Origin of the sequence: Paraburkholderia sediminicola, from assembly GCF_046030555.1 — a bacterium.
Lineage (GTDB): Bacteria > Pseudomonadota > Gammaproteobacteria > Burkholderiales > Burkholderiaceae > Paraburkholderia > Paraburkholderia sediminicola_E.
The window spans coordinates 57,672-114,643 of sequence record NZ_JAQQCH010000017.1; the positions used below are offsets into that span (position 1 = coordinate 57,672).

The following is a 56,972-nucleotide window of genomic DNA, read 5'->3' on the forward strand; positions in this document are numbered from 1 at the left end:
CGAAGAGGTGCCGGAAGTGCCGGAAGTAGCAGAAGTACCGAAGGTGCCTGTAACGGGCGGCCAGTTGTCCTGACCTTCCGATTTTCCGGATCAGGCCATCTGCTGAAGCAAGGTCTGCTTGAATTGCCCGAGCGTATGCCGTGAGAGCAGATCTTCGCGTGTCGACGGCGTGGCCTGCGGCGCATGCGGCCAGGAGGTCATCGTCTCGGTAATCGCCTTGCCGATCGAGGCGGAACTGAGGTCGCTCAGGATCGGCCCCAATTCGCAGCGCCGGCTGAACCAGCCGATCAGTCCGTCTTCCGTTGCAATCACGGGCTTGCCGAAACGGTAGGCCTGCACGAGCACGCCGCTCATTCCGTAATGTCCCTTGTAGCCTAGCCAGACTGCGTCGCAGGCGGAGAACAGATCACGCTCGACGTCGTTCGCAATGAACGAATCGAGTACCAGCGGCGCGGGCGTGAGGCCGCGCACATGATTGCGCATGAAATGGCGCGTGCCCGCGTCCTGCTCACCCGCGACGATCAGCGTGGGCGCATGCTCCAGGCGGGTCAACGCGTGGACCAGTTCGTAGATCCCTTTGCGTTCCGTGATCGCACCGTACACCAGCAGATAACGTTGTGTGGGGTCCAGTCCGAGTCGTTCGCGGGCTTGTACCGGGTTTTCCGCACGCTCGTCGGGAAATGGGTCTGCTACATAGGCGATGGCGGCGCTGGTCTTCGAGGCGCTGCGTGCCGCCCACTCCGTTAAGGTGGGATCGATCGTCAGGAGTGTGCGCAGTCCGGCGGTCCGGATCGCGCGCTTGAAAAGCAGCGCCTTGACCGCATTCACGATCGGTCGATCAGGCGACTTGATGCCGACCTTGTGATGATGGAAAGTCGAGCGCATTGTGATGCCGATCCACGGGGTCTTGCCGAACGGCGAGCCGAGAAACGGCAACGCGTAGAAGAAGTAATCGACATAGGGCACGACCACGAGCCTGATCGGCTGCGCGCGGCCGACGATCCGGCAGACGCGCTTGAAATAGCGGTGAAAGCGCGAGTACTGGTTCGACTGGCGCAGCAGCCCGCGTGGCCGTTCTTCGGGATCGACGAACGCGATCTGCAGATCCGCGCGATTCGCGGCGACGATCTGTCTGGCGAGCCGATGGTCTTCGTTGGCGGATTCTGTCGCGAGGATGCATGGATAGCCTGCTTCCGTGCAGGCCTGCATGGTCCATTCGACATAGCGCCAGCGATGTCCGGTGAGATTGGGTTCCACAATCAGAACGTAGTCTTGTTCCATCGATTCAGTGGTCCGCGGTGGTCGAATGCGTTGTGGAAAAGCAAGCTCGCGCCCGCTGTCTGGAGCGCTAACTGAACAACGTTAGCATCGGCGACATGAGGGGACCTGTCTATTTGACCCGTTCTGTGGGTAAACGTACTAGCGCGCCATGGCTTCGGCTGAACTGGCCTAGCTGATGGCGGTTGTTGCCGATTCTCTCGCGGTAAGGTCATATATAGCGTTCGATGAAAAAGCTCGCCAGTTCGCTGGTGCGACCTAACTACTTATGCGCCAGCGGCGTTTCGCAGCGATGCATTCAATCGCTGTGTGCGGCCGATTCAACGGCGTTCCGATTCGACGGAGATACAGTTTGCGGGCGATCAGGCTTCCGGCGCTCTCAATGGCGTCCAGCTTCGGCGCGAGCGCGGCGACCTGGGTGCTATTGCAGCAGTTCGCCGTGCGTGGACTCGTAGCGGTCAAGTTTCTGGCGATTGGCCGGCTGCTTGGTCCGGCCGCGATCGGCAGCGTGAGCGTGGCCTTGCTCGCGGTGGCGATTGCCGAGGCGTTATCGGACACGGGTCTTGCGCAAGCGGTTATCCAGGGCGAACATCCGCCGACACGTTCGCAACTCGGCGCCCTATGGACGACGCTAACCGCGCGCGGCGTGCTTATCTCGCTGCTGCTGGTGGCGCTCGCGCCATTGCTGAGCAACCAGTTTCATCTGAACGGTTCACTGGTGCTGATTCAGCTTGCCGCGCTGCTGCCGCTCTTGCGCGGACTGGCATCGCCAACGTATTACCTTGTGCAGCGCGAACGGCGCTTCCAGCATATTGCCGGCGTCGAGATTGCGGCGGCATTTGTCGATTGTTCGGTCGGGCTGGGGCTCGCGTACTTTGGTGCCGGTGCGGCCTCGGTGCTGATCGGCCTCGTGGCCGGCGAAAGCCTGAAAAGTACCCTGACCTGGGCGACGATGAACCCGCGGCCGCCGATCCGCGCTGTGTGGTCGGGCATCGGTCACTACGTGGGCTTCAGCCGCTGGATCTGGGCGAGCAGCGTGATCAATCTGCTGCTCAACCAGTTCGACAAGGTTGTAGTCGGCAAGCTGCTCGGCCCGGCTCAACTGGGTGGCTATCAGATGTCGTCGCGGCTCGCGCAGATGCTGCTCGCCGATGCCGCGATTGCCATGTCGCAGTATCTCTTCCCCACCTTCGCGGCGCGTCATCGGCGCAATCCGCAATCGGCGTCGCGGCTCATCAAGATTTATCTTCTCGTGATCGCGATCGGGCTGGCGGGATTTGTCGAGGTGCTGAGATTGATCGCCGAGCCGCTCTTCTCGCTGATTCTCGGCGCGGCCTGGTTGCCTGCGGTGCCGCTGTTCAGAATTCTGGTGATCAACATGGCGATTGGCGCGTTGATTGCCGTGCTGGTTGCTTATCTGCGCGCGGTGGGCGATGCGAAGGCGACCGTGCATGCGTCGCTGATTCAGGTTGTCGTGCTGCTGGTCAGCGCGCCGCCGGCGGTTCACTGGTGGGGCGTGACGGGCATTGCCTGGTCCATGACCCTTGGCCTTGGCTGCGCCGCGGCGTGGATGCTGTTCAGAACGCTGACTGCAAGGACGCCATGATTCGTGTGTTACATCTGGTTCTGGCGCCGCGTTTGTCGGGCGCCGAAACCCTCGCCAAGGATCTCGCGATCGATCAGAGCGCCGAGGGCATGGCTGTGTGCGTGGCCTCGCTGTTACCGGTACATGCCGAGTTCATGCCTTTGCAGGACGAACTGCAGAAACACGGTGTGCAGTGCTGGTTTCCGCCGCGGCGTCACCGCCTTGCGGGCAAATTGTGGAATCTGTTCTTCGTGGTGCGGCGCTTTCGCCCGGATGTGATTTTCGCGCACGCCACGATTCCTTCGTTTTATGCGCGCGCGTTGCCGCTGCGCGTGCCGGTCGTCTACGTCATGCATTCCGCGACTAACGATTTCGAGCGACCGCTGTTCCGGCGCGTCGAGCACATCCTGTCGGGACGTGCCCGGATGGTGATCGGTGTATCGCAGCAAGGCGTGACCGACTACGTGCGGGCGGTCGGGCCGCATCCTTCGATGACGGTGGTCCCAAACGGTGTTGACCTCGGGCGTTTCGCGTTCACCGACGGTGTGGCGTATAGCGGCCGTGCGCCTCAGGTTGTGCAGATCGGGCGGTACACGTCGGTGAAGAATCAGCTTCTGACGGTGCGCGCTTTCGCCAAAGTGCTCGAGCGGGTGAGAGATGCACGCCTCGTGCTGCACGGCGTGGTCGAAGATCCGGATTACCACCGCACGGTCATGGGTCTCGTGCGGGAGTTGGGGCTTACGGAACGTGTCATGGTGGCCGGTCCGCGCAGCGATGTGGCGAGCGTATTGTCGGAGTCGAACGTGTTCGTCATGCCCTCGCGCTTCGAGGGACACAGCGTGGCGTTTCTCGAAGCGTTGGCCTCCGGTATCCCGATCGTCGCGAGCAAGATTCAGCCGTTTGCCTTCGCTAGCGGATTTCCCGGCGTGCAGTTGGTCGATACCGACAATTTGCCGTGCTATGCGGATGCCGTTGTCGCGGCATTAGGGCAGGCGCGGGCGCAACGCTCGCTTGCCGGCCTGACGCTCAGGGATACAGCGGCCCGCTATCGGGCCATCGCGCATCAAGTCAGCGCCGGCCGTCTGGCCGTCTCGATCAGTTAGCTTACCCTGGCAGCGCCTTTGCGCGTGACACATCGAGGTCAATGGTGACTGATGGCGAGACCGCGTTCGTCGGGTGTCGCCTCGGGCGCGGGTGTTGGTTGCCACGTGCTCGCCAGCTCGGATTCGTGCATCGCGATCGTCACCAGGCGCTGAGCTTCCTTGCTGCTCGAATCGACCTGCAGCGCGTCGCCGGCCTTGCGCCAGACGCATGCCCATCGTGCCATATAGCCGCACCCTCGCGCCACGCTCAGCAGCGCGTCCCGCTGCTGTTCACGTTCGCTCACCGTTGCGCGCATGCGCAGTGCGTCGGGATTATCCGGCTGTGCCGCGATAGCCGCCGCCAACCGCACTTTCGTCGCCGACAGATTGTTCTGCTGCAGATTCGCGCGGGCGGCCCTGATCTGCTTCGAGGCATCCGCACGAGGTCTGTCGGGCGGGCTGTTGGTCTGGCCGCCTGGGTTGTGCTTCGTCTCAGTTGATGCCACCACCGTGCGCCGCGGAGCCGGCAGCGTAGCAACCGGTGGCGGGATAGGGGGAGATCGCACGGGCGCGAGCTTCGCCGGCCTTTGAGCGACGAACACGGGCGCCGACCGCTGAGCGACGGCAACCGGCGGTCTGACGTTCTGGGTTTTCACTTTGCCGGATACCGCGATAGGCGTGCCGTCGACCGAGTCGTTGCTGTGTATGAAGCCCAGGTACACGGCCGACGCCACGACCAATACCGACACGCCGAGCGCTATCGGTTGGCGCAGTCTCTGCATGACCGGGACGGCAACCTGCGACTCAAGAATGACCGCATACGGATCGGTTAAATCTCGTGAGGACGGGCGCCAGATTCGCGGCGTCGTCAGGCGGGTTGCCAGCATCGGTTGGGCGTCGCCGAGCGGCATGTTCAGGGAGGAGGGCGGCGTGGCACGCGCGTCGAACGAATCGAGCGGACGCGCATTGCACGCGATGCACGGCGTAAAGCGACCGGCTAGCGGCGCACCGCAGTGCTCGCATTGGGGGTAATCATGCTGATCGGAAGTAGCGTCGCTAAGCATTGCCGTGTCGCAAATGGGCGCCGAATGCCGGCGCCACAATCAGGAAGAACAAGGCACCGCAACGAGGCCTGCAAGCGGGTTACTGTGTGACGACGTAACCCCGTGCCTGCATGCACGCGCCATACGCGGCCCAATACTGTGTCATAGGCGGTTCGGGTGCCGGCAGCGGCGGCAGCTTCACGCCGGATGCCGTGCCCGCTGCCGCCGTCTCCGAGGCGCCGTTATCCGCGAGGGTCGCCGATGCCGGGTTGGTGGACGCGGTAGTCGTCGCGCTTGCCGGGGTTGCCGCTGTCGCCGTGGTTGAGCTGGCTGTCTTTGTTGCCGCAGCGGTCGTTGCGTTAGCTGTTGCTGTGCTTACGCCGGGGGCACTTGCAGCAGGCGCGGCCGCGGCCGCATTGGCGGGCATGCTTGCGCCCGCGGGCGCCGCTGAAAAACTGCTGGGAGGCAAAGGTGGCCGCGACGGCGCACCGGTCGACGACGTTTTGGTTGCCGCCGGTTTGCGCGGCGGAAGCTGCGATTCGTGCGCGATGTTGACCTTGGTTTGCTTGTTGGCCGTGGCGTAACACATCGCGGTGTCGATGCTGCGCTGATAGGCGCTTTGACTTCGGATTGGATAGGTGAGCGGCTGCCATGCGAAGGCAGCACTGCTAAACACCCATAACGTCAAGGCCGTATATGTTTTGATTCCCATCGCAGTCGCTCCCGCAGCGATGTTTCGCCGTTCGCCGGCAATCGCGCTTCGCGGTACGTTCTCGTGGTTGCTGATTGTGCCGCTGAACGGCGGCTCACTGCCGCGAAGGCTGCTTTCTTCAGCGTAACACCTGGCACTGTCGACGGAAGGAGCCGCATAGCGCGCGAAAACGCCATCCTGCAGTCGAATCAAGACACTTCGGTGTGAGAGGGCGGGAAATAGTGTGAAAGCGTAGGGGAATTCCCTGAACGCCGCGCGCCGGGCTGCGGATTACGGGTCCCGGTTTTGAGCGAAAACTTTCCGCGCCTTACCGATAGCCGAGATGGGCCGGAAACCTACCCCTTACCAGGCATTTGGAAATGTTTTCATCGCTTACGCTGAGTGCTCAACCCGTAAGGAGATCAAGCATCATGAGCATACAAAGTGTAAGCGGCTCGCAAACCGGCACTGACCTGCTTTCTGTCGGCGCCACTCGCCACTCGGGCGGCGGTGGTTGCAAAGCGGGGTCGTCCTCGTCGTCTTCGTCTTCGTCGACCAGTTCGACGGACTCGAACCCGCTGTTGTCGGCACTCGAGGCGGCGCTGTCGGCGCTTGGGATTGGCAGCACGTCGTCGACCACGGCGGCGTCGGGTACGTCGGGTACGGCGGCTTCTTCGAGCTCGTCCAGCACCGCAGTCTCTTCCACCTCGTCCACGAGCGATTCGTCGTCAACCAGTTCGGTTTCCGGCGCGCTGCAGGCCTTTCTCGGGGCGCTGTTTCAGACACTCGGGTCGCTTCAGCAATCGGGCAACAGTGACGCCTCCACGTCTAATAGCACGAGCGGTTCGACGAATTCGATCGCGACTTCGTCCTATGGGGATATTGGCGGGGCGTTGAATGCGCTCGCACAGGAACTCGGGTCCGGCAGCACGACGAGTTCGAGTGCTGCGTCCGTTACTTCGGGTACAAGTAGCGATGCTTCTTCTTCGTCTTCGCAGACGTCGACGCTGCAGACGGATTTCCAGGCGCTGTTGAGCTCACTCGGCGATAGCAGTTCGGGCACGTCGTTGCAGTCGTTTGTGCAGACGCTCGCGAACAATCTCAAGGGACACTCGCATATGCAAACGGTTGGCAGCCTGGTGTCGACTACGGCTTAAGGTAACGAAAGTACACGCAGTTTCCCGTCCTTGCTGACGACGCCATCAGGAAGGACGGGCGCCGAATCTGGCTGTCAACGGACAAGTCCTATCGCCTTGATGGGCGCCGGTGCGCCGCTATGCGGGTCACAGTGTTGAGCCTAAACTACCCGCATATTGCCAGCCCCTTGGGAATTTATGCCCCCTAGCGAAGACCATAAAGGCCAGCCGCTTGCCTCGTCCCCCGCGCCGGTCGGCGCCGATGCATTGCAGGACCCGGCCCTGCTGCGCCGCCTGCTACGCGCCAAAGACCGCATGGACGCCGCCTCGCACGAAGCCTGGCCGGTCAAACGCCTGGCCGAAGTCAGTGGCGTCTCCGAAGCCCATTTCGCGCGCTCCTTCAAGCGGGCCTTCGGGCTTCCGCCGCACCGCTACCTGCTGACCCGACGCATCGAGCAGGCCACCACCCTGCTGCGCGACACCGAGCTCAGCATCACGGAAATTGCCTTCGCCACCGGCTGGGAGAGTCTTGGCACCTTCGGCCGCATCTTCCACGACATCACCGGCCAAAGCCCCAGCGCCATGCGACTTGAGGCCCAGGCCAATATGCCTCGACTCGACCGTGTGCCCGCCTGCGTCCTGAAGGCCGCACAGCGTCCCGATCTCAACATCGCAGTTTTGGAGAAGCGCCGGCGCGTGGCCAAGGATAAAGTCCGGCCACTAACCAAGGAGGTGTCATGAACCAGGGTATCAATGTGGTGGGTTTGTACGTCGATAACCAGGATGAAGCGCTCAGCTTCTACGTCGACAAGCTCGGATTCCGCGTCCACACGGATGTGCGCAACGGTCCTTACCGCTGGCTCACCGTCCAGCATCCGGACCAGCCTTCGTTCCAGCTCGGCCTGTTCACACCCGGCCCGCCCATCCACGACGAGGCTACCGCGCAAACCCTGCGCGCGATGGTCGCCAAGGGGGCGATGCCACCCCTGGTCCTTTCCGTGACCGACTGTCGTGCCAGTTACGCCCAGCTGAAAGACCTCGGTGTGGAATTCACCCAGGAGCCGATAGACCGCTTCGGCAGCGTCGATGCCGGTTTTCGCGACCCCGCCGGTAACGGCTGGAAGATGATCCAGGCCCCGAAGAGCACGACATGAATGCCAGCACCTGGATTCGTCGGTTTCATCGTTGGGTATCCATCGCCTTCACGCTGACGGTTATCGGCAACTTCGTCGCCATGGCTCAGAGAAGTGGCCCGCCGCCACCCTGGATCACCTACGCGCCGCTGCTGCCCCTGGCCCTGCTGCTGCTGACGGGGCTCTGCCTGTTCGCGCTGCCCTACGTCAGCCATCGCCGCGGCCGTTCTGGCCCGGCGCGTTCTGTCCGCGACCAGGAGGCGCCGTTCGCCTGAAGAACGCGGCCAGCGCGCATGCCGAGCCCGCTGCCGAACTCGTCGCTGCCCGGATTCAGTCGCTACCCGACTGGCGAGGCAACAGGCTCCTCCGCCCGCGCGCCATGCGTGCTCGCGAAACAGAAAATTATCGCCTAGACTGCACTTCTCATTTTGCGAGTTTCCGTTGAGCATTCATGGGGATAGCACCTTACTCAGTGGATACGGCAATACATGAACCTTCGGGCGCGATGAATCCTTCGGACTACGTCGCGCAGCATCTGCATAATTTTGCCCCGTCCTCACCGGTACCAGCCTCGAGCTCGATCGCTGCCGGGCATCATCTGGCAATGTTCTTGTGGAATCCTTACGCGTTCGTTCTTCCGGTTGCTCTGTTCGTGGTGCTGGTATGCGTCGCTGCTTTTCGCGATCGCTGGGCTGTCTTCAGGTTCGCTATACGAATGCCTCTCGGGCAGCGTCTGTATGTATGGTGGTCATGCGCGTGGCGGCAGTGGCTTGCGAATATCCTGCTAGCCATTATCGGTCTGGTGGCTTTCCTGTTTCTGTATCGGAAGGCAGCCGCGCCTGTCATGAAACTGTCGGCGGGCTTGATGAAACCCGGCGCGGGAATGTTTTCGGCCATGCTGGCTCTTGCGATCGGCGCGATGCCGATCATCCTGGCCGCTTTAATCTACACGCTGCTGAGTCTGCCGCTCGTGGAGTACGCGGTACGAAGCGGACTTGCCTCACACGCACTGCCTGGTCCCAAGCGGTTTAATGTCGGCCGCGCGACGTTGCTCGGCTTGACCACGTTTGTGTGGTCTTTGCCCGGCAGCCTCATGATCGCCAGTGCAGTCGTTCCTTTCCCTGATCGTGTCGCCGATGTGCTTCGCGTGGCTGCTCTTCGTTGTGTGGGGAATGTACGTCGTCTTGCCGCGTCAGGTGCGCAGGGTTGCGCGGCTGGGGGAGCCTGGACGGTAAGCCTTTGCGTTTTGTTTTGGACGAAATTGCTGCGCGCAGATGGCGCCACGGTTCTCTGCATGATGCGATTTCGTCACGACTCAGTGCCGCATGGCAACGTCGGCTCGACACCGGCCGTATCCGGCTGCGCTCACAACGCTTTCAACAGTGTGGTGAGGCCGTTTCCGCGCTATACGCGCTCGCCTGTTCGAGCAGCCACGCCCGGAAAAGCTCCAGCGGTTTGCCATGGCTCAGTTCGGTGGGGTAGACGAGGTAGTACGCGGAGTCGACTGTGGTGGCGGTATCGAATGGGATCACGAGGCCGAGCTGCTTCAGCTGGTTACCGACGAAGAATTTCGGCACCAGTGCGATGCCGAGTCCTGCCGCCGCAGCGCTGATCAGCATGCTGTGCAATTCGTAGCGTACGCCCTGCATGGTGCTGCTGTCCTCGACGCCGAGACTCGAAAACCAGTGCGCCCAACCGTCGGGGCGCGTGGTCGAATGCAGCAAGGGATAGGCGAGCAGTTCGTGTGCTTTCGCGATGGGTTTGTCGAGCAGCGACGGCGCGCAGACCGGCACGACTTCCTCGCCGAACAGATAGTCCCACGACGTGCCCGGCCAGGTGGGCTTGCCGTAATGGATCGCGGCTTCGAAGTGCGATTCCACGAACGAAAAGGTGTCGGTCCGCACACCCATGTTGACGCGCACATCCGGCGTGCGGTCGTAGAAGTTTTTCAGTCGCGGAATGAGCCATTGCGACGCGAACGTGGGTAGCACGGCGAGTTCCAGATAACCGCCCCCGCCGCCGTGCGCGATGATCGACAGCGTGTCGCGATCCAGATGTTCGAGCGAGCGGCGTACCTGCGTTCCGTAGATACGTCCTGCTCGCGTGAGCACGACGCGCTGCTTCGCGCGTACGAACAGATGCACGCCGAGATTGGCTTCGAGCGTTGCAATCTGGCGCGACACCGCGCTCTCAGTCAGGAAGAGTTCCTTCGCCGCGTGCGTGAAACTTTCGTGGCGGGCGGCTGCTTCGAACGCGAGCAACGCGCCCATGTTAGGTATCTTGAACTTGCGCATCTTGATTCCGGGCACTCATCAAGTAGCAATTTAATCTCGCTTTGCGCGTGAGGCAATGAATTAAAATAATGCACGTCTGCCGAAGGCGATTCATCTTTTGCGTGGTCACTTCCGACCCGTGCATTTCCCACTCTACCGTCGCCCATTGCGTACGCGCTCATGCGCTGGAGCGTGCCCGCCGAGCGGCCGTGACATTCAGTGCGAATGAAGCTTGACATGAAAATTGGACAACGTACAATTTTGAACATTGTTCAAAATTAATCGAAACGTATGGCCGTCGCCGATATGACTGGACGCAGGGCTCGCAAACGTCAAAGCACGCTGGAAAGTGTGGCGAGTCTTGCCGGAGATTTATTTCAGCGGGACGGGTACGAGTCTGTGACGATGGAACAGATCGCACAGGTAGCGGATATCGCTCGGGGTACGCTGTACAACCATTTTCCAACCAAGGAAGCCGTACTGGCATCCTGGATACAGCAGGAACTTGCGCGAGATTTGCAGGACTTCGCGTCTGACATGAACGCCGACATGGAGTTTGCGGATGGAGTCCCGCGATTACTGGATCTATCCGCCCAGTGGTGTACAGCGCACAGGGAATTGCTACCACCCTATTTGAAATTCTGCTTTCAAGGCATGCAGGCGTCCATGACGGCCGATGGCGGAGAGGGGCTGGTGGCGTTGTACGCACAGATGATACGCACTAGCCAGCGTGCTGGAAAAATCCGCTCCGACCTGGGCGCCGTGCATCTCGCCACGCTATTCCATCATCTCTATCTGGGCGCGCTAATGCGTTGGCTGGCACTGCCAGATCTTGAACTGCGCCATGAATTCGCCTTGGCGATCGATGTTTTCCTGCAGGGCAGCGCCCGGATGCCGAGTCAACAATAAAGAGAGTGTCCAGATGAAACTCCTGGCATTGACCTACGGCACCGAAGGCGACACGCGACCTCTGGCTGTGCTGTGCCGCGCCTTGATGGATGCAGGACATGAAGTGACTCTGCTTGCCGACGGGGCAACGCTGGGGAGTGTTCGCGCACTGGGGGTTCCCCATGCAGCGTTGAGCGGAAACATGAGAGACGAGTTGGCTGCCCTGGTGACCAGTGGCAAGGGCGTTAATGCTACGGCGGCGGGTTTGGCGCGTATCGCAAACGCCCAGGCGCACAGCTGGATGCAGCAGACAGCCCGCGCTGCGGTAGGCTGTGACGGGCTGATCGCAGCGGGCCTGGCCGCTTTCGTGGGCTTATCGGTAGCCGAGCATCTTGGCATACGAGTCATCGGCGCCGGCCTGATACCCATCTCCCCGACGGATGCATTTGCCTCGCCGTTCCTTCCTCCTCGTTGGATCCCCTCAGTGTTAAACCGGGCAAGCCATCAAGCAGTGAATGGGTTGCTATGGCACGCTTTCCGCAAAGCGATAAATCAGGCGAGACGGAGTGTGCTGGGACTTCCACCGCGCCGGAAGCTATGGACGGCGCACCCCATGCTCTACGGTGTCTCGCCTGCTCTGGTGCCCGAACCGCGGGACTGGCCCGCGCATACCAGACTGTGCGGGCAATGGCTGGCTCCTGCGGATTCCTGGACACCACCCGCTGCACTTAAAGCATTTCTGGATGCGGGCGAACCGCCGGTTTATCTGGGATTCGGCAGCATGGTCGGATTCGACCGGGAAGCAGTGCTGAATGTTTTTATAGACGCAGCGAAGGGGCGCCGCGTGCTCCTGTATCCAGGCTGGGCTGGTATTCCTGATCGGGTGCTACCCGAAAATTTCTTCGTCGTCGATGAAACACCCCATCAATGGCTATTCCCACGTACGTCGCTGGTTATCCATCACGGCGGTAGCGGCACGACCCATTCGGCGTGCCGTGCAGGGGTGCCGTCGGTCGTGTTGCCTTTTGCGGGGGACCAGTTGTTCTGGGCTCATCAACTGAATCGCCTCGGCGTAGCTGACCGCGCGGTATCAACGCGCAAGCTGGATCGGGAGAAGGTTAAGCAGGCGATCGGATTCGCGCGGCTTGCTGAGACCAGGCAGCGGGCTGCCGCATTAGGAAAACAAATGGCGCATGAAGCCGGGACAGCAACCGCTGTTGCGGAGATAGAGGCCATTCTGGCCATGTGACGCGAACCGTGCGGTCATCGTGCCCCGTCCAGGTGGGGCGAAATATTCTCAGTTACCAGGGGATCAAGGGATTTCCCTGGGCGGACGGTGGCGAAGAAAATTTGGGGAATCGGGTCGTCGGGCGGCCTGTTCGTGAGTGACCGACGTCCCGCTTGATCCCGCGTGACGAAGCAGAAATCTGCGGGTACGTCCCTGTTTCAAAAGGGAATTGTTCCGGTTCGTCAAGGCTTTGCAGGAGCGCCGGGCCCGAATTCAGGCGAACAAAACCTGGCGTTAAGCAAATCTCGACAACCAAAGCGAGATCCCTTCTTGAATTTGTCACCACCCGTCCATATAATTAGCACTCGCTGCACGAGAGTGCTAACAACATCGCCGGTTGGCTCAGCCAGCCGGGTTTTCTCAGCGTTCTTCAGTCTCAATCAAGAGAGGAGTATGTATGAACCTTCGTCCTTTGCATGATCGCGTGATCGTCAAACGTCTGGATCAAGAAACCAAGACTGCGTCGGGCATCGTGATCCCCGAAGCCGCAGCAGAAAAGCCGGATCAAGGCGAAATTCTGGCAGTCGGCCCGGGCAAGCGCGACGACAAGGGTGCACAAATCGCACTCGACGTGAAAATTGGTGACCGCGTCCTGTTCGGCAAGTACGCAGGCCAGACCGTTAAGGTCGACGGCAACGAACTGCTCGTGATGCGTGAAGAAGACATCATGGCCGTGGTGCAGAAGTAAGCGCTGGTCGCTACTTCCCCGGCTATATCCCAAGAATTCAAGGAGTTAGAAGATGGCAGCTAAAGACGTCGTATTCGGTGATTCCGCCCGTGCCAAGATGGTTGAAGGCGTGAACATCCTCGCGAACGCTGTGAAGGTCACGCTGGGCCCGAAGGGTCGCAACGTTGTCCTGGAACGCAGCTTCGGCGGCCCGACGATCACGAAGGATGGTGTTTCGGTCGCGAAAGAGATCGAACTGAAAGACAAGCTCCAGAACATGGGCGCGCAGATGGTCAAGGAAGTGGCTTCCAGGACCAGCGACAACGCAGGTGACGGCACCACGACCGCAACGGTTCTGGCTCAGTCGATCGTCCGCGAAGGCATGAAGTACGTTGCATCGGGCATGAACCCGATGGATCTGAAGCGCGGTATCGACAAGGCTGTGACGGCCGCTATCGAAGAACTGCGCAAGATCAGCAAGCCGTGCACGACGAACAAGGAAATCGCTCAAGTTGGCGCGATTTCGGCAAACAGCGATTCGTCGATCGGTGACCGCATCGCTGAAGCGATGGACAAGGTCGGCAAGGAAGGCGTGATCACGGTTGAAGATGGCAAGTCGCTGCAAGACGAGTTGGACGTTGTCGAAGGTATGCAATTCGACCGCGGCTACCTGTCGCCGTACTTCATCAACAACCCGGACAAGCAAGTTGCTGTGCTCGAAAACCCGTTCGTGCTGCTGCACGACAAGAAGGTTTCGAACATCCGTGATCTGCTGCCGGTACTGGAACAAGTTGCCAAGGCTGGCCGTCCGCTGCTGATCATCGCAGAAGACGTCGAAGGCGAAGCGCTGGCTACGCTGGTTGTGAACAACATCCGCGGCATCCTGAAGACGGTTGCTGTCAAGGCTCCGGGCTTCGGCGATCGTCGTAAGGCCATGCTGGAAGACATCGCTGTCCTGACCGGTGGTCAAGTCATCGCTGAAGAAACCGGCCTGACGCTCGAAAAGGCAACGCTGGCTGAACTGGGTCAAGCGAAGCGTATCGAAGTGGGCAAGGAAAACACGACGATCATCGACGGCGCTGGCGAAGCTGCAACCATCGAAGCACGTGTGAAGCAAGTTCGCACGCAAATCGAAGAAGCTACGTCGGACTACGACCGTGAAAAGCTGCAGGAACGCGTCGCCAAGCTGGCTGGCGGTGTTGCAGTGATCAAGGTCGGTGCTGCGACCGAAGTCGAAATGAAGGAAAAGAAGGCACGTGTCGAAGACGCACTGCACGCAACGCGCGCAGCTGTGGAAGAAGGCATCGTTGCTGGTGGCGGCGTCGCGCTGATCCGTGCACGTTCGGCCATCATCGGTCTGAAGGGCGCTAACGCCGATCAGGACGCAGGTATCAAGATCGTGCTGCGCGCGATGGAAGAGCCGCTGCGCCAGATCGTCACGAACGGTGGCGAAGAAGCCAGCGTCGTGGTGGCAGCTGTTGCAGCTGGCACGGGCAACTACGGCTACAACGCAGCAACCGGCGAGTACGTCGACCTGGTTGACGCAGGTGTCGTGGACCCGACGAAGGTGACGCGCACGGCGCTGCAAAACGCAGCTTCGGTCGCTGGCCTGCTGTTGACCACCGACGCAGCTGTTTGCGAACTGCCGAAGGAAGATGGTCCGATGGGCGGCGGTATGCCCGGCGGCATGGGCGGCATGGGCATGGACATGTAATTTCGGTTGGGCCTCGTTTGAGGCTCAGTTGGAAACACATGGGGAAGTGCGCCGCGAGGCGTGCTTCCCAAAAGAAAAAACCCGCAGAAATGCGGGTTTTTTTATGGGCGCTGTTTTGTTGAGGTAGAAGCGGAAACCCTCGCTGGGCGCCCGCCGCTGAAGCAGCAGACGCTTCGCGTCGATTTTTAATGCCGTGCTTCACCCGGCGCCGCGTCCTTGCCGGCCGCGGGTGGCGTTTCGTCGTCGCTGCTGCGGGCCCAGAAGAAGCGGTCCGGCAGATACGCGCCCATTCCCGGCCGGAATGCGTTGCGCATTGCTTGATACAGATACTCCTGCGCCTCGCGCACAGCTTCCGCCGGTTCCTGGCCGTTGGCCAGCAACGCGGCAATCGCGGCACCGAGGGTATCCGTGATGCCCATGATCCGGTGACTGCCGCGGTCCCACATATCCTGACGCAGCTGGCCGTCTTCGCTGAACAGCGTGTTGACGAGCCGGTGCGTCCCGGTTTCCGTCGAAAGAATGTACTCGCAGCCTTGTGACAGCAGATGCGAGATCGCTGCATCGAGGCTCGGCGCTTCGGCGTCACCATCCGGCTGGGCGAGGGCGAGCAACGTGGCCGAATCGGCGACCAGCAAGGTGGTTTGCGGCGCCAGCAGGTCGGCGATCGCTTCGCGTAGTTCGTCGGCGGCGAGCACGTGTTCGTCGTCGAGCGTGAAGTCGGGGGCGAGGATCAGCGGGATATCGTCGTAATCGGCGACGACCTCCGCAATCGCGCTCACCACTTCCGCGCGCGTGCATGCGCCGACCTTGAACGCGGCGATCGGCATGTCTTCGAGCAGCATCCGGGCCTGGGTCGCGACCACTTCAGGGTCGAGCCCGGTGACCTCGTCGCAGCTTGCTGAGTCGCGCACGGTATAGCCCGTGAGCACGGAAACGCCATGGCAGCCCATGCTGGCAAGGGTCATCAGGTCGGCTTGCAGTCCGGAGCCACCGGTGGGATCGGAAAGGCCGAAGGTGAGGACGATCGGGGGTGTGTCGCTGGGCATGAAAATTTACAAAAGGAGCTGTATTTAGGCGCAGAGAGTGCGCAATCGACTCAATTATGCGGCCTAAACCGTTGTGAAGGCGGTTTTTCGCATTCTTCGGCTTGTTGTCGCAAGCAAGAGCGATGTAAGCGGCAGCCAATGCAGCCGCACTACGCCGCAAGCACGGCGGGAACCGACGCAAACCTCTAGCCAAAGGCCGCCGCACGCTGCGATTGGGCGTTTCTGATTGCTAGGCATTGGGGCGGCAACACGGTACCATCATGGCTCCCGTTTCCACGGACTCTACGACGCGACACAAGAATGGAATATCAAAGCTGGATGTGCCTGATTTGCGGTTGGATTTACGACGAAGAAGCCGGTTTGCCGGACGAAGGCATTGCGCCGGGCACCCGCTGGGAGGACGTTCCCATTAACTGGACCTGCCCGGAATGCGGAGCGCGCAAGGAAGACTTCGAGATGGTCCAGATCTGAGGTTCGGGGGCAAGCGGCGGTGTCCAGCGGAGTGTCATGCCGTGTGATTGCGGCGCGGCGTTTTGCAGGCAGCGTCGGCCGGAGCGAATGCGGTTCATGCTCTCGGAACACAGCCCCAACGCGTCGGCGCGGAGCGTCCCCGGTTGCACCGTGTCGCAGCGGTAGTCTGTCATTGTCCTGTCGCCAGTTCGCGCGTTAGCCGATCAGTTTCTCGTGCGACGCTGAGCGGCGGTCCGTCAGCTTTCTGTCGCCTGCCCATGACTCTTCGATCCGCTGCACCCGATTCCTTCGATGCCTTGCCGAATCCGCGCGGCGGCGCAGTCCGTTCCGCCGAGTTGGCGCTGGCCGAGGCGTTGCTAGCGTTCGAACAACACAGCGAAAGCACCTCGGCGCTGCTGCGTGCGTCGCACGCATTGCGCGAGGCCGGCTGGCTGAGCGCACAGCGTTTCGCGGACGCGCTGGTGCGACTTTCGCCTTTGGCCGAGAGCGAGGGTGATCTGGCTGATGCGAACAGCGCGCGGGCGGTGTTCGGCGCCGCGTTGCACGATTTCCGCGCAGCGCTCGAGCGTCACAATCTGCGCGAGCTGTCCTGCTCGCCCACACTGTTCAATCACTATCGCGCGCTCTGTACCCATTTGTCGGAGCACACGCCTGGCTCGACCGTCGCTTTCGAAGATCTCGCCCTGAGCGCGCGCCCCGTGCCACCGGTATCGCTGCATGCCCAGTCGGTGGATCAACTGGCCCATTTGCGGGCGCGCTATGAACGCGCGCTGTTGCCCGTGTTGCGCTCGCAGCCCGATAACAGCGGCGCCGCGCTCGCTTTCACGAACGCGGCGCTCGACGAACTCGACGCAGTGCTCACCGAACTCACCGGCCCGGATCCCTATGATTTCTGGCGCCTCGCCAAGGCCTGTGCCAAGGCGCTGCGCGTCAGCGGCCGCGCCACCGGAGAAGCCGACGCACGGCGTTTCTATGCGCGCTGCAACCTCGCGCTGGCCGATCACGCGCGCGGCATCGAGCGCGCGCCGCGTTCGCTGGTGCGCGCGACGCTGGCGCTGCTGTGGCGCGATTACGCGTTGTTCGGCGCTGCAGCGGAAGACGCCGATCATGTCGAGGTGCTGCACGACTATGGCTTGACGGTCGATTGGCATGTGGCGGGCACCCAGGCATCCGAAATGCTTTGGGAAGCTGGCGCCATGCAGGCACAGGCGATCAGTGCAACCCGCAGCGCGCTGACGCGTGAGCTGGGCGTGCTGACCGTCAACGCGCACGCCTATGAAGATTTCCTGCAGACGGCGGATGCCTCGATTTCGGCGCTGACCGAGCATGCCCGTGCGGCCGATCAGCCCGAAAAAGCCGATCCGAGCGAGGCGCTGCAGGCGGGCGACGCCGCCTACCGGCTCGGCGCCGCCGCATGCGCGCTGGGCCTCGGCCATATCGCGCTGGTCGCCGATGCGCTTGGGCTTGCGTGGCGTCGCCGCGCACACGCCGGCGTATCGACGCCGGCAGTGCGTTCCCACGTCATCGTGGGCGCGCCGGCGGCGAGCACGCTCGAGCAGGCCGCCGAAGCTTTGCGCGCGATGCTGCACAAAGTGGCTGCAGGCGTCTCGCCAACAGGCAGCGGCGCCGCGCTGGCCGCATTGACGCGTTCGATCGAACAGGGCGGCGCCTGATCTGCAGCGCTAGCGGCAGTACGTCCTGCGCAGGCACGCATCCTCATGCCAGTAGCAGCGAGTAGCAATGAGGGAATCCGGAGGCATGCGATATGCGTGTCGTAAAACACCGCTAACCCGCACCGTGGACAAGGCCTGCGTGCGTGATAGAGTGGAACTTGATTCGCCGTCGATGGCTCGCGGCGCACTTCATCGCACACATCGCGGTCCCGCGCTCAAAGCCCGCCATCCTGCATCGTCTTTGCTAAAATCCGAACTATGTCCAACAGTACTGATCGCATCAATCTGACCAACCAGTTCCTGATCGCCATGCCGAACATGGCCGATCCTACGTTTTCAGGAACAGTGGTCTACCTTTGCGATCACAGTGAGCGCGGTGCGCTCGGCCTCGTGATCAACCGGCCGACCGACATCGATCTGGAAGCGCTCTTCAGTCGCATCGATCTCAAGCTCGAGATCGAACCCCTTCTCCATGTGCCCGTGTATTTCGGCGGCCCGGTGCAAACCGAGCGCGGCTTCGTGCTGCACGATCCGAAAGACGGCAATGCCTATACGTCGTCCATGTCCGTGCCAGGCGGGCTTGAGATGACCACGTCGAAAGACGTGCTCGAAGCTGTCGCAAGCGGCACGGGCCCAGAGCGCTTTCTGCTGACGCTCGGTCATGCCGGCTGGGGCGCGGGTCAGCTCGAAGAGGAGATTTCGAAGAACGGCTGGCTCACCGTTGAAGCCGACCCGAAAATCGTTTTCGACGTGCCCGCAGAAGAGCGTCTGGAAGCGGCGCTCGCGCTGCTCGGCATTTCACTGTCGATGCTGTCGGGCGAAGCAGGTCACGCATGAGCCTGTCGGCCGGACGTGAGGCGACGCTGCTTGCGTTCGACTATGGTGAAAAGCGGATTGGCGTGGCGGTGGGCAATTCGCTTACCCGCAGTGCGCGGCCGCTCGTGATCGTGCAGAACCGCAGTCGCGAATACCGTTTCGAGGCGGTCGGCAAGTTGATTGCTGAGTGGAAGCCTGATGTGCTGGTGGTCGGTTTGCCGATGCATCCCGACGGCACGCCGCACGAAATGACCCAACTCGCGAAGCGCTTCGGTAATCAGCTGAATGGCCGCTTCAATCTGCCCGTGACATGGGTCGACGAGCGCTACTCGTCGGTCGAGGCGAAGGCGGAAATCCGCGCCGGGAACGGCCGCGCCGACATGCTCGACGCCCAGGCCGCCAGTATCATCCTCCAGCAATATCTAGACGGACTTTCCGACGACCATGAGTTTCATTGACGCCGAAGCGCTCTACAGCGCTTTGCTCGAACAGATTCGTGCCGCTTATGGTGACAAGCTCTGCGCCGGGCAAGACGATGCCGAAGGCGCCGTGCTGGCCGGCATCTACAGCGGCGGCGCGTGGCTTGCCGAGCGCCTCGCGCGCGACCTGCGGGTGCCGAGCTTCGGCGTGGTGAATGTCGCGCTGCATCGCGACGACTACGCGAAAAAAGGCCTGCACTCGCAGGCGAGCCCAACCTCACTGCCGTTTTCCGTGGACAAGCGCCGCATCGTGCTGGTGGACGACGTGCTGTACACCGGCCGCACGATTCGCGCGGCGTTGAACGAGCTGTACGACTACGGCCGTCCGGCATCGGTCGAATTGGCGGTGTTGGCCGATCGTGGCGGACGCGAGCTGCCGGTGGCGGCGCGGTTTGTCGGCGGCGTGGTGGATGTGCCGCCCGATGCGACGCTTGTTCTTGCCCGCGAACAAGGCGGGGCCGATGGCAACCCGCATTTCACGTTTCACACTGAAGCACGCGTTGACTGAGCGCGACTCCGCATATCCAGCAAAGCGGTTCACGCGCTGCGGCATTGAACGCGCAGATTGAACTGTCACACGCAGCCAGCATCGACGCCGTCCACGTTGAAGCCCGTATTTGAAGCAGGTACACCATGAACACCGCCACCCAGGCCTCCCAGGATCCAGCCGACAGCGCCACTGAGCGCTTCCGTTATGGCTTCCTGAAGGGCAATCCGCAGCTCACGAAAAACGGCGAGCTCAAACATCTGTTGTCGATCGAGGGCTTGCCGAAGGCGATCGTCAATCACATTCTCGATACCGCTGATCAATTCGTCAGCGTGACCGATCGCGAAGTGAAAAAGGTGCCGCTGTTGCGCGGCAAGTCGGTGTTCAACCTGTTCTTCGAGAACTCGACGCGCACCCGCACCACCTTCGAGATCGCCGCGACGCGTCTTTCGGCGGACGTGCTGAATCTGAACATCAATGCTTCGTCGACGAGCAAGGGTGAGTCGCTGCTCGACACGATCAACAATCTTTCGGCGATGCATGCCGACATGTTTGTTGTGCGTCATGCATCGAGCGGCGCACCGTATCTGATCGCACAGCACTGCGCGCCGCACGTGCACGTGATCAATGCCGGCGACGGCCGTCACGCACACCCGACCCAGGGTCTGCTCGACATGTACACGATCCGCCACTACAAGAAGGATTTCACGAATCTGCGCGTGGCGATCGTCGGCGACATTCTGCATTCGCGGGTCGCGCGTTCGGACATTCATGCGCTGACCACGCTCGGCGTGCCGGAAGTGCGCGCGATCGGTCCGCGCACACTGCTGCCGGGCGGTCTCGAGCAAATGGGCGTGCGCGTATTCCATAACCTCGATGAAGGCCTGAGAGACGTCGACGTGATCATCATGCTGCGCCTGCAAAACGAGCGGATGAGCGGCGCGCTGCTGCCGTCGGCGCAGGAGTACTTCAAGAGTTGGGGTTTGACGCCGGAGCGGCTCGCGCTCGCCAAACCCGATGCGATCGTGATGCACCCGGGCCCGATGAATCGTGGCGTCGAAATCGATTCGCAGGTGGCCGACGGCCCGCAATCGGTGATTCTGAACCAGGTCACGTTCGGTATCGCGGTGCGCATGGCGGTGATGGGGATCGTCGCGGGCAATCACGATTGATCTCGCCGCGGCACGCACCAATACACGCACCCACGCACCCGCGCACGCGACAAGACACGCAGAACTTAGCTGAACGCTTGGCTAAACATTAAGGCAGCGCATGAAGATTCATATTCAAGGCGGCACGCTGATCGATCCGGCAGCGGGCACCGAACAGCAGCAGGACATTTTTATCGCAGCGGGCAAGATCGTCGCCATCGGCAGCGCGCCGGCTGATTTCACCGCGGTGAAGACAATCGACGCTAAAGGCCTGCATATCGCGCCGGGCCTGGTCGACCTGTCCGCGCGCTTGCGCGAGCCGGGCTACGAACACAAGGCGACGCTCGAATCCGAAATGGCCGCCGCGCTCGCGGGCGGCGTGACGAGTCTCGTGTGTCCGCCGGACACCGATCCGACGCTCGATGAACCGGGCCTCGTCGAGATGCTCAAGTTCCGCGCGCGCAATCTGAACCAGGCGCATGTGTATCCGCTCGGCGCGTTGACTGTTGGTCTGAAAGGCCAGGTCATCACCGAGATGGTCGAGCTGACCGAAGCGGGCTGTATCGGTTTTTCGCAGGCCGACGTGCCAGTGGTTGACACGCAGGTATTGATGCGGGCGTTGCAGTACGCGAAGACCTACGACTACACCGTTTGGCTGCGTCCGGTCGATGCGTATCTCGGCAAAGGCGGTGTGGCCGCGAGTGGTGCGCTGGCGTCGCGGCTTGGGCTCTCGGGCGTGCCGGTGTCGGCTGAGACGATCGCGCTGCACACGATCTTCGAACTGGTCCGCGTGACGGGCGCGCGGGTGCATCTGTCGCATGTGTCGTCGGCGGCGGGCATTGAGTTAATGCGCGCGGCCAAAGCCGAGGGCTTGCCGGTGTCGTGCGATGTCACCGTGAACCACGTGCACCTGATCGACCTCGACATCGGCTATTTCGATGCGCAATTCCGGCTCGATCCGCCGTTGCGCCAGCAGCGCGATCGCGAAGCGATACGCGCGGGTCTCGTCGACGGGACGATCGACGCAATCTGCTCTGACCACACGCCGGTCGACGACGACGAAAAGCTCCTGCCGTTCGCCGAAGCCACGCCGGGAGCGACGGGCCTCGAGCTATTCCTCTCGCTGACGGTCAAATGGGCCGACGAAGCGCGTGTGCCGTTGGCCAAGGCGCTGAACCGCATCACCACGGCGCCCGCCGACGTGCTGAAGCTTGAGGCGGCCGGACGCATTGCCGTGGGCGCCGTCGCCGATCTTTGCGTGTTCGACCGCAACGCGTATTGGCGCGTCGAGCCGCGTGCATTGAAGAGCCAGGGGCACAACACGCCGTTCCTCGGCTATGAACTGCCGGCGCGCGTGCGAGCGACCATCGTGTCCGGTCACGTTGCGTTCGAACAGCGCTAATATCCGCGGCATTGCCCAGTTACGGAAAGCTCCGATTATGAAGCTCGCGTTACGCAAGGCCCGTCTCATCGCGCATCTGCTGCACGGCATGTGGATTGTCGCGACACGCTTCCCCAAGGCCGGCGCGGATGGGCGACAGACGCTCAACCGCGAATGGTCGCTGAAAATGCTGCGTTTGTGCGGCATGCAGCTCGTCGTGCATAACGACAGCGCGCGGCTCGACCGCGGCGCGCTGGTGGTCGCCAATCACATCTCGTGGATCGATATCTACGTGATCAATGCGTGGCGGCCCACGCCGTTCGTGTCGAAGGCCGAGATCCGGCAGTGGCCGGTAGTCGGTTGGCTGGCGCAGCAACTGGACACAGTGTTCATCCAGCGCGAGAAGCGGAGCGACGCAAAGCGGATCATGCATGAACTGTCCGACCGCCTGAGCGCCGGCGAACTGATGTGCGTGTTTCCTGAAGGGACGACGTCGAACGGTCTGGCGCTGCTGCCGTTTCACGCGAATATGTTCCAGGCCGCCGTGTCGGCCTCGGCGCCGGTGCAGCCGCTTTGCATCATGTATGAAGATGCGCAGGGACGGCAATCCACCGCGCCTGCGTATATCGACGATCTGACGCTGGCTGATTCGCTGAATATGGTGCTGCGCGGCGGTCCGTTGACCGCACACGTGTATGTCGGCGCACCGCTTGCGCCGGGTGCGGATAGGCGCACGCTGGCGGCGGAGGCAGAAGGGGTGATTGCGGCGGCGTTGCGGGAGATGCAGGGCGGTATGACGAGGTCCGGTGCGGCGATTGCGGCGTCGATTTCATCGCCGAACGCGTCTGATGCTTCCAACGCCTCACCGGTGCTGATCGAACCGGTCGATCAGTCCGGCCGGTCGGCTTAACGGGGCAGCTTAGTTGCCGCCGCCTGGCGCGCGGCAAGTTTCGCAGTCAACCTGCGTTAGCGTGCGCTCCGCAGGATCTTGCGCAAGACGCACGGCGGAAAGTTTCTCGCCCCATACGCATCCGGAATCGAGACCGATCAGGTTGTCGCGCAAGGTCAAGCCGAGCGCGGCCCAATGGCCGAACACCATGGTGACGTCCGCGGTCTTGCGCGACGGCACGTCGAACCACGGCATGCTGCCCGGCGGCGCGGAATTCAGGCCACCACTGCTGCTGAAATCCATCGCGCCTTCGGCATTGCAGAAGCGGATGCGCGTCAATGCGCTGCACGTCAGGCGCAGCCGGTCGATGCCCTTGATGCCGGGCGTCCAGCGATTCGGCTCGTTGCCGTAGAGTCCCGCGAGCGTTTCCTTCCAGTTCGGCGCGCGCAAAGCCCGCTGCAGTTCGTCGGCGAGTTCCATTGTCAGGGCGGCGTCCCATTGCGGGAGTACACCTGCATGCACCATCAGCATGCCGTTGTCGAAATGCGCGAGCGGGCGGTGGCGGACCCATTCGAGCAGGTCGGCCGCATCCGGCGCGGCGAGAATGTCGTCGATCGTGTCGCCTTTCTTCGACTTACGAATTCCCGCCGATACCGACAGCAGATGCAGGTCGTGGTTACCCAGCACCGGCACCGCGCGATCTCCCAGCGCGATGATGTCGCGCAGCGTGGCGAGCGATTCGGACCCGCGGTTGATCAGGTCGCCCGCGAACCACAGCGGCGTGCCTTCGGGCGGCGCGGCCTTGGCCAGTAACGCCTGGAATGGCGTGCGGCAGCCTTGCAGGTCGCCGAAGGCAAGCGGTAACGGGCGCGGCTGGGTCGGGGAAGTGAAGGCTGTAGGTGCTGTCATCGGGGAGTCGGTGCAAATCGATACACGCGGGTACGCACGAGACGTGCCGCGTTGGGCGGTGCAACATGCTAGCGTGACATAATATCCGGTTTGAAGCACGCGTATCGGGCATTGCGCCGTCAGAGGCCGCTAGCCAGCACGACCGCCAAAGGCGCGTGCATTATTGCAATACAACAGGAAGATCCTCGTGAACGGAGAAAGCATGTCGTCTGCCCATGCGACGCAACCTATTCGCACCCTCGTTACGGGGGCGAGTGGCTTTACGGGCCGCTATCTGGTGGAGAACCTGCTTGGCCATGGCCATACCGTGATCGAAACGGTGGGCGGCCGCGACGAGCTGGAAACGCCGACGCGGCTGCGGCTCGACATCACGTCGCCCGACGCTTGCCGCCGTGTGATCGAAATGACGCGGCCCGACTACATTGTTCATCTGGCGGCGATCAGCTTCGTGGGCCATAACGACCCGCTCGACTTCTACCGCGTCAACGTGATTGGCACGCTGAATCTGCTGGAGGCCTGCGCGGCTGTCGGCCATACGCCGCGCAAGCTGTTGATTGCGAGCAGCGCGAATGTTTACGGCAATGTCACCAGTGACGCCATCGACGAAACCTTCCCGGTCACGCCGGTGAACCACTATGCCGCCAGCAAGGCGGCCATGGAAACGATGGTGCGGACCTGGTTCGACCGGTTGCCGATTCTGATCGTGCGGCCGTTCAACTACACGGGCCGCGGCCAGGCATCGAATTTCCTCGTGCCGAAGATCGTCGAGCATTTCGCACGGCGCGAGCCAACCATCGAATTGGGCAATATCGACGTGGCGCGTGATTTCTCGGACGTGCGCTACGTGGCGAGCGCCTACGAGGCTTTGCTCGATTCGGCGGCCGCTGCTGAAACGGTCAACGTCTGTACCGGCACGCCCTATACGCTGCGGGAGATCCTGTCGGCGGCAAGAGAACTGACCGGGCACGAACTCGAGATTCAGATCAATCCCGCTTTCGTCCGACAAACCGACGTGAAGATGCTGGCCGGGTCGCCGGCCAAGCTACGCTCGCTGGTGCCAACGGTCGAGTCGATTCCGTTCATGGATACGCTGCGCTGGATGTTGGCGGCTTAACGCGCGCAACCGGCGGTATCGGGGGGCATCTGCCGCTATCTCGCGCAGCAGGTATGCGTGGCGGCCCGCTTGGGGCCAAAAGCGGCAACGGCGTCGCGCGGCGTCGTGCCTCATGCAGGTCGCCCGTGCCGTAACCCGGCTATCCACCCGGGCAGCGGGCCGGTTCGGGCCCCTTGCGCACACGCCCGCTGGTGGCGGCACTCGCCGTCAAACCACCCCCTCGGAAATCAATGGAAACCAAACCTGTCAAGCTGTTTCAAGTTGTTAGGGTTCTAGTTTTTGCTCCGGGCGGCTTTATAATCAGGGCTTCATAAGATTGGCGTTTGAGCGCCTGCCTGCGGTGTGAGGGGCGGCGGCGAGCGTTGACAAGAATCGGATACCACAACGCGAGGTGGGCAGATCGGCGAGCTGATTCCGATCTGCCACCAACATCTAGAAGGGAATTTCATGATTCTGGTAACGGGCGGTGCCGGCTTTATCGGCGCCAATTTCGTGCTCGACTGGCTCGGTGCGTCGGACGAAGCGGTGCTGAATGTGGACAAGCTGACCTATGCGGGCAATCTGGGTACGCTCAAGTCGCAACAGGCCAATCCCCGGCATGTGTTTGTGCGAGCCGATATCTGCGATCGTGCCGCGCTAGACGCGCTCTTCGCCGAGCACAAGCCGCGTGCCGTGCTGCATTTTGCCGCTGAAAGCCATGTGGACCGTTCGATCCACGGCCCGGCGGATTTTGTGCAGACCAACGTGGTCGGCACCTTCACGTTGCTCGAAGCCACCCGTCAGTACTGGAATGCACTCGGCGAGGCCGACAAGGCCGCGTTCCGTTTCCTGCACGTCTCGACCGACGAAGTGTTCGGCTCGTTGTCCGCTACCGATCCGCAATTCTCCGAAACCACGCCGTACGCGCCGAATAGCCCCTATTCGGCCACCAAGGCGGGTTCCGACCATCTGGTGCGCGCTTACCATCACACGTATGGTCTGCCGGTGCTCACCACGAACTGCTCGAACAACTACGGTCCGTATCAGTTCCCCGAGAAGCTGATTCCGCTCATGATCGCCAACGCGCTCGGCGGCAAGGCGCTGCCGGTGTACGGCGACGGTCAGAATGTGCGCGACTGGTTGTATGTCGGCGACCATTGCAGCGCGATCCGCGAAGTGCTTGCGCGCGGCACGCCGGGCGAAACGTACAACATCGGTGGCTGGAACGAAAAGAAGAACCTCGACGTCGTGCATACGCTGTGCGATCTGCTCGACCAGTTGCGGCCGAAGGCGGGCGCTTCGTACCGCGATCAGATCACTTACGTGAAGGATCGTCCGGGCCACGACCGTCGTTATGCGATCGACGCCCGCAAGCTCGAGCGCGAACTCGGCTGGAAGCCGGCGGAGACGTTTGAGACCGGTCTCGCCAAGACGGTTCAATGGTATCTGGACAATCAGGTGTGGTCTGACGAAGTGGCTTCGGGTGAGTATCGGAAGTGGGTTGAGACTAACTACGCGCAGCGCGCGTAAGGGCACGGCATGGCGCGCAAAGGCATTATTCTCGCGGGCGGATCGGGCACGCGCCTGTATCCGATTACGCACGTCGTATCGAAGCAGTTGCTGCCGGTCTACGACAAACCGATGATCTATTACCCGCTGTCCACGTTGATGGTGGCGGGTATTCGTGACGTACTGATCATCTCCACGCCGCAAGATACGCCGCGTTTCGAAGCCATGCTCGGCGACGGCAGCCAGTGGGGCATGAATATTCAGTACGCGGTGCAGCCTTCGCCGGATGGTCTTGCGCAGGCGTTCATCATCGGCCGCGACTTTGTGGGCAATGATCCGTCGGCGCTGATTCTCGGCGACAACATTTTCTACGGCCACGATCTCGCGAAGCAGCTGGAACGCGCTAACGAGAAAGATGAAGGCGCTACGGTGTTCGCGTATCACGTGCACGATCCGGAGCGTTACGGTGTCGTTGAATTCGACAAGCAGTTCCGTGCACTGTCGATCGAAGAGAAGCCGGTCAAGCCGCGCTCGAACTACGCTGTTACCGGCTTGTACTTCTACGACAAGCAGGTCTGCGATATCGCGGCGGACATCAAGCCCTCGCCGCGTGGCGAGCTCGAAATCACCGACGTCAATTCGCGTTATCTGGCCAACGCCGCGCTCAATGTCGAAATCATGGGGCGTGGCTATGCGTGGCTCGACACGGGCACGCACGATTCGCTGATCGAAGCGGCGACATTCATCGCGACGCTGCAAAAGCGCCAGGGTCTGGTGGTTGCGTGTCCGGAAGAGATCGCGTACCGGCAGGAATGGATCGACGGTGAGCAACTGCTTGCGCTGGCCAAGCCGCTCGCGAAGAACGCGTACGGCAAGTATCTGCAAAACCTTCTTACGGACCACGTTGCATGGCCATCCAAGTAACCGCTACCGCGCTGCCTGAAGTCAAGATCATCGAACCGAAAGTGTTCGGTGATGCACGCGGCTTTTTTTACGAAAGCTTCAATGGTCGTGAGTTCGCCGAACATGTTGAAGCTGGCGTCGAGTTTGTTCAGGACAATCATTCGCGTTCCGCTCGGGGTGTGCTGCGCGGTCTGCATTATCAGATCGTGCATGCGCAAGGCAAGCTGGTGCGCGTCGTGGAAGGCGAGGTGTTTGACGTTGCAGTCGACATCCGCAAGAGTTCGCCGAACTTCGGTAAGTGGGTGGGTGTGATTCTGTCGGAAGAGAATCACCGGCAGTTGTGGGTGCCTCCGGGTTTTGCGCATGGTTTCGTTGTGCTGTCCGAGACTGCGCAGTTTCTGTACAAGACCACGGACTACTGGTTCCCTGAGCATGAGCGCAGCATTGTCTGGAACGATCCGGAGATTGGCATTGAATGGCCGATCGACTTCGAGCCGTTGCTGGCTGCCAAGGATGCGGCGGGTAAGCGGCTGGCCGATGCTGAACACTTCGCGTGAGGGGTTGCCGCATGAGCGCACATGATGCCACGCGGACGATTCTCGTCACCGGTGTAAATGGCCAGGTTGGCTTCGAGCTCGCGCGTACGTTGCAAGGGCTCGGCAACGTGGTCGCAGTTGACCGCGCCACGCTGGATCTATCCAATCTGGATCAGGTCCGCGCGGTTGTTCGAGACGTGCGGCCTGCACTGATCGTCAACCCTGCGGCCTACACCGCGGTCGACAAGGCCGAAGAGGAATTCGATCTCGCCATGCGCATCAACGGCGAAGCGCCGGGCGTGCTGGCCGAAGAGGCGAAAAAGCTCGGTGCCGCGTTGATTCACTATTCGACCGATTACGTGTTCAACGGCGAGAAAGAGGGTGCCTACGTCGAAGACGATCCTACGGATCCTCAGAATGCGTACGGGCGCACCAAGCTTGCGGGTGAGCAGGCAATCGCTGCAACCGGCGTGAATCATCTGGTGCTCCGTACGAGCTGGGTCTACGGCACCCGCGGCAAGAATTTTTTGCTCACCATGCTGCGGCTCGGCGCCGATCGGCCCGAGTTGAAGGTCGTTGCCGACCAGTTCGGCGCGCCGACCTGGAGCAATACGATCGCGACGCTGACGGCGCATCTGAGCGCACAGGCTTTTGCCGCGGAAGACAGTGCGACCTGGTGGAATGAGCGCTCAGGCATCTATCACCTGTGCGCTGGCGACGCAACTTCGTGGCACGGCTTCGCGTCGGCCATTTTCGAACTCGCGGATCTGCCAAACCAACCGAAGGCACTGCCGATTCCGGCTTCCGACTATCCTACGCCGGCAAAGCGCCCATCCAATTCACGGATGTCGAACGAAAAACTGGCGCAGGTGTTCGGGCTTGCCGCGCCGCATTGGCGCGATGCCTTGAGGCTGTGCCTGACCGACGCCTTTCCGCGGTCGCCTGCCGCGCGTTCTTAACGCAAAGGACGCGCCTTGCCCGAAGCTACGCCACGGAGCGCGGTGGGTTGGCTGTCTGACGATAGTGAAAGGGGGCAGGGGTAGAATATCGTTCGGTCTGAAAGACTTGCGCCGTTCCGTTATCTGGGTCAAACGGGTTGCTGTTCAGGGCGCACGGACGGTTGCGCGACCCAGTGATTTTGTGGGTTGTGCTGATTATGCGTGGTCATGGCACTTCCGCAATAAATACGGTACTGAGGGGACGCTGTGAGTTTGTTACCGATCATTCTTTGTGGCGGGGCGGGTTCGAGACTGTGGCCGGTCTCGCGCGAGTCGCACCCGAAACCGTTCATCCGCCTCGCGGATGGCGAGAGCCTGCTGCAAAAGGCATTCTTGCGCGCGGTTGCGCTGCCGGGCGTGAAGGAAGTGCTCACGGTAACGAACCGCGATCTGTTCTTCAAGACCGAAGACGATTTCCGCGAGGTGAACACAAAAGGCTGTGCGACCTCGTTCATTCTCGAACCGTTCGGTCGCAACACGGCTGCCGCGATTGCCACGGCGGCATTGCATACGGCGAAAGTGCACGGGGACAAGACGGTCATGCTGGTGCTGGCAGCCGATCACCTGATTGGCGACCAGCAGGCGTTCGCCGTCGCTGTGGCGGCTGCGCAGAAGCTGGCGCTGGCGGGCAGGGTGGTGACGTTTGGCGTACATCCGGAGACGCCCGAGACCGGTTATGGCTACATCGAGGCTGATGGCGACAAGGTGGTGCGCTTTGTCGAGAAACCGTCGCTCGAGAAGGCCCGTGAGTACCTGGCCTCGGGCAGGTTCGTGTGGAACTCGGGCATGTTCTGCTTTACCGCCGGCACGATTTTGAAGGAAATGCAGCAGCATTGTCCTGAGATTCTCAGCGCGGCTGTCGAGTGCATGGAGAAGTCGCCCTCAGCCGAGGGCAAGGACGGTGCACAGGTTCGTCTTGAGCCGGGCTCTTTTGGCGCAGTGCCGGAGGTGTCGTTCGACTATGCGGTGATGGAGAAGTGTGAGCATGCCGCGGTGGTCCGTTGCGACATTGGCTGGACGGACGTCGGTTCGTGGACAGCACTTAGTGATCTCTCGCCGGCGGACGGTAGCGGAAATCGTGTCGAAGGCGAAGCACTGCTGCTCGACGTCAAGAACTGCTATTTGCGTGGCGGCGATCGGCTGATTGGCGCGGTGGGCGTCGAGAACCTGATCGTGATCGATACGCCGGACGCGCTGCTTATCGCGGATAAGGACCGGGCTCAGGACGTGAAGCAGATTTTTGCCGAACTCAAGTCGCGCGGTCACGAAACGTATAAGGTGCATCGTACGGTGCACCGGCCCTGGGGGACTTATTCGGTGCTCGAAGAAGGCCCTCGTTTCAAGATCAAGCGCATCGAGGTCAAGCCGGGCGCGAGTCTCAGCTTGCAGATGCATCATCATCGCAACGAGCATTGGGTAGTGGTCAGTGGCATGGCCAAGGTCGTGAACGGTGAGCAGGAACTGTTCGTATCGACCAATGAGTCGACCTACATCCCCGCGGGTCATAAACATCGCCTCGAAAATCCGGGCGTAGTCGAGCTCGTGATGATTGAAGTGCAGAGCGGCGAATATCTGGGCGAAGATGACATCGTCCGCTTTGAAGACATTTACGGACGTACTTGAGATGGATATTAGTTTTGTCAATGATACGGAAGACCTCACTCGTCATACTCAGAACGACGATCTGATCGTCGGGATGAAGTCGGTGCGGGTCTGGGGCACGCTGGGATGGCACGACATCCGGCAACGGTATCGTCGTTCGGTCATCGGTCCGTTCTGGTTTACCTTGAGCACCGTCATTATGGTGCTGGTGCTCGGCGCGTTGTATTCGACGCTGCTACACCAGGAAATCTCCGACTATCTGCCGTACCTCGCCGTCGGGCTCGTGGTGTGGGCCTATCTGGCCTCGGTGGCCAATGAAGGGTGTGCGGCCTTCATCGGATCTGCTTATCTGATCAAGCAGATCCGTCTGCCGTTGACGATCCACGTGTGCCGGATTGCCTGGCGCAACTTCGTGATCATGTTGCACAGCCTTCCCGTGGTGGTCGTGTTGTTGCTGGCATTCGGCAAATGGCCGGGCTGGGAATTCCTGCTGGTGCCGTTCGGTCTGGCGATGCTGCTGTTGCACGGTGTATGGGTCGGTGTGACGCTCGGCGTGCTGTGCGCGCGCTTTCGCGACATCCCGCCGATCGTCACGAATCTGGTCCAGGTCGTGTTCTTTTTCACGCCCGTTATGTGGTCGCCGGAAATTCTGAAGAACCGTGCGTGGGTCGCTGAATACAACCCGCTTTATCATCTGATCGAAACAGTTCGCGCTCCGCTGACCGGTCGCCCAATGCACTGGGAATCGTGGGCTTGGTCGATTGGTTTGTTGGTAGTGGGTTTTGCCTTCGCGCAATTCCTGATGCAGCGTTTTCGTAATCGCGTTCCTTATTGGCTTTGATACCGTGAGTTCTTCATCGATTGTTGCTCGTAACATTTCCGTCGAATTTCCGATTTACGAGAACTCCCATCGCTCACTGAAAAAAGCGGTGCTCAATCTCACGACGGGTGGCCGGATCGGCCAGGATGCCGGTCGTCATGCGATCGTCAGAGCGATCGACGACCTCACCTTCAGCTTTACCGAAGGCGATCGCGTGGGTCTGATCGGTCACAACGGCTCGGGCAAGACCACGCTGCTGCGTACACTCTCGGGCGTGTACGCACCGGTGCGCGGCGAGCTCAAGGTGCACGGCAAGATTGCTTCACTGCTGGACGTGTCGATGGGCCTTGACCCGGACGCAACGGGCTTCGAAAACATCTATCTACGCGGCATTCTGGACGGTCTGAAGCCAGCGCGCATCCGCAGCAAGATCGACGAAATCGCTGATTTCAGCCAACTGGGTGACTACCTGAATCTGCCGGTGCGCACCTATTCGAGCGGGATGATGCTGCGTCTCGCGTTTGCCATTTCGACCAGCGTCGAAGCCGACATTCTGATCATGGACGAGTGGCTGAGCGTGGGTGATGCGGAGTTCAGCATCAAAGCGGCCGAGCGTCTCGAGAGCCTGGTCGGCAAGGCTTCAGTGTTGGTGGTTGCTTCGCACGATCCGAAGCTGGTGGCGCGGGTCTGCAACCGCAAAATTTCCATGGAGCACGGAAAGATGATCTCCGACGAGCCGATCGTCGCGCCTGAGCCTGACTCGGAACCCCTGGTCAGCAAATCGGCGCAATTACCGCACTGATACGGGAACGGGCGGTTGGCCACGGTCTTAGGGTCACCGCACCGCTCGATGCATGCGTTTAGACGGCGATACGGCGCCGGCCGCCGCGTCTCGATCGGGGGGCGGCGCGCCGAATCCAAACAATAACGCTGAAAGCGTGCGCGGTTCTGCGCAGTGCAATCGGCGCAGGCGACAAAGGCGCAACAAGGTTTGAATTTGATGCGAGCTAATCATCCATTTCTGCGGTACTCCGAGTCGTTGCTCGTGCGACAGCCGTTTCGCGCGCTCAAGGGCTTCGCGGGTGGCTATATCGCCTATCCGATTGCCGAGAGCCGCGAAAAGCGCAGCGTGCGTCCGAAAATCGAAGAATTGCGCCAACATTATGTGCTGCCGATGCCGGAGCGTCGCCGCATCGCGCTTGAGCGGTTGGTCGACATCCTCAAATTCGCCGGCGCGCAGGTGCCGTACTACCGTGATCTGTTCCAGGCGAAGCAATTTGATCCTGCGAAGGTCAAACAAGACCCGCGTTATCTGGAGGAGCTTCCTTATCTGACGAAAGACATTATCCGCGAGCAGGGCGTACGACTGTATTCGGCGCCGCTCGAACAAACGCGGCATCATGTCTGCAAAACCGGCGGGTCGACAGGCCTGTCGTGCACGATCTACTACGATCAGGACGGTGCCGACTATTCATCGGCAGTCACGTTCTACGCCCGCGAGCGCATCGGCAAATTGCGTCACCGCTCCGAACTTCATTTTGCTTGTCGTTTCCCAGATCAGGCTATTCCGGAATGGCCGTCGCGCGAAGACTTCAAATGCTTCGCGATGAATCGAAGCAATATCTTCTTCGATCGGATCGACGACGAAGGCCTTGAGGAGATGTGGCAGACGCTTAAGCGGCGCAAACCCTATCTGGCGCATTCGCATCCGTCGACTATGTATGCGCTCGCTTGTTACGTGCAGCGCAAGTATGGCGGCGGCAACGCATTCCAGGTGTTTGAGTCGAGTGGCGAATTGCTCGAACCGCACGCGCGCGAAGTGATTGCGTCGGCGTTGCGTTGCCGGGTGATCGATCGCTACGGTCTTGCCGAACTCGGCGTGATGGCCTACGAACTCGATGGCCACGAAGACGGCTTTCAGATTCTCGAATCCGAAGGGTGGCCGGAAAGCCGCGTGTCGGAAGGCAATCCCGATGGTGCGCATGAACTTGTGTTCACCGGTTTCCGCAACCGGCTGATGCCGTTGATCCGCTACGCCACGGGCGACCTTGCGCGTGTGGAGGAAACCGCGAAAGGTTTTTTCCTGGCGGATGTTGTCGGGCGGATTCATGATGTCGTGCCGATCAACGGTGTAGCGCACCCCACGCACCATATCCAGGACATGCTCGATCACCGGGTCGGCGGCATTCAGGAATTTCAGATCGATTTGCGGACGACGCCGCCGACATTGCGCATCGTGCTCGAGCCTTGGGCGAATCCGGACGAAACAACCAGCAAGCTGCGCCACTATTGGCAGGATGCTTTCACGATTACCTTCGTCGGGCATGATGATCTGGTGCGCGTCGGCAGTCGAGCCAAGTTTCGTCATGTGGTGAGCGCATGATTGGCGTTCTGTTTGCAGACGCTTCGGCGACGGCCGGCCAATACGTGCTGGCCGCCGTGCGGCGGTCCGTCAGCGTGACCCAGGCGCTGCCGATTTCGCGCAGTGCTTTGCGCTCTATCGCGCCGTCCGTGATCGTTGCGGTCGATGTGCCGGACGAGTGGAGCCCAGATCTGCTCGAATGGTTGCGCGCTCAGCCTCGTAAGCTGATTCTCTTCGGCCGCGTGCCAGCCGCGCTCGCACGGCATCTGAACTATGAAACGGAAGCGTGGCCGCCGGAACTGGCCGCCGATAGCCGCAGCGAAGCCGCGCCGTCGCGTGAAGCGAGAGAGAGTCGTGCCGTGGTGCGCTATACGCATCTGGCGGAAGCATTGGGCGGGCACACGTGGGACCGGCCCTTCGAGCGCTTCGATTTCTCGGACGAATGGAACAACCTCGGCTACGGGCGCATTCGGCACGACGGCTCGATCTGGGCGATCGCGCAAGCGGGCCAGGTAGCAAGCGACGTGGAACTGGCGTCGGTACATGTCCCGGGCGGCCGCCGTTTTTCTTACGCGGCGCTTTGGGACGCGGACGCAGCAAGCATATTGTGGATCAACCGCCCAGTCGGGTCATGCGATTCGTTCGAATGGCGCATGGTCGAGAATTTCCTGTCGGCCTATCGCGCGCAAGCACTACCGTGTCAGCCGGTGTTGAGCGAGATTCCATGGGGTTACGACGCAGCCATTACCTCGCGGCTTGATTGCGACGAAAGCGTCGAGGCAGCGCGCCCGCTGTGGCAGGCGTACCAGCGCCTCGGCGTACCGTTCACGCTCGCTGTGCACACGCAGAATCTGACCCGGCCTGAGGAACGCCCGATCTTGTGGGAGCTGCTGGTGGACCAGGGGCAGGGCGCGGTGCTCTCGCATACAGCGACCCACGCGCCCAACTGGGGCGGCAGCTACGCCGCCGCCCTCGAAGAAGGCCGTCAATCGGCACAAGCGCTGCAGATCGTGACGGGCAATCCGGTGCGCTATGCGGTATCACCGTTTCACCAGTCGCCGCCCTATGCGTTGCGTGCGCTGGCTGACGCCGGCTATGAAGGCTGCATCGGAGGCATCATCCGCAACGATCCGGAGTTCGTGCTGGCGCGCGGCGGAACGCTTGCCGGCTTGCCGGAAGGCTTCGTCGGTCACAGCCAGCAATGCATGCTGCACGGCGATTGCATGCTCGCCGCGGGCGATCCGCTTGCCGTATTCAAGCGTGCTTTCGATCTCGCGTACGACACGCACACGTTGTTCGGCTATCTTGATCATCCGTTTTCGCCGCGCTACCAATACGGTTGGACAGACGAAGCGTCGCGTATTGAAGCACACGAGCAATTCATCGCGTACATCCGCAACCGCGCGCAAGCGCCGGTCTTCATGACAGAGGCGGGCGCGCTCGATTTCCTCCAGTTCAAGGCGCAGACGCAGGTGATCGAGGAGGACGGTGGGTTCCACGTCCTCGCGCCCACTGGCACGGCAGCACCCTATTCGCTCGGCGTCGAATTTCGCGGAGCCCGTGAGCAAGTCGAGTCAGGGAAACGATTGCAATGAAAGTCATGGTCGTAATGGGCACGCGGCCCGAGGTCATCAAGCTGGCGCCGGTCGTGCGGGCGTTGCGTGCCGAAGTCGATACCGTCGTCTGCGCGAGCGGTCAGCACAAGGACATGGCTGCGCAAGCGCTTGAGTTCTTCGGCATCGAACCGGACATTACGCTCGAGACGATGAGTCCCGGGCAATCGCTAAACGCTTTGTCGTCGCGTCTTTTGTCGGCGCTCGATCACGCGCTGGACCAGGTGCGCCCGGATTGGGTGATCGTGCAAGGCGATACGACCACGGCATTTTGCGCTGGTCTTGCCGCTTTTCATCGTGGGATTCCGGTTGGCCACGTCGAAGCCGGATTGCGCACCGGTGATCTCAAGAGCCCGTTCCCCGAGGAAGCGAATCGCACCCTGCTGAGCCGCATCACCGCACTGCACTTCGCGCCAACCGAGCTCGCGCGCCAAAGTCTGTTGAGCGAAGGTATTGCTGCGGAAAAAATCGTCGTCACCGGCAATACAGTGGTGGATGCGATTGCCGAAGTGCGCCGAAGCTGGGGCGTTACGCCCCCGGAAAGTCCGCTGCCGCCATGGACGGGCACCGAGCAGCAGCACATCCTCGTTACTTGTCATCGGCGCGAAAACTTCGGTGACGTGTTGCAAGACATTTGTCGCGTGTTGCGTGATCTTTGCCAGCGCTATAGCGATTACCGCTGGATTTTCCCGGTGCACCTGAATCCGGCCGTGCGTGAGCCGGTGCTGCGTGAACTGAATGGCATCCCTAATCTTGCTTTGATCGAACCGGTTGATTATCCGACCAGTCTCTATCTGATCAGCGGCAGTGCGGTCGTCGTTAGCGATTCCGGCGGCATTCAGGAAGAAGCGCCGACCTTCGGCGTGCCGGTCGTCGTGATGCGCAATCACACTGAGCGGCGCGAAGGCGTTGACGCAGGCTTTGCAACGCTGGCTGGGCAGGCGTCGGACAATATCGAGCGCGCGGTAGTGGGTTGGCTCGACGATCCGGCGCGTCGAGCGGCGCTGCGTAATCGCGCGAACCCTTACGGGGACGGGTTGGCCTCGCAGCGCATTCTCGATAGTCTGCTGGGCCGGCCGGTCGAGGTATTCAGTGGTTGAACGCAAGGACACGACGCCTGCCGCGCGAGACTGCGTGTTGTTTTCTACCGCCGACTGGGACGAACCGTATTGGACGAACAAACAGCATACGGCGAGCATTCTGGCCGCGCGCGGCTGGCGGGTGCTTTACGTGGAGAGCGTGGGTTTTCGCTCGCCCAAAGTCGGCAGCGGGCGCGACTGGGCCCGCCTGTGGCGCCGTCTGTGGCGCGGCATGCAGTCGCTCGTGATCGGGCCGCCGCAGCGCGCTGAAAACGTCTGGGTGCTGTCGCCGCTGATGGTGCCGGCCGGGCACCACCTGCCGTTCGTTCGCGCGCTGAACCAGGCGTTACTGCGTTTTTCCGTGGCCCGTTTCGCGAAGTCGCGGCGCTTCACGGATCCCGTCGTCTGGACTTATCACCCGTACATGCTCGATGCAATTGCGACGCTGCCGCGCGGGCCGCTCGTGTATCACTGCGTCGACGATATCGCGACGATTCCCGGCGTCGATGTGACAGCGTTTAATAATGCACAGCAGGCACTGCTCGCGCGTTGCGACGCAGTCTTCACGACTGCGAAATCGCTGCAGGAGACCTGCCTGCCGTATAACCCGAATACGCACTACTTCGGCAACGTGGTGGACGACGCGCACTTCGGGCAGGCACTTCGTCAAGCTGACCCGGTGCCGGCGGAACTCGCGGCGATTCCGGAACCCCGGCTCGTCTATCACGGTGTGCTGTCTGACTTCAAGATCGACTTCCCGCTGCTGTTGCAGACTGCGCAAACGCGGCCGGAATGGCACTGGATCATCATTGGCGAAGAGCGTGAAGGGCAGCGCAGTGGTCTGCTGGCGCAACTTGCGCGTTTGCCGAACGTGCATCTGTTCGGTTATCGCAGCTATCAAACTTTGCCGCAGTACTTGCGTGGCATGCAGGTCGGCGTATTACCGACCTTGCTGAACGAGTACACGCGCTCGATGTTTCCGATGAAATTTTACGAATACCTGGCCGCTGGCTTGCCGGTGGTGTCGACGCCGTTGGACTTTGCGAAGGAGCCGCGTGCGGGGCTCGAAGTGGGCGGTGACCCGAATGCCTTTATTGCCGCGATCGAAAAACAGCTTGCGCGCGGCAAGCTGAGCGTGGATGAGGCGCGGGCGGCGGTGGGCGACAACACGTGGGAGCGGCGGTTGGACAAGATGCTGCAGATCACGTTCAGGGGCCGTGGATCGGGCAACGGCGGCGTGCAACACCATCGCGGCGCGGAGGTGCGCACGTGAAAGTGGTTCATGTCTACCGCACCTACTTCCCCGATCCGCCAGGTGGCCTGCAGGAAGCGATCCGCCAGATCGCACTGTCGACCCGCGCATGCGGCGTCGAGCCGCGCATTCTGACTTTGTCGCCGACGCCCAGGCCAACGGAGATCGACTACCCTGAGGGGCGCGTCGTACGTGAGAAATCATGGGCGGCGCCTGCATCGTGTGATCTGGGCGGTCCGGGTGCCTTGATGAAGTATCGACAGATGGTCGATTGGGCCGATGTCGTGCATTTCCACTTTCCGTGGCCGTTCGCTGATGTATTGCATCTGCTCGGGCGCACGAAAAAACCGACAGTGATGACGTACCATTCGGACATCGTGCGACAGAAGGCGCTTGGTGCCGTGTACGGACCGTTGATGCGGCGCACGCTGCGCAGCATGTCCGCCGTGGTTGCAACTTCGCCTGCCTATGCGCAGACCAGTGAGGCACTGACGGAATGCGTGACGAAGGAGCGGCTGAAGACTATTCCGCTTGGCATCATTGATTACCGTGATGCGCCGTATCCCGTGGATGCGCAACGCGACATAGCGAACCGTCTCGGTCTTGCAGCAGACGAACCGTACTTTCTTGCCCTCGGCGTGTTGCGCTATTACAAAGGTCTGCACACGCTGATTGACGCCGCACGTCAGGTCGATGCGAAAATCGTGATCGCAGGTTCCGGGCCGGAGCGGGAGCGTCTGGCGGCTCAGGCGCAGCAAGCCGGCGCCACGAATGTCGTGTTTGCGGGACAGGTAACGCACGAAGAAAAGGTCGCTCTGCTCAGGGGATGTCGCGCGATGGTGCTACCGTCGCACTTGCGCTCAGAAGCGTTCGGCATGGTGTTGGTCGAGGCCGCCATGTTCGGCAAGCCAATGGTGTGCTGCGAGGTGGGATCCGGAACGTCCTACGTCAATCAACACGATGTGACGGGTTTTGTCGTCGCACCAGAACAGCCACGAGAATTGGCGCGGGCGATGAATACCTTGCTTGGCGACGATGCCTTGGTGGCACATATCGGGTCAGCGGCGCGCCGGCGATATGAAGCGTTGTTTTCGGGCGAGGCATTGGGTAAGGCGTATAGCACGCTGTATGACGACGTTGCGCGGTGAAGTCGCCGGCGGGGCGAAAGCGGAACGGCAGTGCGCGGCCTGTCTTAGCGAATTATTTCTACGACGAATCGGCGATCTCGCAGCGGAGAACTCTATCGGCCGACGACCTGAGGGCAATCACTGCCGCTATGGGACGCGTATACTGTGGCGTTTCCGGCGCCAGACGGGCAGGCACGCTACAACGGCGTGTGGATGACCTCCCCATGGAGGCTACTCGCTGCATTGCGAGGGCTTTTGCCCATAACTGCTAATGCCGATCACTGGCGAATAGACGTGCCTTGGCGCCCCGCATTTTTGCCGTACGGTCCGCTGACGCTTGTATTTCCGGTTCGGCATGACAAACACACGACACACATGAACTCAAGTATCTCGAATAAGCCTTCGTCGATTGCAGTCGTCATCCCGTGCTACAAAGTCCGCCCGCACATTCTTGGCGTGATCGCGAAGATCGGGCCGGAAGTCGACCGGATTTATGTGGTGGACGACTGCTGCCCCGAGAGTAGTGGCGACTTCGTTGCGAGCAATTGCACAGACCCGCGCGTCCGCGTCGTCCGGCATACGGTGAATCAGGGCGTCGGAGGGGCGGTGATGTCGGGGTATGCAGAAGCGATTGCCGGCGGAGCGGATGTGATCGTCAAGGTGGACGGTGACGGTCAAATGGACCCGGGTCTACTGCCACAATTTGTGTTGCCGATTGTCGATGGCTGGGCTGACTATACCAAGGGCAATCGTTTTTACGATCTGACGCATATCACCAGAATGCCGGCGATGCGCCTCGTCGGTAATGCCGGACTGTCGATCATGACCAAGATATCCACCGGCTATTGGACCATTTTCGACCCTACGAATGGCTATACGGCAATCAATGCGCGCGCGGCCGCGCATTTGCCTTTCGACCGGATCAGCCGGCGCTATTTTTTCGAAACGGACATGCTGTTTCGCCTGAACACGTTGCGAGCAGTTGTCGCGGATATTCCGATGGACGCGGTGTACGGAGACGAAAAATCCAACTTGAAAATAACGAGCGTTCTTTTTGAGTTTATGGGTAAACACGCAAAAAATTTCACGAAGCGGATTTTCTATAACTATTTCCTGCGTGACATGACCGCCGCTACATTTGAACTGATCATCGGCTTGATTCTGTTCATTTTTGGCGTTTGCTTTGGTACTGTTCATTGGATCAGTGCTCTGGCGTCCGCAACCCCGACACCTCTGGGAACGATCATGCTATCGGCATTGCCGGTGCTGATTGGTTTGCAGTTCCTGTTGGGATTTCTAAACTTCGACGTCGCGAACGTCCCGTCCCGTCCAATAAGCAAATTCCTGCCTTTCAACCCGCTCGAGGCGCGTGTGGAGTTACGCTCGAACGACGAGAAGCCAGAGCGATCCGAATAATGCAGCTTATGAGTGCCCCAGGCGTTCGGCGTGGGGCGCTGATGTGCTTCCTCTCACAACGATTGAATTACAACCTACGAGAATGACGCCTCTTCAAACAATTTGGGCCATCGCCTGCGCCTGCATCATCGCAATCGGACAAATCGCCTTCAAGAAGGCAGGTATGGAAGTGCAGAGTGCCGGCACTTGGTTTTCTCCGCGTGCTGTGCTGACGATCTTTTTCGCTCTTGCCATCTATGCAATCGCTACGTTGCTGTGGATTAACCTGTTGAGATTCGTGAATCTCAATAAGGCTTATTCATTCATGGCGCTGTGCTTCATCATTGTGCCGATCGCTAGCCACTTTGTGTTCAAGGAGACGGTGACGGCAGGATATGCGGTAGGCACTGCCCTCGTGGTTTTGGGTTTGGTAATCGCGACCCGCTTTGGTTAGTGGCACGCCTGAGTAGGCGATGTCCCCCTGACGGTCGGCTTGCCGGCCGCATCAGTGTGAGAGTTCATGGCAGTGCGCCGAAGTTGTCGAGCGTGTGTGACGTAGACTCCCATTCGCGCCGTAAGAACACTTTTATCCGACCAAGATGCGAAAGATTCTAAAAACAATCTGCCTGTTAGTGGCCTGCGTTGGTTTGTCGCCGGCGCATGCGGCAAACGATTCCTCGCAAACTTCGCGAGCGTTTCTGGATAGGGTGGAAGTCAACGCGCACGCTCGTACGATCACGTTATCTGGCTGGGCTGAGTCAACCCACGGCACCGCTGGAAATCTCAAGCTTCTTGTGTTTATCGGCCATGAGCAGGTTGCGACAGGGCAGGTTGACCGCTATGCGCGGCCCGACGTCGCAGCGGCGACCGGCCGACGTGACTGGCTCGATTCGGGGTGGACCGCCAACGTTCCCATCCCGGCCTCGCTGCCGCGGGGCGCGCGAAGCCTGCGCGTCAAAGTTCAGTTCGAGCATGACGGTGAGGTCGATTGCGTGCCGTCGAACCCAGCTTTCACTTCCCTGGTTGTTCATGCAGATACAGGGCGGTTCACGGCGACGAAGCTGACCGTTGTCGTGGGACTCGGCCTGCTCGTGCTGTGCTTTGTGTTCGCATCCCGCATCAGTCAGGCCTTGTCAGCGTGGATGCGCTGCGCGGTTGCTCCGGCAGCGCCCTTGGCAGTCGGAATCGTTGCCGGTTTCGCGACGTTCGTTGCGCTCGGCGTATCCGGCACGTCTTTGGGCATCACGGACGAAGATATTCCCATCGACGGCATTCAGACAACTGTGCTGGCCGGTCATAATGAGCAAATCAGAAGCGATGAGTGGCGCGTTCTCACGCCCATGTCGATTGGACAGACTCGCCACGTGCCGCCGTTTCCAATAGTCAATCGGAACCTCGGTCCCAACGGGCATAACATGCTGATTCCCGGAATGACGTCCGTTCCGGTACTTGGCGTGCCAGCGTTGGGCCGCCCCGCTACATGGGGCTACTTTGTTCTCCCGTTGCCGCAGGCATTGGCATGGCAATGGTGGATGCCGGCTTTCGGGTGCCTTCTCGCGCTTTGGGCATGTTTCTCGTTGTTGTTTCGGGCTCAGTGGCGTCTAGCGTTTTGCCTTTCACTTTGCTTCGTCATTTCGCCGTATGTGATTGCTTGGTCTTACTGGCCCGCCTATGTAACGATGTTCGCCGCATCCGCATTCTCGGCTTTCGTTGTCTTGTTGAGAGGATCCACGAGGTGGACGAAACCTTTGCTGGCTGTGCTCCTCGGTATCACGGCCTCTGGTTTCGTGCTTACCCTATACCCGGCGTGGCAAGTACCGCTTGGTTACCTGTTTGTCATGCTGCTTGCGGCCATTGTTATCCGTGACCGGAAGTCGATCATCTGGTCGCTAGGCGGGTTGATCTGGATCGCCGCCGGTTTGATGCTGGCCGGCGTAATTGTGGGCTTCTGGTGGATGGAGGCTAAGGACGCCGTGGCGGCGATGCTTGCCACCGTTTATCCGGGAAAGCGAATTGCGGTGCCAGGCGGCACCATAGATTCCTGGTATTTTGCACGAGGGTTTTCGAACTTTACGACCCTTAATGCGAACCTCAAGGATGCGTCCAATCAGAGCGAGGTTGCGTCGTTTCTTTACCTCACATTGCCAGCCATTTGCGGAACAATCGCTAACTGGAAATACCAACGAAAGAATCGTCCTGTTTTTTTTGCGCTGATCGCCTTTCTGGCACTCGCAACCTGGTACCAGTTCGTGGGTTTCCCTGTAGAACTAGCGCAATCGAGTCTGTGGGGCCGATCATTCCCGACCCGCGTGGACATCGCAACGGGACTTGCAGCGATTGCACTTATTGGCACGGCCTTCGCGCGAGATCCCAACACGGATGTCGTCGAAACATCGCAACGGGCGAGACAGATAGCCGCGATCGTTGTGGCCCTGTTGTGGGCGGCGTTCGTTTGGTTCAGTCTAAAGTCTGCGCCCGCAGTTATTCATGAGCTTCTGAGCCCCACGGCCGTGCTCGGCATGCTGGCCGCTGTTGCATGGTGTTCATACCTTCTTGCGGCCCGATTCTTCACGGGCTTTTTCCTGTCCTTCTTAGCGTTCCTTCTCTTCTCCGTGGCTTCCTTCAATCCGTGGGTTGCCCTCTCTGTTCCTTCGGTGGCTAGCGGTCACGTGACCATGAACTGTGACGTTGGAGAAGGGCGTACGCTCGTTATTGGTTCGAACGTTCCTGCGATGACGATGATGGCTTCCGGTTGCCCTGTGCTTAACGGAGTCTCTTACTATCCGCAGATGAAGTTGTGGGACGCTCTCGATCCGAAGAAGCAAAACGTGTTTTCATATAACCGCTATCAGCATCTATTCTTTAAGGTAGCGGATCTTCAGGGGGCAGCGGACCCTGTTGTCACCGTTCCGCAGGGTGACGTGATCAGCGTGAAGGTCGACGCACGTCATTTTGATTTTAGTCGCCTTCCGATTGAGTACGTAACCGTGAAGTCAGATGAGGCTTTGGACTTGCCGCTCAATCGGACACTGAAGCCGGCGCCCTCCTTGAGTCAGGATTGGCTGAGATTCAAGGTCGTGCGCTAGCTGGCTGAGAAGACTCGATTTGGAAGAGGGTACGCTGCGGAACGATGCAGCACTCAATATCTGATCAATGACGGAGATGACCATGTCGGGCGCGGATGAACTCAGTTTGCTAATCGCAAGACATCCAGAAGTTAGAGAGCTGGCTGCCGAGCGGGACCGGTATAAGGCGAAACTTCAGGCTTACGTGCCGCACTTCGTTGCGTTGGGTGATATCCCACCGGGACATTTCTACTCGCCAATACCTTCACTCGATGAAGTACGGCAGGAGGAAGCCAAACTGTTCGATACGACTCAGAAGGTGATGTCCGGTGTCAATTTGCGTGAACAGGAACAGCTTCGGTTGCTGGAGCAGTTCGCGGAGCGCTTTTATGGCGATATGCCGTTCCATGCGCATAAGGTCGACAACCTGCGCTACTATTTCGAAAACCCCATGTTTTCCTATGGCGACGGGATTGCACTTTATTCGATGATTCGCCATTTGAAGCCCCGGCGGATTGTAGAAGTGGGTTCTGGGTTTTCATCGGCAGTCGCGCTGGACACTAACGATCTATTCTTCGATGGTCAGATTCAGACAACATTTATTGAGCCATACAATGAGCGTTTACTCTCGCTGATCAATCAGCAGGATCAGGGTAAGGCAAAAATTGTCGAGTCCCGCGTGCAGGATGTCGATCTAGGCGTGTTTTCGACACTTGAGGAAAACGACATTCTCTTCGTCGATTCAACTCACGTGAGCAAGATCGGCAGCGATGTGAACAGATTATTCTTCGAAATTCTGCCGTCGCTGGCTAAGGGAGTGTACATCCATTTCCACGACATCTTCCTACCTTTCGAATATCCGCCGCAGTGGATCTATGAAGGTCGGGCGTGGAACGAAGCGTACCTCCTGCGGGCGTTCCTCCAATACAACCAGACCTTTCAGGTTGTGCTCATGAACGCCTTCATGGGGATGTTTCACGGCGCGTTTTTCCACGAAAAGATGCCGCTGTTCATGAAAAATACGGGCGGTAGTTTCTGGATAAGGAAGGTTGCGTAAGCGGAAACAGGATTGTCGACACGGCACCGCGAAAACACATGGCGGCCATGTCGTCAGTCGATTCGGGGGGGGGCTGAGCGCTGGAGAACGCGAGCGCGTCGGTGATGACCCTAGTTGAATAAGTTTCGCCGAAACGCGTGTTATATACATTCCGTTGCCTCACCAAAAATTACTTGGGAGATGTACATGGACAGAGATCTGGCGGGGCACCAGCCCTTTCTGGAGAACGCGGGCTACTGTCATTGCTGCCGATCTGCAGTTACTTTCCGATCGGAAAGTGACTGGTTGCGTGACAATTATCATTGTCTCAAATGCCATTCGATCCCGAGAAACCGGCATCTCCACATGGTTCTCGACACCAAATTCCTGGGATGGGAAAGCGCTGAAGTCCATGAGTGTTCGCCGGTCAACGACTTTACATCCAGGTATGCAAAGCGGTACACGCGATCGGTCTACGAGCCCGGCGTAGAGTTGGGTGGTATGTGTAATGGTGCCAGATGCGAAAATATTGAAGCGATGACCTTCCCGGGTGAATCGTTCGATCTTTTCATCACCGAGGACATTCTGGAGCACGTCTTTCGACCGGATCTCGCTATCGCCGAAATTATGCGAGTCTTACGCCCAGGCGGTGCCCACATCTTCACCGCCCCGAAGCAGAAATGGATCACCGATACGCGGCAGTGCGCTCAGCTAATCGATGGTGAAATCAAGCACTTGCTGGAGCCGCAATATCACTCCGCTGCGAATGGTGGGCGCTCGCTAGTAACGTGGGAATACGGCTACGATTTCGAACTACTACTCTGCGAGTGGGCAGGTTATGTCCCAGTCGAAACACACCGGCTCGTGGATCGTTCGAAAGGTATAGATGCGGAGTTCAACGAAGTATTCGTGATTCGAAAGCCATGTAATGACTCTGCGCATGCATGGAATCCTCGTCCGTTCGCCTAGTGCTGCTCGTCCCTTTCTCAGATCTGCACCGGCCCAATCCGGACACATGATCCGCATGCCTGGCATGTTCTGCATACTGGTCACAATGACAGTCGATGTTATAGGGGCAGCCGCGCAAACGACCAGATGGATTTCGATTGGATGTTTGGCGTGTTGATAGTCTATGCCGCTGCTAATTCTGTTGCGGCGGCGCATTAATAGCGGACACCGTCGTCTTGCGCTTATTCGGTGGTTGATGGCCGCATTTCGTTAGGGATCTGTGCGTGATCTTTGTCGCGCTGCTGGCTGAACGAGAATGACAGCCAACTATCTACGTCCGTCTATGCAGCGTCCTGCCCTTTGATCGACGTCATCGTTTGGTATTTCAGATTGAAGAATCCGCAATAAGCCGCGAACCACGGCATTAGCACGCGCGCATAGCCTTGAGTGTTGAAGCGTCTAAGCGAGCAATAGATTGGGCGGCGAATGTGCCCAAACACCTTGCCTTCCTTCTTCGCCAGGGCTTTCACGCGAATCAGAAAGTCCAGATTTTCTCCCAGCACGATCTGCTCGTTGTAGCCTTGGCTGCTGTCATAGAGACGGCGATGAACGTAGCTCTTTCCGAAGGGGCGGCGCAGAAAGACTTTGATGAGCTCGAGTATCCAGAACACAAAAAGTGCCCGTGCTTCCGCGACGTCCGGCATGGTGCGGATCGTACCGGCTACACTGTTCTTCGCGTGCATGGTGTAAGAAATATCGGAGAGAAAGGTCGGCGAGACGCGGTTGTCTGCATCGAGAAAGATCAGCGTGGTGCCTTTCGCGATATGTGCTCCTGAGTTGCGCGCGCATGACACGCCGGGTTCGTATTCGTGAACCAGGCGAACGTTCAATTTACGCATGTGACAAGCGAAGTCCCAGACAACCTCGTTCGTGTTGTCGGACGAATTGTTGTCGACTACGACGACCTCAAAATTTTCCGTCCCGATCGTTTGTGCCGATAAATCGTGCAACAGGTTCTCGATGTAGCCACTTTCGTTGTGACAGGGAATGACGACCGAAAAATCGAATGTGGCGGTATCCGCCGGACCTGAATGAGCCATGCTGTGTATCCAGGTATCAGCGTGCGCTGCGCTTGATCAATTCGACCAAGGGCGTGAGGGGGCGCGGCGCCAGATGGCGCCGCAAAATCTCTTTTGACAGTGTCTCGCCGTGCGGCGGCGAACGCAGCACGTCCTTGACGGCGTTCAGGATGCTTTCTTCGCTGCGCGAATTGACGGTGCGTGCGTGCGAACCCATGTGCTCTTTGGTCCATGGCCCTTCGGACAGTACCAAAGGCCGTCCCGCCAGCGCGGCTTCCAGAGCGGACGTGCCGGGTGGCTCGAGCGGGACTTCGAGAAACAGCGCGCAGCTCTGCACGGCGGAGCAGAGGATCTCTGAGGCGGCCGGCATCTGAGGGATGAAGATGAAGTGTTCCGGTGCAGCTGCGCGGCACTCATTGAAATATTCTTCGTCGTTCGGGTGCCCGATAAAGACGACCGGAATAACAAGATTTTTAAGTGCCTTAATTGCCGTTAGCTGATTTTTGGTTCGATTCAGTACGCCGACCCACAGCACGTACTTGTCGAGTCCGTACATCTTTTTAAATATTCCCGGATTCGAAACATTAAAAAATTTCGAATTGACGGGTACAGGAATGTGAAGAATCTGTTCGTCGTTAATCGGTACGTATTGGCGAATGTTTTCTATTTCAGAACGGGACTTGAAAATTATCCTGTCAGAAAGTTTGAAAAAATTAGCGACGAGTTCGCGCTCTTCTGATGTAGGAGCCGAGTTCCACCAGAGATTAGGCCACAGAAAAATATTTTTCTGTTGTGATTTAGCCCGCTGCAACATGACAAGTCCGTCCGCCTGGACCGAGAAGTGCAACACGGACGAATACGACGACAGCGGTTTGCTCGACGGGCCGTAAAGATCTGCATCGACACCGAGTACACGCAGACCTTCGATCAAGGTCAGCAGTTCAGTTTCTCCACCACCGGGGTTGAGAAAGGCGCTGTAGTACGTAGTGATCAGAAGTCTTGGATTATCCATGCATATTCACGTGCTTGTGCCGTGGCCCGAGTTGATCAGTTGCAGATATGACGAAAAGCGGCAGGCAAGCCGTCACGCCCTAGGGTTGGGGAGCACTATACAGTATCCGGCGCGCATGGCGGCCACGCTTGGCCGCGGGCATGGCTGCACCCCTATGAGATCGGTGTACAGCAGTGGGCCGCCGCTTGGGTCGCCGTCGCCATTCAGCTCCTACGCCCTCAGGAGTAATAGGGCGCGGTATGGCGATCCGGCAGGCGCGGGAACAGATTGGTGTCGATGATCGGGCAGTTCATCGCGTGCAGGCGGGCCGTCAGATAGTGTTCCGAGAGAATCGCCCGTGCTTTTCTCTTGAAGAATGCAAAGTTCTGCTGATCAGGTTGACGGGCGCTATGCCAGTGAAGCTGATATTCCGGGAATTCCGGATTTGAATATCCAAAAAGCCAGCTGCTTATATAAGCCTTCCAGTTATCCGATATTTTATCCGTATGCCCCCAGAACGCTTTGTGGCTCGGTGCAAATATTTCTTCTTCCTGCAACGGGAAAGTTAATTTGCCGAGTTTTTCACACACGTCAAACGGTAAAAAGAAAACGTTGCTCCTGATCCAGCTTGTATAGGGGATGCCCATCAGTTCGACGTCGCGAGGAAAATCGTCAAGATAGCCGATGCATTCCTTGGTCAAATCATGATCTTCAATCAACGGGCGATCGAAGAAATCCATATAGCCGACACCGCCGTCACGATAATTTCGGCGGAAAAAGGTATCGTTCGCGAACAGAATCAGATCATCGGTATTCAGATCTAGCGCGCGCTTGGCAAAATTGTAGCCGTGGTCCCAGCCGGTGAATTCTCCTAGCGTATTGTCGCCAGAAATTTCCCAGACAGGCTTATCCGTGTTTGCGGACGGTTGATCGATCTTGTTGTCTATGACGATTATTCGTAACTCACTGTCGGGCAACATTCTGTCGACAATCTTGCGGATATGCGAGATCCCCTCGTCAGTAAAGGTGCGTCCGTAGACAAGAAACAATGCAATAACACGTCTTGCGCCAACTATCATATTAAATCTCAATTTCAAAAGAGCGAATTTGATGCGCTTGCATAAGAGCCGATACGCACAAATATTTCGTTCATTGCTGACTACGTGCGCAATTAACCCGGCGTCACGGACAAATAGCCGCCGTCCACGACGAGATCCTGCGCAGTCATTCTGGCGCCACGCTCTGAAGCGAGTAGCGACACCATTTCACCAATATCTTCTGGGCGCGCAAGCTGTCCGATCAAATTCGGAAAGATATTGCGCGACGCAAATTCGTCGAGGCTTTGTTCGGGGTGGGCCGACGTTTTGACATGCGGCTCAAGGAAGCCTTCGACCTTGGTTGTCATACACAACCCGGGCGACACCGAGTTCACCGTCACGCCCGAGTTCGCGCATTCGAGCGCGAGGCTTATTGTCAAGCTGCGGACGGCGGCCTTCGCAGCGGCGTATTCCGGGCCCACGGCGAGCGGCTTCGAACCCGCGACGCTTGCGATATTGATTACGCGACCCCAGCCGCGCTGCTTCATCGCTGGAACGAATGCTTTGCAAAGTCCCACCGTGCCCATTACGTTCAGGCGGAAGCAGGCTTCCCATTTTTCGTCGCTGGTGTCCCACCACGATTCGTGAGCGCCTCCGCCACCGGCACAGTTGACCAGCACGTCGATATGAATTCCTGCCTTGGCTATTTCTGCTGCGAGATGCGCTCGTCCCGCTGCGGTGTCGATATCGGCTACGACAGGAACGATTTTGCCGCCGCCGGCCAGCGGTTTCAGTCGCTCGACGCTATCTCGCGCCTTTTCGGCGTCGCGGGCATGCAGTACCAACCGATGGCCGTCTTGCAGCAGACGTTGAGCGATCGCGAAGCCCAAATCCCCAGTCGCGCCGGTAACCAGTGAAGTGCGCGTCATATGCGGCTCGACGTCTTCGTCGCCTGCGTGAAAAGATTGGACCAGACGTTATCGCTGGCCTGTTCCAGCAACTCGAGCGCTCGGGCTTTGCCAGCGGCCTCCTGGCGCTGGCGCCACGCGTTGTCTAGCAGCAGTTCCGACAAGCTGTGCGCAAACGCAGCCAGCGGCTCGTCCTTGTGGAATACCCCAACGCCTGCGGCGACTTCGTCGATGGCCGTCCCGCTGTGGGCGAACACCGGTAATCCGAAATACATTGCTTCGAGCGCGGGCACGCCAAATCCTTCATGAAGACTCATCGACAGGAGCGCATCGGCCTTGTCGTAGCAGTGGAACAGATCGCCGTCGTCCAGCATGCCTGCAAAGCTCACATGCTCTAGTGCACCCAACCGGCGGCCGAAGTTGAACAGATACTTTGAATATTCGTAGTTCGGCATCGTCCCGACCACGGTCAGTGTGATGTTGGCGCCTTGCGCTCTCGCCTCAGCCACGACGACCAGGACGTCCTCAAGCCGCTTGTGCGGGACGACACGGCCCACCACCAGCAGATTAAGGGAGCGGCGTTTGAAGTCGCGTTGCGCTGCCTCGTATTGGAAGGCCGGCATATCGGCAAATACCGGCGGAACCACCGCTACCTGAGCGCTGCCGGTGTGTGACTTCAGTTCCGCGGCCGTACTGCGCGAATTGGCGACCAGTACGTCGAATGCCTTGAGCTTGGGGAGTTGTGCGATGCCGGCGCTGCATAGCTCGGCTGTACGCGGTTCAAACGCGCGCAATAGCTCCGGATCGGTAATGCCGTGGAAATAGCACAGCTTGCGGCATGGCAGGGCCAGTAGCCGGTCGAGATGGTCATCGTAAATCGAATAGCTGACCAACAGGATGTCGTCTGCCGTTATGCTCGCGAACAACTGGTCGACCTGACTGACCGTGCGCGCCGACAAGTCGAAGCGCTGGCCGAAAAGCTCGACGTCTAGGCCGCTGCGCACCGCCGATCTGGCTATGCCAAAGCAGTGATTGCCGACGGCATCGCCAGCGAAAATATCGGGTGCGTAAATGAATAGCTTCATTTGTTTTGTGTTCCCGCTTCGATTTCCGCTATGCGCGCGGCGTAACGACGCGACACGGCGTCGATCGAGTAATCCTGGCGCAGACGCTGCTGCCCGGCTGCGGCAATCCGTGTACGTGCCTCAACGTCTTCAAACACTCGACGAATCTGCTGCACAGCTTGCGCAACGTCCGGATCGCACCAGTATTGCCCTTCGTGAAACAGGTAGTCGCCGGCGCGTAACGGCACCAGTTCGCCGTCCACGAGGAACGCGGTCTCGGCGTCGCAGTAGTCAACATTGCCCGAGAAGTTCGTGACGATCACCGGCTGTCCAAGCAACATGGCTTCCGCAATGACGCGGCCGAAGCCTTCGCTCCGATGTAGCGAGATGTATGAGTCGAGCGACGCCATGAAGTTGATCGAGTCCTGCCTCGTCAGCTTTTCGGACACGACGTGAATACGCGGATCGCGCGAGGCGATGTCGCGAATACGTTTCCAGATCGGATCGGACTCGCGGATATTCATTCCTTTGATAACGAGCCCGACACCGCTAACCGATGCATCGAAAGCCTTCTGGAACGCCTGTACGCCCGCGAGCGGATTTTTGCGCGTGAGCCACGAATTGCCGTCGAACATCAGATAGAACAGGAAGTCGTCTTCCGGCAGACCGAAGCGTTCGCGCACGCGCTGTGTGGGAGCGGGGATGTCGACGGCCATCGGCATGTGATGAACCGGCGTGTCGCCCAGTTTGCGGAAGGCGGTCTGCACGAAACGGCTTTGCGCCCAGATTTCGTCGACGAACTGATGAACGCGCCCGAACGCGGTAGGCCACTGGGGCAGTTCCCATGGCCATGCGCCCACCTTGTAGGTGGCGCTATCGATCAACTTGCGCCCGCCCTCGAGGGCGAGGCGCATCATTTCCGGAGGCGGCAGGCAAAATACGCTGACGCGGTACTTCGGCTCAAGCGTCAGCAGGCGCGTGACAGATGTGTCGACCTTGGTCGGCCCGGCGATCGGCGCGTTGATAAACGCGCGCGGCACAGCGGCGAGTTGCAGCGCATGACCCATCATGCGTGCGTCTTCGGCCAGCCCCAGGATACCTTGCGGAAAGCCGATGATATTCACACCAAACGGATAGGCGCGAGCCAATAGATTCGATTGGATGACAAAACGGGTGACTGTGCCGTCCGGGCTTGCCTGCGGCTCGATCGACGCGTCGCGCAACAGCGAATACTCGTGCGGGCCGGCTTGATTCCACCAATGGATCATGCCGCGAATGCCTTCGAGTGTGCTGCGGTCGAACGCCTGGATCAGATCGTCGCGTTCGTTCCACACGAGCTGTACGAAATAAGGCAGCTCGATCCCTTCGATGTACTCCGACGCCTTCGGCGCGGTGAGTTTTTCGAACAAATTGTCGGCGGACCATTGGATTTCCGGGTAGTTCGCCTGACCTTCTTCTTGCCACCAGTGAACGAAAGCGAACTGGCCTTTGAACGTGGCGCGGTCCAGATGCGTGTGCAAATCCTGCCGTTCCCGCCAGACGAGATTCAGCAAATGTGGCAGTGCGAGCGGCGCCGTGCCTTCAGTAATTTCGAGCTTAAGCAGTCTGTCGAAGACATCGCGCGGCGACCAGCTAAGGGCCGGGTAATCCGCGGCGTGTTCTTGCCACCAGCCCAGATAGGCTAATTGACCAGCGAGAGTATGGATCGCGTAGTTTTGCCGCAAACCTGTCCGGTGGCGCCAGACCACGCTGAGCATGCGCGGCTGCGCGAGCGGCGCGCCATCGCTTACCTCGAGTACCGACAACTCATCGACGATATCTCTCGTCGACCAGTTGATGCGGGCATATTCGACCGCGCCATGGGTTTCCCACCAGCGCAAATAGGCGAGGCGACTGCTGGGCGTTCCGAGATCGAAGTCGCGCTGCAAGTCGTCGCGATCTTGCCGAAGCACATGCAGGAAGTAGGGTAGCTTGATCTGCTCGTCTTTGTCTTCCGCGGGCGGACTCAGCAGCAATTGCATCAGGCTGGACCGCTCAAGGTTGCTGGAGTCCGTGTGCCGGAGCCAGAAGCCGATCGCTTTCGTGAAGGAACCGCACAGCACCGGGTCGTCGATCGCGTCGAGGCAGGCGCGGTCCTGTTCACGCAGTATCCACCTGAAATCCGGATAGCAACGCGCACCGATGGCTTCCCACCAGAAATAGAGGGCGAGGCGGTCTTGCAGTGACTTGTCGCTGTATTGCTGCAGTTCGGGCAGGAACTCCAACAGGAAATAGATTCCGTTGGGGAGCGAAAAATCAACGCTTGCGGACGGGTGGCCAAAACCTTCAAGCCAGTCGGTTCGATGCATCTGATATTTATCTCTTTATCTGAGCTATCGGCGTCACTGTGTCGATAGTTTTTCCTAATTAAAACGAAAGATCAGAGATTGGGTGATCCGGTTGCTGCCCAAACCCTACCGCGTGATGATCGACGTAGCGCCGCGTGCCAGCCGTTTTGTACTGCCACGAAACTTGCTCTGCGGGCAGCTTGCGACCACCGTAGAAAACGTCCTGAAGTCCGATCTGCATATCAGCTGGCGTGACGTGCATGACGAGTGCGTGGCGCGTGCGCAGTGGATCTGCCGCACGTGCTTCGCCATGGAGCATGTCCGGATGCCAGACAACGACGTCGCCCTTTCTGACCAATATGGCTTCTTCGGCGAGTCCCGCCTGTTCGCATTGCTTACGCAGTTCGGCCTGATACGTGTCCCAGAGTTCCAGCGAATGTGGGTCGATCTCGTCACCAGGCTGATAGACGGAGCGCAGAATTTTTTCTCGATCGAGCTCGGGGAGTGCGTGCGCCTTCGGCACTAGCGTCAACGGGCCGTTCTGATCGTCCGTATCTTCGAGTGCGAACCACAAGCCCATGTGCAGATGCTCAGGTTCGGTACAAAACTTCGGGGCATCGCGCTCGGCATCGTGCGTTGAGCTTTGTTCCGTGTATGACGACGAGAACACCACCGCTTCCCCGAGGAAGTGATCCGCAATTTCCGCGACGAGCGCGTGCGTCGAGAACAGATTGATCAATTCAGGCAGGCCGCAGTGCAGGTTCGCAAGCGGCGGCAGATAGCCGTGCTCGTTCGCATGCAGGGCGCACGCTTGGGCATTGGCTTGCTTGAAGCGAGCCAATGCTGCACGCGCAGCGTCGCATCTGGCCGGCACGGCACTGGTGCCGCGCACGACCGTATAACCCTGATTGACGATGTCGAGAACGTGCAGAAGGGCCGGGGAAAAGGCCTTTTCGCGGATGCCATTGTCCCGCCCGAATTCCAAGTCGATAAAATTTCTATTGGAAATCACGCTTGCCTCCACTGGCCGCTCGCATCACAGGCTGGCAACGTCGATCTCTTGAATCTGATATCCCTTCTTGCTCGCGAAGACGCCGAACAGACGTTCAATCGTGTGGGCCAGCGTGCCGTCCAACTGACCAGTTTCCAGTTCGAAGCTTTCGTTCTCCAGTTTCAGATCGAGCAGATTCTGCAATGCGTCGACCTTGAACCAGAACATCGAACCGGACGGGAAATGGACGTTGTAGTTGCCGATCAGCGAGTCTTCGCCGATCTTGCCGAGAATTGCGTCGAGCCAACTGATATTGCCTGCGTGGATCTCGGGTACGGACAGGTCCGTGATCGAGCCTTTCGGCGCTAGCAAACCGACTTCCTTGTTCCTACTGAAATAATCGATGACCTTGTTGCCGCAGCTTTCCGAGCCGGCGAGGCAGCCCAGTAGCGACGAGCGCCAGGTATCTCCATCGACACGATGCAGCGAGCGCTTCGTATGCAGCTTGCAGCAGTAGTCGTAACCGCGGCTGGCCACTTCGCCATAAGCGATCAGGAACGGCCGGATATCGCGACCGATGTTTTCGACCGGCAGCAGATACGTGTTCAGGCCGCTATCGATAAATTTGTCCAGATACGCGCGGTCGACGCCTTGCTTGAAAGTTACAAAGACATCGGGATTGCCGATGTTCTTGATGTACGAAATCATGCTGTCGGCGAGATCTTCATAGTACAAATGCAACACGACGGCGGTATTGCTCTTCTTGGCGAACTTCGCGTTGTGTTCGTTGTAGAAGTTGTCGGCAGCCGTTTTCTTGCGATAGCCGCGCAACACGTTCGCCGTTGCGTGCAGATACGCATAACCGTGGTAACGGTCCGGTTCCAGGTGAGCGCCCTCTGCCCATTCATTCCACGCGTTGATGAACACGAGGCGCTTGTCTTCTTCGTGCTGCATCGTCGTCTGGCAGGCGTCGTTCAGCCACTTCGCGTAGTTTTGCGGCGTGGACTTGACGAACGAGAAACCTGCGCCCGGCTTGCGCGCTTCGTTGTCCCATGAGGGCATCACCGTCTTGAACGTTAGGTGATCTTCGGACGTGGTCTTGCCGAGGCGGTTCGCGACTTCCTCGAAGTCGTAGATCTTGCCCTTGTACGTCGGATTCATGATGACGTGCTGTTCGGTGATTTCCTTCGCGTGCGACTGGTGCGGCGGGAATTCGACGGCGGCATCGAAGCCGAATACAGTCGGGTCAGTAATGTTGAACGACTTCGCAGCGACAAGATAGACGCCAGGTAGGCCGACTTCGAGTGCGCGCGCACGCCAGCGCTCTGCCGTGGCGCGCGCATCGGGCAGCAGGGTCACGCGGTAGACGATCAGCACCGGCTTGCCGTCAACCGTGATGTAGCGCTCGTCGCGGAATGCTTCGACGAGCGAATCGAAGAAGTTGATGTCGTCTTCGGGGCTGTGGTTTTGCGAGATCAGGATATCGTCTTCAAGCCCATCCCAGCGGCGCGACCAATTTTCGTTTGCCCACGACACGCAGAACTTGATGTCAATTTCCTTGTGCTCGATCAGGTTTTGCAGCGGTTTTTCCAGCAGGCGCTTGCCGCCGAACCAGTAGTGATGGAAACAGAAGCCGGTGATGCCGTAATGCTTGGCGAGTTCGGCTTGCTGCTGCATCACTTCAGGAATACGCAGATCGTAGAAGCCGAGTTCACCTGGCAGGTGCGGCTGGTGATGGCCGACGAATTGCGGTACCGCTTTCGTGACGTTGGTCCACTCGGTGAAGCCCTTGCCCCACCACAGATCGTTTTCGTGAATCGGATGAAATTGCGGAAGATAAAAGGCAATGGCTTTGATGTTCAACGCTTCGGCGTCGACAAAATCAAGTGCCTTAGGGACGTATCTGACGTTCCATCCCTTGATACCCTGTGCCTGATCGAATCGATCCTGCATGTATTGATTTACCAGATCAATTTTGTCTTCGTAAAAGTTCATTCCGTTTCCCTTCGTCACTTCACTAACGTATTGTAGATTTGGGCGAGGCGCGCAGTCGTGGTGGCCCACGAAAACTCCTTACCCAAGGCACTGGCTGCACGCTGGCTTGCACGGTCGTGGCCAGCGCCGGTTTTCAAAAGCGCTTGCGCGATGTGTTGCGCGATATCGTGGCTGTCGTTCGGATTCACGTAGGTCGCGTAGTCCCCAAAATACTCCCGTGTCGAGCCTTCGGACGTGACCAGCAGCGGGGTGCCCTGTGCGGCTGCTTCGAGCGCCGCGAGACCGGGGGTTTCGAGCGTGCTCGGCAGACAGAAGAGTGAGCAGGCCTGATAGGCGGAGCGCAGCAGTTCGGAGTCGTGCGGCAGGGGCCCGATATAGGTTGCCTGCGAACCGGCCTCCTGCATCACTTCGTTGAAGTAGGCTTCGTCGCGTACGTGACCCACGAGCAGCAATTTCCGGTCCGGATGGGACTTCATTGCTTGCGCCAGGCGCAGCTGATTCTTGCGCGGTTCGATGTTGCCGACGTTCAACACGAACGGTGCATCGTTGCCTATGTGCTGTCGGAAAAGGTCGGGTCCTGGCCGTTCGAAGAAAACGTCGTCAACGCCGTTGTACACCGTGACGAATTTGTCCCGCGGCAGATTCAGCACGCTGGCGAGCGTATCGCACTCAATCTCCGAGTTGGCGACGACGCGGTCGGCAAGGCCGAGTTGAGCGCGAATTTCGTCGATCGGATAGAGATGCTTCGTTTCTTCCGTAATCCATAGACTGGACGACACAACCAGCGGCAGACCGAGGCGCTTGACGAACGCGCAGAAATGCGACGAACCGCCTACGCACGAGAAGAAGTGAACGACATCGTGTTCAAGGAAGCGCGGCTTCCATGGATCGAACAGTTTCACCTCGACGCCATGTTGCGGGAGGTGCTTCTCGTAAGCGAGCAACTGGATCTCGCCACCGCCTGGAGTGTGGAAAGCCATCGGATACGTGGCGAACAACACTTTCATATCAATTGCTCTACGTATGACCTAAGGTGCAGGATGCCGGCGATTCACCGATATCCCCGAATTGCCGCCGTTGAAGGCGGTCAGATAAAAATTCTTCTGTGACGGACTCATAGCCGGCGCGCGCGCGGCTCAGTTCTGTAACTTGACGAAAAGCT

At 59.7% G+C, this 56,972-nt stretch carries 52 protein-coding genes (1 of these 52 only partly in view); 37 read left to right on the forward strand and 15 right to left on the reverse strand.

The window, feature by feature from the left end:
• Window positions 1–73, forward strand: partial view of an acyltransferase family protein gene (locus tag PQQ52_RS23070; protein WP_408216331.1) — the final stretch only. 1,112 nt of this gene lie to the left of the window's left edge; the window shows 73 of its 1,185 coding nt (coding positions 1,113–1,185); its start codon lies beyond the left edge, outside the window; it ends in the stop codon at window positions 71–73.
• A gap of 17 nt (window positions 74–90) precedes the next feature.
• Here PQQ52_RS23070 and PQQ52_RS23075 read toward each other — a convergent pair whose 3' ends face one another.
• Window positions 91–1,281, reverse strand: a complete 1,191-nt coding sequence (locus PQQ52_RS23075; protein WP_408216334.1) for a glycosyltransferase — start codon at window positions 1,279–1,281, stop codon at window positions 91–93.
• Between the two features lie 349 nt (window positions 1,282–1,630).
• On the opposite strand from PQQ52_RS23075, the gene PQQ52_RS23080 reads away from it, so the two are divergent.
• Together PQQ52_RS23080 and PQQ52_RS23085 are read left to right on the forward strand one after the other, a co-directional pair.
• Complete coding sequence (locus PQQ52_RS23080) at window positions 1,631–2,884, forward strand: oligosaccharide flippase family protein (protein WP_408216336.1); 1,254 nt, start codon at window positions 1,631–1,633, stop codon at window positions 2,882–2,884.
• Window positions 2,881–3,966: a glycosyltransferase gene (locus PQQ52_RS23085; RefSeq protein ID WP_408216338.1), complete on the forward strand. Its 1,086-nt coding sequence runs from the start codon at window positions 2,881–2,883 to the stop codon at window positions 3,964–3,966. The genes PQQ52_RS23080 and PQQ52_RS23085 overlap by 4 nt, the downstream gene beginning before the upstream one ends.
• 38 nt (window positions 3,967–4,004) lie before the next feature.
• Here PQQ52_RS23085 and PQQ52_RS23090 read toward each other — a convergent pair whose 3' ends face one another.
• Both PQQ52_RS23090 and PQQ52_RS23095 read right to left on the reverse strand, forming a co-directional pair.
• Window positions 4,005–5,009 (reverse strand): hypothetical protein, encoded by a 1,005-nt coding sequence (locus tag PQQ52_RS23090; protein ID WP_408216341.1) that lies wholly within the window; start codon window positions 5,007–5,009, stop codon window positions 4,005–4,007.
• Window positions 5,010–5,088: 79 nt separating this feature from the next.
• Window positions 5,089–5,700 carry a hypothetical protein gene (locus tag PQQ52_RS23095; protein ID WP_408216344.1) on the reverse strand — a complete coding sequence of 204 codons (612 nt, stop codon included), beginning with the start codon at window positions 5,698–5,700 and terminating at the stop codon, window positions 5,089–5,091.
• 410 nt (window positions 5,701–6,110) lie between these two features.
• On the opposite strand from PQQ52_RS23095, the gene PQQ52_RS23100 reads away from it, so the two are divergent.
• The 4 genes from PQQ52_RS23100 (at window position 6,111) to PQQ52_RS23115 (ending at window position 8,223) form a co-directional block, all read left to right on the forward strand.
• Window positions 6,111–6,836: a hypothetical protein gene (locus PQQ52_RS23100; RefSeq protein WP_408216346.1), complete on the forward strand. Its 726-nt coding sequence runs from the start codon at window positions 6,111–6,113 to the stop codon at window positions 6,834–6,836.
• 177 nt (window positions 6,837–7,013) lie between these two features.
• On the forward strand, window positions 7,014–7,556 hold the full coding sequence (locus tag PQQ52_RS23105) for a helix-turn-helix domain-containing protein (RefSeq protein WP_408216348.1): 543 nt from the start codon (window positions 7,014–7,016) through the stop codon (window positions 7,554–7,556).
• Window positions 7,553–7,969, forward strand: a complete 417-nt coding sequence (locus PQQ52_RS23110; RefSeq protein WP_408216350.1) for a VOC family protein — start codon at window positions 7,553–7,555, stop codon at window positions 7,967–7,969. Before PQQ52_RS23105 ends, PQQ52_RS23110 begins: the two co-directional genes overlap by 4 nt.
• The gene (locus PQQ52_RS23115; protein WP_408216352.1) at window positions 7,966–8,223 is read left to right on the forward strand and encodes a hypothetical protein; all 258 of its coding nucleotides are present in this window, start codon (window positions 7,966–7,968) and stop codon (window positions 8,221–8,223) included. The genes PQQ52_RS23110 and PQQ52_RS23115 overlap by 4 nt, the downstream gene beginning before the upstream one ends.
• Before the next feature lie 1,101 nt (window positions 8,224–9,324).
• On the opposite strand, the gene PQQ52_RS23120 is transcribed toward PQQ52_RS23115, so the two are convergent.
• On the reverse strand, window positions 9,325–10,242 hold the full coding sequence (locus PQQ52_RS23120; protein WP_408216355.1) for a LysR substrate-binding domain-containing protein: 918 nt from the start codon (window positions 10,240–10,242) through the stop codon (window positions 9,325–9,327).
• A 285-nt stretch (window positions 10,243–10,527) separates the two neighbouring features.
• Here PQQ52_RS23120 and PQQ52_RS23125 point away from each other — a divergent pair, with 285 nt between their 5' ends.
• The 4 genes from PQQ52_RS23125 (at window position 10,528) to groL (ending at window position 14,778) form a co-directional block, all read left to right on the forward strand.
• On the forward strand, window positions 10,528–11,130 hold the full coding sequence (locus tag PQQ52_RS23125) for a TetR/AcrR family transcriptional regulator (RefSeq protein WP_408216596.1): 603 nt from the start codon (window positions 10,528–10,530) through the stop codon (window positions 11,128–11,130).
• Between the two features lie 13 nt (window positions 11,131–11,143).
• Window positions 11,144–12,358, forward strand: a complete 1,215-nt coding sequence (locus tag PQQ52_RS23130) for a glycosyltransferase (protein ID WP_408216358.1) — start codon at window positions 11,144–11,146, stop codon at window positions 12,356–12,358.
• A gap of 436 nt (window positions 12,359–12,794) precedes the next feature.
• Window positions 12,795–13,085 carry a co-chaperone GroES gene (groES, locus tag PQQ52_RS23135; RefSeq protein ID WP_122152238.1) on the forward strand — a complete coding sequence of 97 codons (291 nt, stop codon included), beginning with the start codon at window positions 12,795–12,797 and terminating at the stop codon, window positions 13,083–13,085.
• Window positions 13,086–13,137: 52 nt separating this feature from the next.
• On the forward strand, window positions 13,138–14,778 hold the full coding sequence (gene groL / locus PQQ52_RS23140; protein WP_408216361.1) for a chaperonin GroEL: 1,641 nt from the start codon (window positions 13,138–13,140) through the stop codon (window positions 14,776–14,778).
• A gap of 185 nt (window positions 14,779–14,963) precedes the next feature.
• Here groL and PQQ52_RS23145 read toward each other — a convergent pair whose 3' ends face one another.
• Entirely contained in the window at window positions 14,964–15,824 is an 861-nt protein-coding gene (locus tag PQQ52_RS23145) for a hydroxymethylpyrimidine/phosphomethylpyrimidine kinase (protein WP_408216363.1), read from the reverse strand.
• A gap of 300 nt (window positions 15,825–16,124) precedes the next feature.
• Here PQQ52_RS23145 and PQQ52_RS23150 point away from each other — a divergent pair, with 300 nt between their 5' ends.
• The 8 genes from PQQ52_RS23150 (at window position 16,125) to PQQ52_RS23185 (ending at window position 23,192) form a co-directional block, all read left to right on the forward strand.
• On the forward strand, window positions 16,125–16,295 hold the full coding sequence (locus tag PQQ52_RS23150) for a rubredoxin (RefSeq protein WP_006047743.1): 171 nt from the start codon (window positions 16,125–16,127) through the stop codon (window positions 16,293–16,295).
• A 257-nt stretch (window positions 16,296–16,552) separates the two neighbouring features.
• Window positions 16,553–17,968, forward strand: coding sequence for a FimL-related protein (locus PQQ52_RS23155; protein WP_408216366.1), 1,416 nt, complete (start codon window positions 16,553–16,555; stop codon window positions 17,966–17,968).
• Window positions 17,969–18,226: 258 nt separating this feature from the next.
• On the forward strand, window positions 18,227–18,805 hold the full coding sequence (locus PQQ52_RS23160; protein ID WP_179736473.1) for a YqgE/AlgH family protein: 579 nt from the start codon (window positions 18,227–18,229) through the stop codon (window positions 18,803–18,805).
• Window positions 18,802–19,242, forward strand: coding sequence for a Holliday junction resolvase RuvX (gene ruvX, locus PQQ52_RS23165; protein WP_408216370.1), 441 nt, complete (start codon window positions 18,802–18,804; stop codon window positions 19,240–19,242). The genes PQQ52_RS23160 and ruvX overlap by 4 nt, the downstream gene beginning before the upstream one ends.
• The gene (gene pyrR, locus PQQ52_RS23170; protein ID WP_325045130.1) at window positions 19,229–19,771 is read left to right on the forward strand and encodes a bifunctional pyr operon transcriptional regulator/uracil phosphoribosyltransferase PyrR; all 543 of its coding nucleotides are present in this window, start codon (window positions 19,229–19,231) and stop codon (window positions 19,769–19,771) included. The genes ruvX and pyrR overlap by 14 nt, the downstream gene beginning before the upstream one ends.
• A gap of 125 nt (window positions 19,772–19,896) precedes the next feature.
• The gene (locus PQQ52_RS23175; RefSeq protein WP_408216373.1) at window positions 19,897–20,922 is read left to right on the forward strand and encodes an aspartate carbamoyltransferase catalytic subunit; all 1,026 of its coding nucleotides are present in this window, start codon (window positions 19,897–19,899) and stop codon (window positions 20,920–20,922) included.
• Window positions 20,923–21,022: 100 nt separating this feature from the next.
• The gene (locus PQQ52_RS23180) at window positions 21,023–22,303 is read left to right on the forward strand and encodes a dihydroorotase (RefSeq protein ID WP_408216376.1); all 1,281 of its coding nucleotides are present in this window, start codon (window positions 21,023–21,025) and stop codon (window positions 22,301–22,303) included.
• Between the two features lie 37 nt (window positions 22,304–22,340).
• Window positions 22,341–23,192 (forward strand): lysophospholipid acyltransferase family protein, encoded by an 852-nt coding sequence (locus PQQ52_RS23185; protein WP_408216379.1) that lies wholly within the window; start codon window positions 22,341–22,343, stop codon window positions 23,190–23,192.
• Between the two features lie 9 nt (window positions 23,193–23,201).
• Here the strand turns inward: PQQ52_RS23185 and PQQ52_RS23190 are convergent, their stop codons facing one another.
• Entirely contained in the window at window positions 23,202–24,080 is an 879-nt protein-coding gene (locus tag PQQ52_RS23190) for a symmetrical bis(5'-nucleosyl)-tetraphosphatase (protein ID WP_408216382.1), read from the reverse strand.
• A 202-nt stretch (window positions 24,081–24,282) separates the two neighbouring features.
• On the opposite strand from PQQ52_RS23190, the gene PQQ52_RS23195 reads away from it, so the two are divergent.
• The 18 genes from PQQ52_RS23195 (at window position 24,283) to PQQ52_RS23280 (ending at window position 45,439) form a co-directional block, all read left to right on the forward strand.
• Window positions 24,283–25,194, forward strand: a complete 912-nt coding sequence (locus PQQ52_RS23195) for a GDP-mannose 4,6-dehydratase (RefSeq protein ID WP_408216384.1) — start codon at window positions 24,283–24,285, stop codon at window positions 25,192–25,194.
• 447 nt (window positions 25,195–25,641) lie between these two features.
• On the forward strand, window positions 25,642–26,703 hold the full coding sequence (gene rfbB / locus PQQ52_RS23200; protein ID WP_408216387.1) for a dTDP-glucose 4,6-dehydratase: 1,062 nt from the start codon (window positions 25,642–25,644) through the stop codon (window positions 26,701–26,703).
• Between the two features lie 9 nt (window positions 26,704–26,712).
• Window positions 26,713–27,606, forward strand: coding sequence for a glucose-1-phosphate thymidylyltransferase RfbA (gene rfbA / locus PQQ52_RS23205; protein WP_408216390.1), 894 nt, complete (start codon window positions 26,713–26,715; stop codon window positions 27,604–27,606).
• Complete coding sequence (gene rfbC, locus PQQ52_RS23210; RefSeq protein ID WP_408216392.1) at window positions 27,591–28,142, forward strand: dTDP-4-dehydrorhamnose 3,5-epimerase; 552 nt, start codon at window positions 27,591–27,593, stop codon at window positions 28,140–28,142. The genes rfbA and rfbC overlap by 16 nt, the downstream gene beginning before the upstream one ends.
• Before the next feature lie 11 nt (window positions 28,143–28,153).
• Entirely contained in the window at window positions 28,154–29,080 is a 927-nt protein-coding gene (rfbD, locus tag PQQ52_RS23215; protein ID WP_408216395.1) for a dTDP-4-dehydrorhamnose reductase, read from the forward strand.
• Between the two features lie 246 nt (window positions 29,081–29,326).
• Complete coding sequence (locus tag PQQ52_RS23220) at window positions 29,327–30,742, forward strand: mannose-1-phosphate guanylyltransferase/mannose-6-phosphate isomerase (RefSeq protein WP_408216397.1); 1,416 nt, start codon at window positions 29,327–29,329, stop codon at window positions 30,740–30,742.
• Window position 30,743: 1 nt separating this feature from the next.
• Window positions 30,744–31,562, forward strand: coding sequence for an ABC transporter permease (locus tag PQQ52_RS23225; protein WP_408216400.1), 819 nt, complete (start codon window positions 30,744–30,746; stop codon window positions 31,560–31,562).
• A gap of 4 nt (window positions 31,563–31,566) precedes the next feature.
• Entirely contained in the window at window positions 31,567–32,343 is a 777-nt protein-coding gene (locus tag PQQ52_RS23230; protein ID WP_408216402.1) for an ABC transporter ATP-binding protein, read from the forward strand.
• 198 nt (window positions 32,344–32,541) lie between these two features.
• The gene (locus PQQ52_RS23235; protein WP_408216404.1) at window positions 32,542–33,924 is read left to right on the forward strand and encodes a phenylacetate--CoA ligase family protein; all 1,383 of its coding nucleotides are present in this window, start codon (window positions 32,542–32,544) and stop codon (window positions 33,922–33,924) included.
• Window positions 33,921–35,498, forward strand: coding sequence for a polysaccharide deacetylase family protein (locus PQQ52_RS23240; protein WP_408216407.1), 1,578 nt, complete (start codon window positions 33,921–33,923; stop codon window positions 35,496–35,498). The genes PQQ52_RS23235 and PQQ52_RS23240 overlap by 4 nt, the downstream gene beginning before the upstream one ends.
• Entirely contained in the window at window positions 35,495–36,616 is a 1,122-nt protein-coding gene (wecB, locus tag PQQ52_RS23245; protein ID WP_408216410.1) for a non-hydrolyzing UDP-N-acetylglucosamine 2-epimerase, read from the forward strand. Before PQQ52_RS23240 ends, wecB begins: the two co-directional genes overlap by 4 nt.
• A complete protein-coding gene (locus PQQ52_RS23250; RefSeq protein WP_408216411.1) occupies window positions 36,609–37,868 on the forward strand; it encodes a glycosyltransferase in 1,260 nt (419 codons plus the stop codon). Before wecB ends, PQQ52_RS23250 begins: the two co-directional genes overlap by 8 nt.
• Window positions 37,865–38,995: a glycosyltransferase gene (locus PQQ52_RS23255; RefSeq protein WP_408216413.1), complete on the forward strand. Its 1,131-nt coding sequence runs from the start codon at window positions 37,865–37,867 to the stop codon at window positions 38,993–38,995. Before PQQ52_RS23250 ends, PQQ52_RS23255 begins: the two co-directional genes overlap by 4 nt.
• Window positions 38,996–39,349: 354 nt before the next feature.
• The gene (locus PQQ52_RS23260) at window positions 39,350–40,390 is read left to right on the forward strand and encodes a glycosyltransferase family 2 protein (RefSeq protein ID WP_408216416.1); all 1,041 of its coding nucleotides are present in this window, start codon (window positions 39,350–39,352) and stop codon (window positions 40,388–40,390) included.
• 82 nt (window positions 40,391–40,472) lie between these two features.
• Entirely contained in the window at window positions 40,473–40,823 is a 351-nt protein-coding gene (locus tag PQQ52_RS23265) for a DMT family transporter (RefSeq protein WP_169489029.1), read from the forward strand.
• Between the two features lie 145 nt (window positions 40,824–40,968).
• Window positions 40,969–43,455, forward strand: coding sequence for a DUF7657 domain-containing protein (locus tag PQQ52_RS23270; protein ID WP_408216419.1), 2,487 nt, complete (start codon window positions 40,969–40,971; stop codon window positions 43,453–43,455).
• An 82-nt stretch (window positions 43,456–43,537) separates the two neighbouring features.
• Window positions 43,538–44,491: a class I SAM-dependent methyltransferase gene (locus PQQ52_RS23275; protein WP_408216421.1), complete on the forward strand. Its 954-nt coding sequence runs from the start codon at window positions 43,538–43,540 to the stop codon at window positions 44,489–44,491.
• 345 nt (window positions 44,492–44,836) lie between these two features.
• On the forward strand, window positions 44,837–45,439 hold the full coding sequence (locus PQQ52_RS23280; protein ID WP_408216423.1) for a class I SAM-dependent methyltransferase: 603 nt from the start codon (window positions 44,837–44,839) through the stop codon (window positions 45,437–45,439).
• Between the two features lie 320 nt (window positions 45,440–45,759).
• Here the strand turns inward: PQQ52_RS23280 and PQQ52_RS23285 are convergent, their stop codons facing one another.
• The 9 genes from PQQ52_RS23285 to PQQ52_RS23325 all read right to left on the reverse strand — a co-directional run bounded on the left by PQQ52_RS23285 (window position 45,760) and on the right by PQQ52_RS23325 (window position 56,817).
• The gene (locus PQQ52_RS23285) at window positions 45,760–46,518 is read right to left on the reverse strand and encodes a glycosyltransferase (protein WP_408216426.1); all 759 of its coding nucleotides are present in this window, start codon (window positions 46,516–46,518) and stop codon (window positions 45,760–45,762) included.
• 16 nt (window positions 46,519–46,534) lie between these two features.
• Window positions 46,535–47,509 carry a glycosyltransferase gene (locus PQQ52_RS23290; protein WP_408216428.1) on the reverse strand — a complete coding sequence of 325 codons (975 nt, stop codon included), beginning with the start codon at window positions 47,507–47,509 and terminating at the stop codon, window positions 46,535–46,537.
• A gap of 218 nt (window positions 47,510–47,727) precedes the next feature.
• On the reverse strand, window positions 47,728–48,567 hold the full coding sequence (locus PQQ52_RS23295) for a hypothetical protein (protein ID WP_408216431.1): 840 nt from the start codon (window positions 48,565–48,567) through the stop codon (window positions 47,728–47,730).
• Between the two features lie 92 nt (window positions 48,568–48,659).
• Complete coding sequence (locus tag PQQ52_RS23300; RefSeq protein WP_408216434.1) at window positions 48,660–49,454, reverse strand: SDR family NAD(P)-dependent oxidoreductase; 795 nt, start codon at window positions 49,452–49,454, stop codon at window positions 48,660–48,662.
• Window positions 49,451–50,518, reverse strand: coding sequence for a glycosyltransferase (locus tag PQQ52_RS23305; protein ID WP_408216437.1), 1,068 nt, complete (start codon window positions 50,516–50,518; stop codon window positions 49,451–49,453). Before PQQ52_RS23305 ends, PQQ52_RS23300 begins: the two co-directional genes overlap by 4 nt.
• A complete protein-coding gene (locus tag PQQ52_RS23310) occupies window positions 50,515–52,845 on the reverse strand; it encodes a glycosyltransferase family 4 protein (RefSeq protein ID WP_408216440.1) in 2,331 nt (776 codons plus the stop codon). Before PQQ52_RS23310 ends, PQQ52_RS23305 begins: the two co-directional genes overlap by 4 nt.
• Before the next feature lie 58 nt (window positions 52,846–52,903).
• The gene (locus PQQ52_RS23315) at window positions 52,904–53,836 is read right to left on the reverse strand and encodes a phytanoyl-CoA dioxygenase family protein (RefSeq protein WP_408216443.1); all 933 of its coding nucleotides are present in this window, start codon (window positions 53,834–53,836) and stop codon (window positions 52,904–52,906) included.
• 24 nt (window positions 53,837–53,860) lie between these two features.
• Window positions 53,861–55,810: a glycoside hydrolase family 99-like domain-containing protein gene (locus PQQ52_RS23320; protein WP_408216446.1), complete on the reverse strand. Its 1,950-nt coding sequence runs from the start codon at window positions 55,808–55,810 to the stop codon at window positions 53,861–53,863.
• Between the two features lie 14 nt (window positions 55,811–55,824).
• Window positions 55,825–56,817 carry a glycosyltransferase family 4 protein gene (locus PQQ52_RS23325; protein ID WP_408216448.1) on the reverse strand — a complete coding sequence of 331 codons (993 nt, stop codon included), beginning with the start codon at window positions 56,815–56,817 and terminating at the stop codon, window positions 55,825–55,827.
• Window positions 56,818–56,972 lie beyond the last annotated feature (155 nt).

Bases quoted from the DNA above. Each gene is read 5' to 3' on its own strand.
- rfbD (WP_408216395.1), top strand. From the start codon at position 28,154: ATGAGCGCACATGATGCCACGCGGACGATTCTCGTCACCGGTGTAAAT.
- PQQ52_RS23195 (WP_408216384.1), top strand. From the start codon at position 24,283: ATGTCGTCTGCCCATGCGACGCAACCTATTCGCACCCTCGTTACGGGG.
- PQQ52_RS23150 (WP_006047743.1), top strand. From the start codon at position 16,125: ATGGAATATCAAAGCTGGATGTGCCTGATTTGCGGTTGGATTTACGAC.
- groL (WP_408216361.1), top strand. From the start codon at position 13,138: ATGGCAGCTAAAGACGTCGTATTCGGTGATTCCGCCCGTGCCAAGATG.
- rfbC (WP_408216392.1), top strand. From the start codon at position 27,591: ATGGCCATCCAAGTAACCGCTACCGCGCTGCCTGAAGTCAAGATCATC.
- PQQ52_RS23175 (WP_408216373.1), top strand. From the start codon at position 19,897: ATGAACACCGCCACCCAGGCCTCCCAGGATCCAGCCGACAGCGCCACT.
- PQQ52_RS23290 (WP_408216428.1), bottom strand. From the start codon at position 47,509: ATGGATAATCCAAGACTTCTGATCACTACGTACTACAGCGCCTTTCTC.
- PQQ52_RS23305 (WP_408216437.1), bottom strand. From the start codon at position 50,518: ATGAAGCTATTCATTTACGCACCCGATATTTTCGCTGGCGATGCCGTC.
- PQQ52_RS23260 (WP_408216416.1), top strand. From the start codon at position 39,350: ATGAACTCAAGTATCTCGAATAAGCCTTCGTCGATTGCAGTCGTCATC.
- PQQ52_RS23180 (WP_408216376.1), top strand. From the start codon at position 21,023: ATGAAGATTCATATTCAAGGCGGCACGCTGATCGATCCGGCAGCGGGC.
- PQQ52_RS23120 (WP_408216355.1), bottom strand. From the start codon at position 10,242: ATGCGCAAGTTCAAGATACCTAACATGGGCGCGTTGCTCGCGTTCGAA.
- PQQ52_RS23075 (WP_408216334.1), bottom strand. From the start codon at position 1,281: ATGGAACAAGACTACGTTCTGATTGTGGAACCCAATCTCACCGGACAT.
- PQQ52_RS23320 (WP_408216446.1), bottom strand. From the start codon at position 55,810: ATGAACTTTTACGAAGACAAAATTGATCTGGTAAATCAATACATGCAG.
- PQQ52_RS23265 (WP_169489029.1), top strand. From the start codon at position 40,473: ATGACGCCTCTTCAAACAATTTGGGCCATCGCCTGCGCCTGCATCATC.
- ruvX (WP_408216370.1), top strand. From the start codon at position 18,802: ATGAGCCTGTCGGCCGGACGTGAGGCGACGCTGCTTGCGTTCGACTAT.
- PQQ52_RS23155 (WP_408216366.1), top strand. From the start codon at position 16,553: ATGACTCTTCGATCCGCTGCACCCGATTCCTTCGATGCCTTGCCGAAT.
- PQQ52_RS23310 (WP_408216440.1), bottom strand. From the start codon at position 52,845: ATGCATCGAACCGACTGGCTTGAAGGTTTTGGCCACCCGTCCGCAAGC.
- PQQ52_RS23225 (WP_408216400.1), top strand. From the start codon at position 30,744: ATGGATATTAGTTTTGTCAATGATACGGAAGACCTCACTCGTCATACT.
- PQQ52_RS23085 (WP_408216338.1), top strand. From the start codon at position 2,881: ATGATTCGTGTGTTACATCTGGTTCTGGCGCCGCGTTTGTCGGGCGCC.
- PQQ52_RS23095 (WP_408216344.1), bottom strand. From the start codon at position 5,700: ATGGGAATCAAAACATATACGGCCTTGACGTTATGGGTGTTTAGCAGT.
- groES (WP_122152238.1), top strand. From the start codon at position 12,795: ATGAACCTTCGTCCTTTGCATGATCGCGTGATCGTCAAACGTCTGGAT.
- PQQ52_RS23190 (WP_408216382.1), bottom strand. From the start codon at position 24,080: ATGACAGCACCTACAGCCTTCACTTCCCCGACCCAGCCGCGCCCGTTA.
- PQQ52_RS23235 (WP_408216404.1), top strand. From the start codon at position 32,542: ATGCGAGCTAATCATCCATTTCTGCGGTACTCCGAGTCGTTGCTCGTG.
- PQQ52_RS23160 (WP_179736473.1), top strand. From the start codon at position 18,227: ATGTCCAACAGTACTGATCGCATCAATCTGACCAACCAGTTCCTGATC.
- PQQ52_RS23280 (WP_408216423.1), top strand. From the start codon at position 44,837: ATGGTTCTCGACACCAAATTCCTGGGATGGGAAAGCGCTGAAGTCCAT.
- PQQ52_RS23145 (WP_408216363.1), bottom strand. From the start codon at position 15,824: ATGCCCAGCGACACACCCCCGATCGTCCTCACCTTCGGCCTTTCCGAT.
- PQQ52_RS23300 (WP_408216434.1), bottom strand. From the start codon at position 49,454: ATGACGCGCACTTCACTGGTTACCGGCGCGACTGGGGATTTGGGCTTC.
- PQQ52_RS23110 (WP_408216350.1), top strand. From the start codon at position 7,553: ATGAACCAGGGTATCAATGTGGTGGGTTTGTACGTCGATAACCAGGAT.
- PQQ52_RS23325 (WP_408216448.1), bottom strand. From the start codon at position 56,817: ATGAAAGTGTTGTTCGCCACGTATCCGATGGCTTTCCACACTCCAGGC.
- PQQ52_RS23270 (WP_408216419.1), top strand. From the start codon at position 40,969: ATGCGAAAGATTCTAAAAACAATCTGCCTGTTAGTGGCCTGCGTTGGT.
- PQQ52_RS23090 (WP_408216341.1), bottom strand. From the start codon at position 5,009: ATGCTTAGCGACGCTACTTCCGATCAGCATGATTACCCCCAATGCGAG.
- PQQ52_RS23115 (WP_408216352.1), top strand. From the start codon at position 7,966: ATGAATGCCAGCACCTGGATTCGTCGGTTTCATCGTTGGGTATCCATC.
- pyrR (WP_325045130.1), top strand. From the start codon at position 19,229: ATGAGTTTCATTGACGCCGAAGCGCTCTACAGCGCTTTGCTCGAACAG.
- rfbA (WP_408216390.1), top strand. From the start codon at position 26,713: ATGGCGCGCAAAGGCATTATTCTCGCGGGCGGATCGGGCACGCGCCTG.
- PQQ52_RS23130 (WP_408216358.1), top strand. From the start codon at position 11,144: ATGAAACTCCTGGCATTGACCTACGGCACCGAAGGCGACACGCGACCT.
- PQQ52_RS23100 (WP_408216346.1), top strand. From the start codon at position 6,111: ATGAGCATACAAAGTGTAAGCGGCTCGCAAACCGGCACTGACCTGCTT.
- wecB (WP_408216410.1), top strand. From the start codon at position 35,495: ATGAAAGTCATGGTCGTAATGGGCACGCGGCCCGAGGTCATCAAGCTG.
- PQQ52_RS23295 (WP_408216431.1), bottom strand. From the start codon at position 48,567: ATGATAGTTGGCGCAAGACGTGTTATTGCATTGTTTCTTGTCTACGGA.
- PQQ52_RS23125 (WP_408216596.1), top strand. From the start codon at position 10,528: ATGACTGGACGCAGGGCTCGCAAACGTCAAAGCACGCTGGAAAGTGTG.
- rfbB (WP_408216387.1), top strand. From the start codon at position 25,642: ATGATTCTGGTAACGGGCGGTGCCGGCTTTATCGGCGCCAATTTCGTG.
- PQQ52_RS23240 (WP_408216407.1), top strand. From the start codon at position 33,921: ATGATTGGCGTTCTGTTTGCAGACGCTTCGGCGACGGCCGGCCAATAC.
- PQQ52_RS23275 (WP_408216421.1), top strand. From the start codon at position 43,538: ATGTCGGGCGCGGATGAACTCAGTTTGCTAATCGCAAGACATCCAGAA.
- PQQ52_RS23285 (WP_408216426.1), bottom strand. From the start codon at position 46,518: ATGGCTCATTCAGGTCCGGCGGATACCGCCACATTCGATTTTTCGGTC.
- PQQ52_RS23105 (WP_408216348.1), top strand. From the start codon at position 7,014: ATGCCCCCTAGCGAAGACCATAAAGGCCAGCCGCTTGCCTCGTCCCCC.
- PQQ52_RS23185 (WP_408216379.1), top strand. From the start codon at position 22,341: ATGAAGCTCGCGTTACGCAAGGCCCGTCTCATCGCGCATCTGCTGCAC.